The sequence below is a fragment of the Candidatus Thiodiazotropha sp. AKIB8 genome (genome assembly GCF_058244675.1).
Genome location: NZ_JBSYOO010000013.1, coordinates 1 through 53,883 on the forward strand (window position 1 = coordinate 1; position 53,883 = coordinate 53,883).

Genomic DNA, 53,883 nt, shown 5'->3' on the forward strand with positions numbered 1-53,883 from the left:
CCCCACCAAAACCCATACAGAGTCATCCAAACCACTAAACCGGACTGCAGCAAACCCAGGATAACCTGCACCTTTCCCCGGATTCCGCTGCGCTTCATCCAGGCTACAGTAATGCACTCAAAACCTATCTGCGGATTTTCGCAGCTTGCTTAAACAACACCCCTCTTTGAGCAGGAGTGAGACCTGACATCAAAATTACTCACTGCCTTCCTTTTTCTCTTCAGTATCAGCACTAGCAGGCTCAGCAGCTGGCGCATCTGCCGCTGACTCGGCTGCCTGCTGAGCAGGTGCTTCAGGCTCGCCCTTGCTGGCTTCAGGGGCAGGCTGCGCATTTTTCTCATTGAATACCAATTCACTGGAATCACGCAGTCCCTGCATATAGTCGGTGAGGGATTTTTGCTGTAGTGCAGTCGTAATTTTACCGCGTACACTCTCCAGGGTAGGTGCTTCACTCTGACGGCTATCCTCCAACAGAATTACATGCCAGCCAAAATCGGTCTTAACCGGGGCTGCTGAATATTTACCCTTCTCCATGGAGGCCAGCGCATCGCCAAATGGCTTAACCATCTGTCCCGCATCAAACCATCCCAGATCGCCACCGTTTTTACCAGTAGGGCCTGTGGAGTGCTCTTTGGCCAACTCGGCGAAATCACCGCCTCCATCCAACTTCTTAATCAGTGATTTTGCCTCATCTTCCTCTTTTACCAGGATGTGTCTGGCTTTGTATTCAGTATTGGATTGGTTGGCAAAGTCAGCATCATAGACTTTCTGAATCTCTTCATCGGATGGTTTTTTATTATTGGCATGCTCCTGTATGGCAACCTGTGTCAGCAGTTTCGCTTTCAGAAGTTCGAGAGAAGCGGCGACATCTTCACGCTCCAGCAAACCGGACTTTTCAGCCTCTTGTGACACGATCAGGATATTGGCTAACTCATTGAGTACGCCCATTTGCATCTCAGGTGAGGTCTTCGCATCGGGAACACCACGCATCCTGTCCTGGAAGTAGAGGCTGTACATGGCTCTGGTCACAGGCTTACCGTTCACCGTCAGCAGGGTGTTTAGATCCATATCGGCAGAACCGGCTTCTGTTTTCGCTGGCAGCGTGGCAGAACGTTGTGATTCCGCTGCAGCGACTGCAGTCGGCTCAGTCTCAGAAGGTTGGTTACAACCTACAACCAGTCCAGCGCTGCAGAGTGTAGCCAGAATTATCTGTTTTTTCATCTTTGATCTTACCTTGTGGTGATTATTAACTATTTATTCCGTAACGTTTACGGCAGTACTTTTTTGAAGGGTTTAACTATGACCCGTGCATAGACACCCGCTTTTATATAAGGATCCTCATCGGCCCACATTTTAGCGCTTTCGAGGGTGTCAAACTCCGCCACGATCAGGCTGCCTGAAAAACCTGCAGGACCGGGATCTTCTGCATCAATCGCCGGGTGGGGACCGGCCAGAAGGAGTCTCCCCTCGCTTTGTAGCAGCTGTAGCCGCTGCACATGATCCGGACGTATTTTCAGGCGCTGCTCAAGACTGTCTTCACGATCTTCAGCGATGATGGCGTACAGCACTCACTTCTCCTCAGCTTTTAGTTCAGGTTCGCGCAGATGGCGGGCAAGATAGAAGGCTTGCAGAATAACGAAGCCCAGTGTCAGCCCCATCATGCCAAACAGTTTGAAATTGACCCAGCTCTCTTCCAGGGCGTGGGCAGTATGACACATCTCCAGTTCATTCCCCTGAAACTGAGTGTGACAATTATCGAAGTCGATTTGTTGCAAGCCGGTGGTATCGATGAGTAACTGCTCAGCGGCGAAGAAGTCACTTGCCACGTAGAGATTCAGGAATCCCAAGATGATGAAAAAGAGTCCCCAGAATAGATTGAGCCGTTTCCAGATGGGTGTGGGTACATCGATAGCACTCTCCATCATGCGCTGAACTATAGGTTTTTTACCAATAAACAGACTGCCCAGGAAGACAAGTCCAAATAGCCAGTTGATCACTGACGGCTTCCACATGATAAAGGTGCGATCCTGCAATAGGATGGTTAATCCTCCGAACACCACCAATATAGCGAGGGTGATCAGATGCATTTTCTCAACATGGCCCTTACGAAACCAACCATAGCCGACCTGGATTACCGACGAGGCGATAGCGACCCCTGTGGCGATATAGATGCCATACAGCTTATAGGCAATAAAAAACAGGATGACGGGAAAGAAGTCTACGAGAAATTTCATATTGGAATCTGTGGTTAAACCTGATGTGTGAGCAGCTTTGATGCGATCTCAAATTGATTATTAATGCAATGTTCTGGGTAAGCGCCAGAGATTGTAATACTTTTCAACGACTTCTCGTACCTGTTGCGGGTAATTAAGGGCATCCATCTGGGTCATTCCTTCCTTAAAAAAATTGGGTGCCTCATCAGGTATGTATCTTGTGAGTGTTTCATAGGCGCTATCGATCAGTCCTGGTTGGTGGCTGCGGGTGGCAATAATTGCCTGGTTAATCAATAAAATACGCCATGGTTCTGATGAGGTACTTCCGCTTTTGCCGGTTTTAAGTTCAGGGGCTATGGCCTGCAGAAGTTCTTGCGCCACCTCATAGAGCTGCTCAAGTTCGGCTGTTTCGCTATAGGTGTTGGCAAGCCGTGCCAATGCATTGACTATTGGTTCGATTGTCCTGATCTGTCCCAGATGGCGTCCCAGCCAAAGTGCCAGGGGTAGGGAGAGATCCTCAAATTCATGACTCACTTCGGTTAGTTTGAGATCAGTTGCCAGGGCAGAAAAGTCCATCAGCAGATTGATGCCATAATCCCCTAGTTCATTCAATTCATCACTTGAGAGGGGGTCGTTATCACCACTTTTCGATTGTTTATCGACAAGTTGCAGGATTTCAACCAGGCGATGCATGGCATCCCGAAGTGCTGCAGGAGAACGTTCCGGATCGACACGGATACTGGTTCGGCCACTGTTGATAACAGTGGCTGCAATCTCTTCGAAACGGCTGTTGATTGTATCAAGAGTAAGATTGTGAAATAGCATGGCGCCAATTGTATCAGGCTGTTCTAAGAGCGTCTGTCAGTTGTTGTGATCAATATCTGCAATTTGAATTTTTTCTTACCCATAGCATCAGGAAATAAGAGAAGGTTACAGATTAATGATTTCTCTATCCGTGAGGCAGGACAATGGGTACAATCCGCCCCCATGTTCTGCTTATACGACCTACATAGCCACTCCACAGCTTCGGACGGGACACTTCCGCCCCGAGAGCTGGTGCTGCGTGCAGCGGAGGCTGGGGTCAAAGTATTGGCATTGACCGATCATGACACCACTGCAGGCATAGATGAGGCCTACCGGACTGCTCAGACCTGTGGCTTGATACTGATTCCAGGCGTGGAAGTCTCAGTCACCTGGAATCAACAAACTGTACATGTGGTAGGGCTGAATGTAGATCCAGAGAGTCCTCTGCTGAGTGAAGGGCTTGGCCGCCTGAGAGCATTTCGGGAGTGGCGGGCGCGAGAGATTGCAGAGAAGCTTGAAAAGGCGGGTATCCATGGGGCTTATGAAGGTGCTTCTGGATTTGCTGAAGGTAATTTAATTGGCCGTACACATTTTGCACGTTTTCTGGTTAAAAGTGGTGTGGTGGATGACGAGCGAAAGGTTTTTAAACGCTATCTGGTGAATGGAAAACCTGGTCATGTGAGCGGGGATTGGGCCTCTTTGGAAGAGGCTGTCAATTGGATACACTCGGCAGGTGGCGAGGCGGTGATCGCTCATCCCGCACGCTACAGAATGACCCGCTCTAAATTACGCAGACTATTCAGGGACTTCGTGGAGTTAAAAGGAGACGCTCTTGAAGTCGTGTCTGGCAGCCATAGCCGGGATGATTACTTCACCATGGCTAAACACGCCAAAGATTTTGGTTTGAAGGCTTCTGCCGGATCAGATTTCCACTCTCCGGAGACGCCCTGGCTGGAGCTGGGTCGTTTGCCAAAGCTGCCCGATAGTTGTCAGCCCATCTGGAGTCACTGGAATCTGCCTCAACAGACTGATCGTCAATGCGAGTTGGCTTAGGCTGGATCTTAGTATGGCGCAGTTTTTTCAGATACATCCGGATAATCCCCAGTCCCGTTTGATTAAACAATCGGTGGCTATCATTCGTGATGGCGGCCTGGTGATCTATCCTACCGATTCGAGTTATGCCCTCGGTTGCCATATCGGTGACAAAAGCGCTATGGAGCGTATTCGGCGTATTCGTAAAGTCGACGATTCACACAACTTTACCCTGGTATGCCGGGATCTGACCGAAATTTCCAACTATGCCAAGATCGATAACCAGGATTACCGACTGCTGAAGAACCTTACCCCTGGCCCTTATACCTTCATTCATAAGGCAACCAAACAGGTACCCAGACGTCTAATGCATCCTAAACGCAAGACGATCGGTATACGTGTTCCCGACAATGAGATCGTCAGTGCATTGCTGCAGGAGCTAGGGGAACCGATCATGAGTACTACCCTGATCATGCCGGGAGATGAGATGCCCCTTACCGATCCCTATGAGATGCGGGACCTATTGGATCATCACGTGGATCTGATCATAGATGGGGGTTATTGTGGTTTAGAGCCTACCACGGTGGTGGTTATGTCAGACCATCAGCCTGAGGTCGTCCGTGCAGGAAAAGGCGACACTTCTCTGTTCGAGGTATAATTTTCCGATGGAAGGTCTCAGTCTCATTCAAAAGCTGGCAATTTTTGTATTGCCGATGATATTCGCAATCACTGTGCATGAAGCAGCTCATGGGTGGATGGCCAAACGTCTGGGGGATAAAACCGCTGAGATGTTGGGAAGGGTGACCCTCAATCCAATAAAACACATCGATCTCGTGGGCACTATTTTGGTTCCTCTTGGCGCCTATCTGCTTACCGGTTTTATGTTCGGCTGGGCTAAGCCGGTTCCTGTCAACTGGAATAATCTCAATAATCCAAAGCGGGATATGGGGCTGGTGGCTCTGGCAGGACCAGCTGCGAATCTGTTGATGGCAGTGATCTGGGCAATATTGGTCTACGCCGGTGCCCTGTCTCTACAGCATTTCGAGTGGTTGGGCGTGCCTCTGGTATTGATGGCAGTGGCTGGGGTCTTGATCAATGCCGTATTGATGGTGCTGAATCTGATGCCAATTCCCCCTCTGGATGGAGGACGGGTACTATTCTCTCTACTACCGGCAAAACAGGCCCAGATCTTTTCTCGTCTCGAGTCTTATGGGCTTGTCATCGTATTGGTATTACTTGTCACCGGCATTCTTGGGTTTGTACTCTGGCCATTGGTCGGTTTGACGATCAAGATTCTGCCTGCAAGTGACATTGTTAATCAGCTTATTCCTGTCATTCTCAGTCCCGTAAGGAGCTAGTTTTGAATCAGCCACTAAGTGCAAACCGAGTGCTATCTGGTATGCGTCCAACCGGACGACTGCATCTTGGACATTATCATGGGGTTCTTAAGAACTGGCTGGCATTGCAAGATCAATATGAGTGCTATTTTTTCGTCGCTGACTGGCATGCATTGACAACCCACTATGATGACCCAAGTGTGATTCCGGGCAGTATTTGGGATATGGTGATCGACTGGCTGGCAGCCGGGGTGGACAGTGAGTCTGCAACCCTTTTTATTCAGTCCATGGTGCCAGAGCATGCGGAATTGCACCTGTTACTCTCAATGATCACCCCCCTGGGTTGGCTTGAGCGGGTACCCAGCTACAAAGATCAGCAGGAGAAGTTGAAAGAGAAGGATCTGGCCACCTACGGCTTTCTCGGCTACCCCTTGCTGCAATCTGCAGACATCCTTATCTATCGTGCTTCTCAGGTGCCGGTCGGAGAGGATCAGGTGGCCCATGTTGAGCTTACGCGAGAAGTTGCTCGACGCTTCAACCATATCTATGGTCGTGGCCCTGATTTCGAAGCCCAGGCTGAAGCTGCGCGCAAGAAGATGGGCAAGAAGGCGGCAAAACAGTTCGACCAGTTAAAGAGAGCCTATCAAGAGCAGGGGGATGGTGAGGCACTGCTGAAAGGGCAGGAACTGCTGGCTGCTCAGCAGAACATCAATGCAGAAGAACGAGAACGCCTGATGGGCTATCTTGAGGGGAGCGGACGGGTGATTCTGGCTGAACCTCAGCCTCTTTTGACCAAGGCCTCAAAGATGCCCGGGCTGGATGGACAGAAGATGTCGAAATCCTATGCCAACACCCTGGCGCTGCGTGATGATCCAGCTGAAGTTGAAAATAGACTAAAACGTATGCCTACAGATACCCAGCGGGTACGCCGCACAGATCATGGAGATCCGGAAAAGTGCCCGGTGTGGCAGTTTCATCTGGTCTATTCTGATGAGGGGACCCGTCAGTGGGTTCAGCAGGGTTGTACGACTGCAGGCATTGGTTGTCTTGAGTGTAAGGCACCTGTTATCGAATCGGTTTTGGATGAACTTAAACCAATTCAGGCACGGGCGGCAGAATTTGAGGCCCAACCTGAGCTGGTGAAGGGTATTATTGAACAAGGCTCCGAAAAGGCCAGGTCAGTGGCCCAGGAGACGATGCGGGAAGTTCGACAGGTCATGTCATTGCAGAGTCTGAGATAGCAGGCTCGGATTTAGAGGAATCAAAAACATATAATGCCCCGCCATGGAACCTACTGAAAACCATCCTCATCACCACCCTGAGCAGGAGGAGATGCCTTTTGCTGTGGTGATGGGTGAGCCTTTGGCGACACCGCCAACTGATCTCTATATCCCTCCCGATGCACTTGAGGTTTTTCTCGATGCTTTTGAGGGGCCTCTGGATCTGTTGCTCTATCTGATCAGACGTCAGAATCTCGATATTCTCGATATACCGATTCTGGAAATCACCCAACAATACGTCAGTTACATCGAAATGATGAATGAGCTACGGCTTGAATTGGCTGCGGAGTATCTGGTGATGGCCGCTATGTTGGCCGAGATCAAATCCCGCATGTTGTTGCCGCGAACGGTGAGTGAAGAGGAGGATGTTGAAGATCCCAGAGCAGAACTGATCCGGCGACTACAGGAGTATGAGCGCTATAAGCAGGCTGCAGAGGATCTGGATGGATTGGAACACATGACCAGGGACACCTTTCAAGCGCATGCTGAATTGGTTGATCGTCATGTTGAGGCCCAGGAGCCTGATGTCTCCTTGCGTGAGATAATGTCTGCACTGTCGGATGTTCTGCATCGCGCTGATATGTTCACCAGTCACCGGGTTGAGAAGGAGCCGCTTTCTGTTCGCGAGAAGATGTCTCATGTGTTAGAGCGGATCGATGGCGAGCAGTTTGTCAGCTTCACCGAATTGTTTGATATTGTGGAGGGCCGCTTGGGAGTAGTGGTTACCTTCCTGGCAGTTTTGGAATTGATTAAAGCATCGCTCATCGAATTGGTGCAGGCAGAGGCCTTTGCCGCCATTCATGTTAGGGCCTGTTAACACTAATTCAATCGACGCTGTTGCGTCTGAAAAAGCGCCAATCTAGGCGTGAGGAGCACAGTTTGGTTATTCCAAATAAGCGACGAACAACAACGAGTGGCGCTTTTTCAGGCGTAACCCGAAGGGCTGCGGCTATTTTTCCGCCCAGCAGCGTCGATTGAATTAGTGTTAACAGGCCCTAAAGCGAAGGTTTCTTGAAATGACCGATAACAACAAATTGAAACAGATTGTTGAGGCAGCGCTTCTGGCCGCCGGCAAACCCTTGAGCCTGGATGAGATTATCTCCCTGTTTCCTGAGCATGAGCAACCGGAAAAGAAGCAGCTGCGCGAGATCATGGCTGAGTTGGAGGAGGAGTACCAGGGCCGGGGTATCGAAGTTACGGAGGTGGGAAGTGGCTTCCGAATACAGGTTCGTTCTGAATTTTCTCCCTGGGTATCCAAACTTTGGGTTGAACGGCCACCTAAATATTCCCGAGCCCTGTTGGAAACCCTGGCATTGATTGCCTATCGCCAACCAATAACACGGGGTGAGATTGAGGATATCAGAGGGGTTTCTGTCAGTACCAATATCATTAAGACACTCACAGAAAGAGAGTGGGTACGTGTGGTTGGTCACCGGGATGTGCCTGGAAAACCGGCGCTCTACGCCAGCACCAAAGAGTTTCTCGACTATTTCAATTTAAAAAGTCTCAATGAGTTACCGACTCTGGCTGAAATTCGTGATCTCGACTCAATCAACCGGGAACTGGAATTGCAGGATCCGGATAAGTTGGATGAAGAGCAGTCAGCTCAATCCCAACAGGACGCAGATAACAGTGAGATGGATGACGATTCTGAACAGTCAGAACAGAGCGTTCATCCTGTGGAAGATGGTCACTCCGAGGATTCTCCGCAGGATCAAGAGACGGAACGAGTGGCTGAAGCCGATATCGAGAGTGAGCTGAAAGAGAGTACAGATAGTGCCTTAGAAGACGAAGACCCAGAGGTTTCCCCTCTATTGGATGAAGAGACCATTCCTCAAGAGGAGGAACTGCAACAATCTACCACGATGTCTGAGGAAATGATTTCCGAAGAGATACCGGAGACAGAAGCCGAAATGGTGGAAGCATCCGATACCGGGGTATCCACATTGAAGTCTGAAATTGATGAATAAAGGTAGAGAGCCTGTAGGTGTTCGACTGCAAAAAGTATTGGCTAATGCAGGTATGGGTTCCCGTCGGCAGATTGAGGGGTGGATCGTTGAGGGGCGTGTTGAGGTTAATGGTGAGATCGCCACACTCGGCGTGAGGGTACTACCTGAAGATAGCATCCGGGTTGATGGCAAACCGGTCGCCAAACGCAGACTTGAGACCCCCCAAAGAGAGGTGTTGGTCTATAACAAACCTGAAGGGGAACTGGTGACCCGGAATGATCCTGAGGGACGCCGCACAGTCTTCGAGCGACTGCCGAGACTGGAACATGGTCGCTGGATTCCAGTTGGCCGGTTGGATATCAATACCTCAGGGTTGCTGCTGCTGACCACCGACGGGGAACTTGCCAATCAGTTGATGCATCCGAGCCGGCAGGTTGAGCGGGAGTATGCCGTCAGGGTGATGGGGGAAGTCACAGAAGAGCAACTCTATCAATTGACCCACGGTGTTGAGCTGGATGATGGTCCTGCCCGGTTTGAAGAGATCGTTGAATCCGGTGGGGAGGGGATCAATCGCTGGTTTCACGTTGTCATCATGGAGGGACGGCAGCGAGAGGTGAGGCGAATGTGGGAAGCGGTTGGCTGTCGTGTAAACCGTCTGAAGCGGGTTCGCTATGGCAGCGTAATACTTGAGAGCGCTCTGAGTATTGGGCGCTGGCGCAATCTGAATCCTTCTGAGATCAAAGAGTTAGTCCTTATTTCGGGGCTGACACCGAGCCGGAGAAAAGTTGCGGACAAAGGCGCACCGGCTAAGCATCGCTCATCCCGTCCGAAAACAGCACGGCAGAAGGCACCACGAGAAAAACTTTCAAGAGAGAAAAAGAGCCACTCTGGCCCAGCAGGTAAGTCTGATTCAAGTCCCTGGAAGGGTAAGCGTTCCAAACCCCGCGGTGGTCGTTAGAAGTGAACTCACTCAAGGCTTCTTTGGAGGCTTTGTTTCAACAACTGTTGGCTGAATATGGGCCTCAACACTGGTGGCCTGCAGATAGTGATTTTGAAGTGATGGTTGGAGCGGTTCTTACCCAGAATACGGCATGGAATAATGTCGAAAAGGCCATTCAAAACCTAAAATCAACCTGCGAGCTCAATGGTGATGAAGGGTTTTTTAACGAGTTCCATGCGTTGATTGTGATTCACGCAAAATCGATTTGTCAGACCAGGCCCAAGTGTGATGTATGTACACTTAGATCAATCTGTGACTATGGCGCAAATAGTGACTGAGTCGTTAGTGTTCAGTTTGTCATAATCACTTGGTTACGGCCCTGATTTTTGGCTTGGTAGAGCGCACTATCTGCACGTTTGAACAGGGACTCAGTGGTATCACCACTACTCATCATGGTGACACCCAAACTCAGGGTGACTTGTAGCTTTTTCAGAGATTCGATTCTTAAGTTCTCAATGTTTTCCCTGATCCTTTCCGCAAGAAGATTGGCGCCAAGCTGGTCAGTTCCATTGAGTACAACCACAAATTCTTCACCACCATAGCGATAGAGAGCGTCACTGCTTCTAATGCTCTCTTCGACAGTTTTTGCTACCTGTTTCAGAACCAGGTCGCCAACTGCATGACCATATTGGTCATTGATACGTTTGAAAAAGTCGATATCCATAACGATCACTGACAGACCTGAATCTTTACGTCGGTTGAGTTCGATTTCACGGCTGAAATTTGAATCAAAAGCGGTTCGATTCTTGACCCCGGTGAGGGAGTCTAGAAAGGCGCTTTCAATAGCTGCTTGATAAAGCAGAGCATTTCGCAATGGATAGAGTAGAGCGGCAAGTAGGTTCTCGACCTGACTGATTTCGCCCTTCTCATATCTCTTTTTGCGACTGACATTGACCACACCAAGATCGGTATCCAGTACCTTAAGGTTATAACTGAGTTTATTGCGCTGTTCAGTTATGCCTGTTTGAAGTTCGAATTCACCTTTAGGGCTGCAGTAGTGCAGGCTGTCGTAGAGTGACTGGTCACTCAGAACTTGTGCGAACAACTCAATGAGGGTGTCCACCTCGAGGGTGGTCTGCAGTTTACCGCTGAGCTCCATGATCAGACCAAGTGTGCCGTCATCATTGACGACATCGGCCAAGCGACCCAGGATCGGACCATTTACCGGAGTTAAGCTGTCTTGATGTATGCTGTAGATACCAGTCATTTTTATTGCTCACTTAAACTTCTGAAACTCACGGATACTAATGCGATTTGTGTGCCAATATATAAAAAGTAAGTAAAAACAAAAAGATAGGATGTCTGGGTCGCGATGGTGTCAAAATGGCGTCGCTATTTTGACCGGGTGATTTTTTCCAGGTCAGTCAAAGAGACAAAAAAATGTCACTGGTTAAGCTACTGAATATGAATAAAATTCCTCCTCAAACCAGGAGATAGTGCAGCGAGTGATAGAGATGGTTTTGAAGTTTGCTACTATTTTAATATCCCAGTATTCAAACCTGATTAACGGGTTTTGGGTTGTCTCAACTGTAAGGAGCCAAGAGTAGAGCTTGCCTCCCCCAATCTTCAATATTTCTCTGAGTGCCAAACATGCCAAGAACAGTACTACTGATATCCCTGTTATTGATGGTATTGCCCTCGCATGGGGCCGATGAATCATCTGGACTGGATAAGGGGTTGGTCAACCCCGGTTTCCATGAAAAGCCAGCATGGTTCAAAAACTCTTTTCTCGATCTTGGTGAAGATATCGAAGAGGCGGCAGAGGTGGGTAAAAGGGTAATCCTCTATTTCCACCAGGATGGCTGCCCATATTGTGCCAAACTGCTGAATGAGAACTTCTCTATTAAAGAGATTGTAGATAAGACCAGAGAGGGCTTTCAACTGGTTGCCATCAACATGTGGGGTGACCGTGATGTCACTGGCATCAATGGAAATGAGACCACAGAAAAAGCCTTGGCTGAAAAACTGAAGGTGAGATACACCCCAACACTGATTTTTCTCGATGAGCAGGGTAGAAGTATATTGCGGCTAAACGGTTACTATCCTCCCCACAAATTCATGACAGCCCTCGACTACGTCTCCGGCAGGGAGGAGCGAAAGCAATCATACAGAGACTATGCCAAGGCTCATCAGCCAACTGTAGCCAGTGGCAAGCTGCATCGAGAACCCGATTATCTGAAGATGCCACTTGATCTGCGTCAGAGCGCCAGAGCAAATGAGAAGCCCTTACTGGTACTGATGGAGATGAAGCAGTGCCCCCCCTGTGATGAGCTCCATCAGGAGGTTCTCAGTAAACCGGAATTGACCAGAACCATGCAAGGCTTTGATGTTGCAGTGGTGGACATCTGGTCCTCGGAACCGGTGGTTACGCCAGCTGGAGAGGAGCTTAAGTCAACAGATTGGGCAGCAAGCCTGGGTATTCAATATGCGCCCAGTCTACTGTTCTTCGATCAACAAGGGCAGGAGGTGTTTCGCTCCGAAGCCTATTTAAGGACCTTCCACACCCATGCAGCAATGACGTATGTGCTGAGCGGTAGCTATTTAGAGCAACCCAATTTTCAACGCTATGTGCAGGCCAGAGCCGAGGAAATGAGGGCTAGAGGAGTGCTGGTCGATTTGATGGAATAGGAGGTTTATGAATAAAGTCGATTTTGTTATGCAATTGGGCTTCACTCGAAGGGGATTCTAGGGTAGTATTGCGCGTTCGAAATTTCGGGTTGTTAGCTCAGTCGGTAGAGCATCTGACTTTTAATCAGGTGGTCGCAGGTTCGATCCCTGCACAACCCACCATCTTATTGCTCCCGCGTTCCTGCGCGGGGAAAAAGCAACAATCTCTCTTCATCTCAATAGATCGTTATCTGGTAGCTTCCTGCGCGCTTTTATCTCGCCAATTATCCTATAAATTGCGGAAACTAATCCCAAAGTGAGAGCACAGTGGCAATTGCTCGGGCAAATTCACTGAAAGAGTGGGGCTTTACGATATAGTCATCAACATCATATTCAAATGCCGCGTCCCTATCTTTAGGCTCGTTGGAAGAGGTCAGGACGATTATCCGTTGTGTCTTAAGACCTGAGTCGTTACGTAGCTTATGTAAAAATTCGATGCCGCTCATTTTTGGCAGATTCAGGTCGAGGAGAATAAGTGCGGGTGCGATTTTTGTTTGGCCAGCTTCACCGCGGAGCATATCCAGTGCTTCTCGACCGGTACGAGCGATATGCAAAGGATTTGAGACTCTGTTTTTCTGTAGGACGCGTTGTACCGTCATGATATCAACCCGGTCATCTTCAACTAATAAAATTGAATCGTTGTTGTTCAACATAGCTTGCTACTCTAAGTAGTATTAACCCGGCGACCAGATAGTTTACGTTCAGCCACAGTGAGCCTGCCTTTATAATAATCAAATTGTTAGGGGCTTCAAGCATACCCTTGCCCGGTGTTGTGGCCGAGGGTTACCGAATTTACCGAGTGGCCCACCTGAAGGGCGTAACCATTCTCTATGAGCTACGCCTTGACCAAGATATGTTTCAAGCCCTGAATGTATACTATTCGCTTGACGCTTTAATAGATATGGCATCACCTGATTTACGACGGATATTGGGTTTGATTTCTGTTCCTTTGAAAGGCCAAGTGAATGTGAAACTGGCCCCTTCATTAATGGCGGACTCTACGCGTATGGAACCTCCATGCTCAACAACTATTTTTTTCACCAGTGCTAAGCCAATACCGGTGCTGGTACCAAAATCTCTAGACTCCAATGTCTGAAACATTTTGAAAATTTTATCGTGATACTCTGGGGCTATGCCTTGACCGTTGTCTCGCACAGTAAATTCATAGAAATCACCAATCTTTTCGCTGCTGATGTGAATTTTACCCTTTTTACCACCATGGTACTTCAGGCTGTTGCTGATCAAATTGGAGAAGACTTGACCCAGCTGCAGACGGTCTGCAACAAGAACCGGCATATCGCCTTTGATTTTAATTGTGAATCCTTTTTCTGGTGAGAGTGAGTCTGTTATCTCCATGATCAGTTCACGGGTGTCAATCGGGGTCACATTATCTGAGGTTTTGCCTACTCTTGAATATTCCAATAAGCCCTCTATGAGATCATGCATTCTTCTGACTCGGTCACGAAGCAGGGCCAGTTGCTCTCTAGATGAAGAGTCCAGTTTATCCTCGAGATCCTCTTCGATCCATTCAGCAAGATTACTCACAGCTCTCAAAGGTGCCTTCAGATCATGAGAGGTTACATAGGCGAATTGTTCCAGATACTCGGCTCTGCGTTCAGCTTCAGCAGTGCGGGAGGCGATATGATATTCAAGGGTCTCATTCAGGGTTTGTAACTCTGTCTCGGCATATTTTCTTTCCATCACTTCCAGGTTGAGCTCTTCGACGAGTGAACGTAACTGAGCAGTTCTCTCCGCTACTTTGAGGCTTATCTGCTTAGTACGACCTACCAGGTTGGCGGTGTAGATCGTGAGAAGGGCTGTAAAAGCCAAACCACCAAAGAAGATAACCCAACTGATCGGGTTCTCTATCTCAAAACGGTTCGATGCCGGTTCACAGAGGATGGTCCAAGTCATGTTTTCGACTTCTATTTTCTGTGAATAGGAGATTCCCGGATTTTCATAAGCACTCACATCAGACTGTTCCTGGTTTCTGATGCGAGAAAAATGGGTATAGAGATGAGTCCCCTCAGACCCTTTATCACCTCGGTATAGATGTATATCAACTGATCCGGGCCTTAAGCTATCCAATGCTCTTTCGACGATGTCACCAAGAAAAAAAATTCCCAGGGCAAAGCCACGCGGGATTTTCATTTCACTGCTTATTTGTGTCGAATCACTATCTAAAAAAACCGGTACAACAATTGTAATACCCGTAGCTGATTTTTGAGGCTTGTAGATTTTTTTTGTGTCAATCTGTGTTTTATTCTCACTGATCGAGCGTTGAAAAAGGGATTGTACTTGTGTGTCAGAATCAATATTCAAACCCAGCATCTGTTTGTTTTCTTGATAAGGCTGCACATAGAGGATGGGATAATAGACTTCCCGTTGTGGATGATCAGCAGTTAAAAGGCCGACAGCATCATATTCTTTGATTTGAAAGGGGGGGAAGCTTTTCTGAGCAAAGCTGAGAAATTGGCTATAGTATTTGGCATCTATCCTTGGTGCCCATACCAGTGCCTTGATACCGGCATGGTTCTTTAGCGCAGGCCCGACGAACTTTCTGAACTCTCTGCGACCTACGGATTCAGATGCTTCGAAAAAACTGGCAATATCTCTAACAATACCTAATGAAAACTTGATTTCCCGCTGTATCAGTAATATTCGGTCTTGAGCGGCCTCCTTGAAAGCAACCTCAACCTGCTGCTTTTCCCAATTTATTGACTGGATAAACAGGCCGTATGATATCAGGGCACCAATTACTGTCACCAAGGCAACAGGAATATACCCTGCAAGCAGTGAATTTGTGCCAGTGGTGGCATCCTCTGCTTCTCCAGAGACCCATCTGTTCTGAAATGGTTTAGAAAACCATTGCCATCGTTTTGAATCCAACTTAAGGATAGGCTTCGCTATATTTCTGATCAGTCTGCTTATAGACATATTAGAATGATGTCAGCTTTCCACTGAGAATTACCGAATTTACCTTACGGCCCACTAGGGCCTGTTGACACTAATCCCTTAATTGGTCGTAACGCTGCTGTCTCTATCAAAGGCATCGTGTCAGATGCCTAAGAGAAAAAGTCTAGCACTATTCGATGATTATGTGTCATTGAATAGGATAACATCAATCTTACTCATCAGTGGTCTGACTGTTCACCAAATATGGGAAAGCCCTTATTCTTTATCTGTCTCTTCATCGTCTGATCCAGAAATATCACCGGCACGTCAAGTACAACCTGCTTGCAATGTCTGGCCATAACTCTGATCGCTTCCTGTTGGGAGTATCTTGGGCGGGTAGAAAATTCGCCTCGAGTGTCTGTAACAAACCATTTATTCATCTCTCGGCTGATATGCAAACGGGGCTCTTTGGTCGATATTTGGCAGGTTTCAATAACTCCCCCCCAAGGCCTGCATAAACGCTCAAGGTAGCGGGGTATCTCCTCATCGTAGAGGCGCATGATGGGCTTCATCTGCTTTGAGTAATGAGACTCCTGAATATCACTACTAGTCCATGCAATACCATCAACTTCGCTTGTGGCAGCCTCTTGCAGTAGTAGCTTCAGTGATAGACCAATCCACTCTTTTCTAAATGGAGCAGGTGGAATAGAACCGGGCCAGCGGTTTTGATATCCATGCATTGCACCTGACTGATGCCAGTCGCTTTGAATCTCCTCGATGAACAGGAGTTTTCTGCCCTGGGTATCGGTACGTTTTTTAGTTCGAAAATGTAGTAGCACATTACGTGCATTGTAGTGACTGGTGAAGTGTGAAATAGGGTAGTCGGGTAGGGTCACCAGCCACTCACGATAATCCTCTCCGCCGCAGAGCGTCTTGTGTTCATATCGCTGACAGGGTGAGTACTCAACGGGTACTCCGACATGCTGAAGGGCGTGTCGACTTGCGGCCTCAAAGGCTTCCAGTTTTGATTGGAAACGCGGTCTATTTGATACGCTATTGTTGACAGGATTTCCAATAGTATCGAGTACAAACCATTGATCCTTGATGCTCTCGTTTCGGTTAAGCTTGAGCTTTTTTATGAAACCAACTTTATAGTAGTGCATAAGCTCTACATAACGAATGACACAAATTTCATCTGCCTGTGCAATCTTTTTTTCAGAATGAAATGAATTATGAATGCGAGATTGAGGGACTTCGAAAAAGTCGAGTTTGTTACTCTTCTCAGTAGCTAATTCATTGGTTAGAGAGAGACGAATTGCTGAGAAATTGATTGCCGCCAGTAGTTCCCGCCTGGTAGCCGAAGTTCTTTGCTGTTCTTCACATTTAGATAAATAGGCAAGTAACCCAGACCATTTGATCTCCTCTTCACGAATGCCCTGCTTTTTCATATTCAGAAGCGTGTTACGCCATTGCGCAATTGAAGCTCGCCCCATGGGTAGGGCTTCTAGTCTTCTTTTGAGTAAACTGTAGAGGTTGTCAGGATGGTTGAAATGTTGCTCGATCAGAGGTAACTCTTCACTGAAAATACGATGTCTGGTCTGTTCAATGAGTTGCACCTGATTATCTTGAGATAGCCACTCCTTGAAGGTATGTCTGTCGTCAACAGACCAGGATCTTATATTGGATAACTCAGAAAGGGTGTGGCCGGTAAATCGAATTCTAGGATGATAGTGGTAGGGTAGATCCTCAGTCTCTACAGGGTTTGCCACAATATCAACCAGGTCATAAAGCTCATGATGTGCAGTGGAATTATCTATATATCGGTTGAGACGCAAGGCATGATAACGAGCCCTGATATTTGAAATGCCAACAATTAGTCCGCTCGGTAGAGGAATCATTTTCTTTTTACCGCTGTTAACAAAAACCCAATATTTTCTTTATAGCAGTGTCACGGAAACTCTTTAACGGAAGGGGTGTAGGGAAATAGAATATTGTTCTTATTATCAATGAGATATTGAAAATCTCTGTAGAGGATATTATATAGTTCCAGATTCTAATGGCACAATTTCCTCTATATATTCTGGGTTATTTGTATGAATCACTAAATTGGCATCCTGCGAAGGCGTGTTTCAACAAGGGCAGTCGTATTGTGCGGATTAAAGGCGTGGCAAGCGTGGAATTGCACTAAAGCGAAATTTATAATGCAAAGTGGAATATTTAGGGAAGTGAGGAGCCGGTCTGTGGCTTGTTCATAGGTTTCCGCTGCAAGTAAGTAGTAGAATCAATTGTCTAAAAGTAACCTCTGTGACAGTTTTCAGAGTGCTTCACGGAATTGGATAATGAGATTAGAAAAAGATACCTCACTACTGGATCGCTTAGCATTAGGTTTTTTGAACGCTATACTTGGTTTTCTTACTGGCTTAATTCTTTGGTTGGGTATTAACAGTTTGTTTTCTCAAGGTGATTATTGGCTACCTTTTGAATCTGTAATCTGGTTTACGCTGATCATGGCCTTGCTGGGTATGTTTGTGCACGATGCGCTTTTATCAACTTTTTATGCAAGAGTCTGGCATTTTCTGTTTACCTTGTTCAAAAACTAGTGATCAATTCACAGGGAGAATAGAATGACTGAGCACTACCAGGGTAGCTGCCATTGCGGTGCGGTTCGTTTCACCTATCAGGGCGAGAAAATCGAGCGGGGATTGCGCTGCAACTGCTCTATTTGATGGAAAGCACCTGCTTTGAAAAGCCTGACTCGCTGAATATTTATCTAAAAGCCAGAAAACGACATTGGTATCCAGAAAAAAACAGAAACGTGGTGTTTTCAATACTGCCCTCTATTTGATGTTTCAACTCCTGTTTGGATTGGTGCTATTAATGGTGTGCGTAATTCTCTTATTACGCTTTTTTGATCCGCCTATCTGGTCGTGGAAATTACAAAGAGATTTAAACCCTCCCTCAGCATACCCAGCGCAAATTCACCATCGATGGTTGAACCTGAGTCAAATTGCTCCCACTGTTCAACTTGCGGTTATAGCTTCAGAAGATCAGCGCTTTCCATTTCATCATGGGCTCGATATGGAAGCGATTGTCGATGCTTTGGAGGAGGCCGACAGGGGTAAGCGTCTGCGTGGTGCCAGCACGCTCACACAGCAGACAGTTAAAAATCTGTTTCTTTGGCCACAAAGAGATTGGATTAGGAAAGCCCTGGAGGTCGCTCTTGCTCTAATGTTGGAACTGTTATGGGACAAGCAGAGAATTCTAGAGGTCTATCTGAATATTGTGGAGTTTGGGCCTGGGGTGTTTGGTATTGGAGCGGCCAGTGAATATTGGTTTCAGACCACCGCAGATCGCCTGACTGAACAACAAGCAGCAAGACTGGCAGCAGTATTGCCTAATCCATGGCGCTACCAGGCTAACCCACCAACCCCATATGTTGCCGAGCGTTCCCACTGGGTTGAGAGTCAAATGAAGCAGTTGGGATACGCTTGGTTGACTCCAATAACGATAGAGGAGTGATAGCGGTTATTCCTGTTTCTTGCAGGGCCCAACTCTTTTTCCGGTGGTCTTTGATCTCATTTGCATGCCTTGGGAGTTGATATTGATGGTGCCCTCAGCCTGGTCACCAGAATAGGTGATTTGCCCTTGGCTGTTGGTATTCATTCCATCTTGAGAGCAGGTGATATTCCAGGAGACTGTGTCCCCCTCAGTCTTCAGATCAATGGTTTCACATTTTTGTCCCAGCTCACTGTCCTTGGGAACAAAATCTGCTTGAGAGATGCAAGTTGTATAGGTGGCGGGTGGCAGTTGCATCGGCATACCAGGCATATCCATGACAGCAGTCCATTGCCATAGACCTGGATTCATATTGACATCTGATGCTGAACAGAGCGTCGTTAAGCTACTGCTTAATATCGATGAGATAATTACGACTGTTTTTATCTTCATTAGGTTATCCCAAAAAAGTTATGTTCATAGATTCCATTTCTGATTCTGACACCCAGGTGATAGCCCTGGAAATAGATCGAAAGCAGCCACTCTATCCATGAGGTGTTTGGAGGATACTAACCTCAGTAAGGGTCAAAGTGAATTAACAGTTGACTCAGTCGCGTTGTGATTCACATCGGATAGTTGGATTCGATCACACTAATCTCTCTATGCTGGTGGCCTGAGGTGGCTCTGGATTGCTCATCAGTAGAGGGCTTGGCCTATATTTTGCAATGTTTAGGTCATGAATATCTGCCTATAAGTGGCAGATGTTTTCAGATGACCTAAACAATTACCGGGAGAGCTGCATTGGCTGCTTATATCTGGATCGTACTGCTTTCAATTTCTGTTGTTTTATCGGTGACTATTCAGCTGATGGCTCCTGGTTCAGGGATTATTGCCATTATATCCGGGCTGATTCTCGTAGTTGGAGGGACGTTGCTGACTACTGTCATGAGTCACTCGCTCAAGGCTGTTATCGCCATGTGGCAACTGGTCAGCGATTTTAAAAAGCCCAGTGTCGACCAGAATGATGAGGAAGATGAGGCCTTCAGGAGCTTTTTACGGGCGGCAAACTTTTTCCGCCGCGGAGAAATTCGGCCGGCTGAAGCGGTAACTCAAGAGATTTCAGCACCTTTGTTGCGTAGAGGAACTCAGCTGGTTCTGGATGGATTTCCAAGGGATCAAGTCAGTTTGGCTTTGCAGAGACAGATTGCAGAAGATCGGGATCATCTGCGCCGTCCAGCGGATATATTGCGTGCAATGAGTGGTTATGCCCCGGCATTCGGAATGCTTGGTACTTTGCTTGGATTGGTGCAGATGTTGTTCGGTCTCGGTTCAGGTGATCTGTCATCAATAGGTGCAGCGATGGGCTTTGCCATGTTGACCACCGTTTATGGTCTGGTGCTGGCGAATCTGGTGTTCAAACCGATGGCAAGTAAGTTTGAGCAACGTGGACGTCAACTGATCAGTCGTCGTGTGGCACATCTCCAGGCCGTGATGATGCTGTGTGACAAACAACACTCTGAGCTGATCAGGGAGATGATGGATGAGGCCAGTGCCAATCAGGATATCGAGCAGGCAGCGGTTCAGTTGAAACTGGTTGCTTCGCAATAGGGAGGTGTCTCATGGTCTCCCAAAACAGTGATGGTCCTTTGAACAGTATTTCCTGGTACACCTGGGAGGATGATAATAATGATCCAAGCTGGTTATTGACCTATGTCGATGTGCTGAGTGTGATTCTGGCCATGCTGGTTGTTCTGCTTGGTCAAATGGCGGTAAGACAACTGCAACCCATTGAGGAAGAGAATCGAATTGCTGCACCATCTTCGCAAGTCATACCACAAGTAGTACCTCCGCAAACTCAGGTTATACCACCTGAGGATCTGACAGAGAGCATGGCCGACAACTCAGCGGTTTCAAGACTTACCGCTGCAGTAGAGAGTCGATTCGATGATGAAGTGAAGGTGGTACAGAGAGAGTTGGGTGTCTCTTTGGAAATTGCAGACGTTATTCTGTTCCATTCCGGAAAAGCGGAACTGCTCCCTGAGGCACAGCCTGTACTGGGCAAACTCGCCATGATATTGCAGGAGATTGGTGAAGCAGATATCGCCGTTGAGGGACACACGGATGATCGGCCAATCCTGGGCGGGCCATTTCAATCCAATTGGGAGTTGGCCGCTGCCAGAGCCAATGCAGTAACCCGGTTTTTACTGGAGCAGGGGTTCTCTCCAAAGCATCTGCGTTCTGTGAGCTATGCAGATTCTCAACCCGTCGCTGACAATGCAAATGCTGATGGTCGAGCAGAAAATCGACGGGTTAATCTACGTGTCGACTTTTTATAGCTCCTAGGGTCTGTTAACACTAATCCAGTGAATAAGTCTGGAGCTACCAACTCTGGTTGCTAGCTCCAGCTGACTTTACTCTTTCGCTTTAGGTTTGCCTGCTCTGGCAGTATGCTTTTTAGGCTTCCTTTTTTTAGGTTTATCTTTGGTCGCCTTTACATTCCTTTTTTCAGTTTGCTCAAGTCGTGAGATATTGAGACGCTGGCCACAGACCCATGCTTTCTTAAGATCTGAGAAAATTTCTTCAGGCATGCCGGTAGGCAGATCAACCAGACTGAAACTATCTTGTATGTCGATATGGCCGATATGCTCAGCGTCCAGTCCCGCTTCGTTTGCGATTGCACCAACGATATTTCCCGGTTTTACATCGTGGTCATGCCCCACCTCTATGCGAAACCGCTCCAGACCTTTGGGTGCACGGGGCTCTCTCGGGGATCTGGGATTCGTTTGCCTGCTTCTCTCCCGGGGCTTATCTGATCGTGACTGTTGCTCTCTTCTCTCGCGGCTGGCAGGACGCTCCTTTTCAGGTTTCAGTAGCAGGGGTTGGCTACCGAGTGACATCTTTGCAAGTGCTGCAGCAATATCCAGTGCAGGAACATCGTGTTCCTGTTGAAACTGCTCCAAAATTCCCTGCATGAAGTCGAGTTCCTCAGCGGCCAGGGTGTCACTGATACGCTGTTTGAAGTCGGCAATGCGTTTATTGTTGACAGTCTCAGTACTGGGTAAGGTCAACTGGTCGATCTTCTGCCGGGTCGCCTTTTCTATCGCGCCAAGCATGCGTCTCTCTCTCGGGGCCACGAAAAGAATGGCATCACCGGTGCGACCTGCACGTCCTGTTCTGCCTATGCGATGTACATAGGATTCTGTGTCATATGGAATGTCGAAGTTGATGACATGACTGATACGTTCAACATCCAATCCCCGTGCTGCAACATCCGTGGCTACCAGAATGTCCAATGCACCACGTTTTAAACGCTCTACCATCTGCTCTCGCTGCTTTTGAACCATATCACCATTCAATGCGGCTGCACTGTAACCTCGGGCTTCCAGTCGTTGAGCCAGCTCTGCAGTGGCGGTCTTGGTTCGTACGAAGATGATTATGGCATCAAACGGCTCAACTTCGAGTATTCGGGTCAGTGCATCCAGTTTATGCAGTCCCTTGACCAGCCAATAGCGCTGCTTGATGGTATCAGCAGTAGCGGTACGGCTCTTAATTGCGATCTCTTTGGGGTTGTTCAAATGCTGTCGGGCGATATGACGCACTTCTTTAGGCATGGTGGCCGAGAAGAGGGCGATCTGACGTTCAGGAGGAGTTTGACCCAGTATCCACTCCACATCATCGATGAAGCCCATGCGTAACATCTCATCTGCTTCGTCGAGTACCAGTGTCTGAATAGAGTCGAGCTTGAGCGTTCCCTTACGCATATGGTCCATGACCCGGCCAGGTGTGCCAACCACGACATGTACGCCTCGTTTCAGCTGACGAATCTGTCCAGAGTAGTCTTGTCCGCCATAAATTGGCAAAACGTGAAAACCTTTCATTTCAGAGGCGTAACGCTGGAATGCCTCTGCAACCTGGATGGCAAGCTCCCTTGTGGGAGTAAGTACCATGACTTGCACACCTCGCTGTTTGAGGTCCAGACGCGCCAAAAGGGGGAGCGCGAAGGCAGCGGTTTTGCCTGTGCCTGTGGGTGCATGGCCCAGCAGATCATCTCCCTGCAGCAGATACGGAATGGTTTGAGCTTGAATCGGGGAGGGGGTTTCGTAACCCACCTTATCCAGTGCAGTCAACAGCTGGTTGGGTAAATCAAAGTCTTTGAAGCTGCTTGCAGCGGGAAGGTCTTGTGGCATTAAAGGTTCCTGGTGGGAGGGAGCGAAACGGCCATAGGCATGTCCGGACGGTGCAGTATAATGGTCTCTCTATTGATTACAATAGCCGATAATGATAGCGAGCGGCCCACTAGGTGGGTTAATTTAGGGTGATCTGGTGCAATTTTGGAGTAAATATGACACTAAACAGGATATGGGTTGATGCGGATGCCTGTCCGAAGCCCATCAAGGAGATTCTGTTTCGCGCTGCCGATAGAGCAGGTGTATCCCTTGTTTTGGTCGCCAATCAGGCACTACCAGTGCCACCATCAGAGATGATCCGATCGGTACAGGTTTCTGCAGGGTTCGATGTGGCGGATGACTACATCGTGCAACAGGCCGATGCAGGTGACCTGGTGATAACCGCAGATATTCCACTGGCTGCAGAAGTGATTGAAAAAGATTGTCTGGTGCTGACTCCTCGCGGTGAACGCTATACGGTCGAGAATATTCGTCAGCGTCTAACAATGCGTGATTTTCTCGATACCATGCGCGGGAGTGGTGTGGATACCGGGGGGCCGCCAGCGTTCAGTCACGCAGATAGACAAGCCTTCGCTAATCAATTGGATCGGTTGCTGGCAGCTAAATCTTGAATAGATCCTCAGCAGCCTGGCGCAAAGTGTCGTCAGACCTGTCTGTATCATCTGACAGCGGGGTAGGCGTGGGTTCGAACAGCTCACAGAAGTTTGGCTTCTCTTTCTCCAGAACTCTTTCTACTGCCGGTTCTTCGCATTGATTGGGCCTGCTGGGGGCATACCAGCGGCAGTTGCGGCAGACTCGAGTCGGTTTTCCGCAACTGCTGCAGTTGGTCTCCCGACCAAAATCGGCACTCTGTAATGCCTGATCACAGTGCCAGCATTTTCCCATGATCAGATCGTTCATTGCTTATTCGCCTCTGTTTGCATGATCACTGATGGCGAGGAAGTCAGTTGCCATCATCTCGGCATCATGAGGGGGTGTGAAATAGGCGTGAAGTCTACCCTTGGGGCCTACCAGAATAATCGAAGCAGAGTGATCCATAACATAGCCCATTGCACTATCTTCGGTCTCCACCCGCTCATAAAGTATGCCGAGGGGTTTGGTTAACTTTTGTAGTGAGGGTTCCGGTCCGGTGGCGCCAAGAAACTCAGGGTTGAAGTAAGTTACATACTCAGATAGTCGCTCCAGGCTATCCCTTTCAGGGTCAACGGAAACAAATGTAATTTGGTGAGGGGCCGGGGCTTCATTGCTTTTTATCAGATCATTCATCTCACTGAAGAGTGACATGGTGGTTGGGCAGATATCTGGACAATAGGTGTAACCAAAGCTCATAAATGTCCAGTGTCCCAACAGACTCTGATTATCGAATTTTTTGCCGTTATGATCAGTCAGGGAAAAAGAGTTCAGCGATTTCAATTCAGGAAGTAAAGTTGCCTGCTTGGTCTCTACCATGAGAGGCGAACTGACTGGTTCCGCTCTGTTTAGATATACCCACGCCATAACGCCACCGACCAGAGCGATTACAGCGATCAGGGCGGTAAACCCTAGACGGGGTGGTGATTGTTCAGGCATGTTCTATTCCCGTTGTCTTGATATCCAGATCAGAGTCACCAAAATCAATAACAGAATCGCGGCACCACCATTGTGGGCAACAGCAACGGATAGGGGGAGGTGTCCTAACACATTTGTGATCCCGAGAGCGATCTGTATGGTGAGGATTAATGTAAGCAGATATCCAACGCTTTGCAATCCACGTTCAGCCTTATTTCTTGATAACCAAAGCGCTAAAGTACCTAAGATAATTAAGGTTAATAGGGCGCCAAGACGATGAGTGACATGAATTGCCGTTCTTGCTTCGGATTCGAGAACGCCAAATTCATAGTTGATCCCCAGGCCCCGCCAGATGACAAAAGCCTCTTTGAAATCCATCTCAGGCCACCATTGATTGGCGTAGCAGGTTGGAAAGTCTATACAGCCCAAGGCGGCGTAATTGCTGCTCGTCCAACCACCCAGCATGATTTGAATCAGCAGGATAACGAGTGAGAAGTGTATCCAGCGTCGGAGCGGGATTGATGTTGAAACAGTGTGCAGATAATCCACTGGCCTTAACCTGAGCGTCAATAACCATAACAGGGCCAAGGTAGCAAATCCGCCAAGCAGGTGGGCGGTAACTATGGCTGGCTTTACCATCATTGTGACAGTCCACATGCCAAGCAATGCCTGGAACACCACCAGTAATAACAGTATGCCCGGCAGTATTATTGGCTGTCTTGCCATCCGCCGGTTCGACCAGGCGAGCAGGGCGAGAAGTAGGATAAAGAGTCCTAAGCTGCCTGCCATGTAGCGGTGAATCATCTCCTTCCAGGCTTTTTCCTGATCTAAAGGTCTTATGGTTGAGTCCACTTCTGAGGCGTCACTGGGTACCACCATCTGTCCATAGCAACCTGGCCAGTCAGGACAGCCGAGTCCGGCGTCTGAGAGTCTGACAAAAGCTCCGAGCAGCACAACACAAAAAGCCAGCAGGCAAGTCAAAAAGGCGAGACGGTATTGAATTCTAAACAGGGAAGAGGGATCTTTAGGCATAGTTCTCTCAAGGCAATGGGTGATGCTGCCACTTCCGTCCCGAATTGTCTGAAAAACTGATGGATACCGGGTTAATAACAGCAGCGGTCAGCTCATTCCGCCAGTAGCTCGATGCATTAGGAATCAGCCTAATATGAGTTTCAATCAAGAGTCAAACAGTATCTGTTACTATTCAGGATGATGGCTTTCGGCGTAGCGAGCGTCCGGAACCGTATCTGATACTGTTAAATGTCAACAATGTTCGACGGGGGTAATACTGTTTTGATTCATGCTGAGAGTGAGTCCATTGTTATCAATGTCAGCGATGAGCGGCAACGCATACTGGCATTGCGATGGCTGCAGTTGGGGGTACTTGCCTTAGCTTTGGCTGGGCTTTTTGCACTGTTACTTGTTGCTTCCCGAGCGCCAGGCAGTGAACGCTTTTTTCCCTGGATCGATTTTTTTCGAACAGCACTGGTGGTGCATGTGGATCAGTCTGTGCTGATCTGGTTCTTGGCGATGAGCGGGGTTGCATGGTGTTTGACCTCAGTTGCTGAAACCTGGCGACTGGTTCTACAACGTATTGCCTTCTATTCGTCCTTGGGAGGTGCTCTGGGTATTGCGCTGTCTGCATTTACTGGTGACGGCGCGCCATTGATGAATAACTACGTGCCTGTCTTACAACGTCCAGAATTCTTTGTTGCGCTGGGCCTGTTTGGTTTCGGCATTGCTTTACAGGCTTTTACCCGTCTGACTGCAGTAGGATCGATTGCTATTCAGAGGGCAAATATACACCTTCCAAGCCTGGTGACCTGGACCCTCTCTCTTACCATCATAATATCGATCATAGCGCTACTATTGGCCTGGCTACAGATGCCTGCCGAAGTGGATGGTCAGGCTTACTATGAGTATCTCTTTTGGGGGGCAGGGCATACACTCCAGTTTGCCTATACCCAATTGGTCATTCTTGCCTGGTTGTTGCTGGCTGTTAACAGTGGTGCAACATTGCCTGGTAATGCCCGCTGGTATGCCGCTATTCTGATATTAGGGGTTGTTCCAGTATTGTCTACACCACTCATCTATCTGTTGTATGAGAGTGTCAGTCTCGCAGCAAAGGATGCATTCACAGCACAAATGAAATATGGCGGTGGCTTGGCTGTGATTCCTGCAGGTGTTCTAGTTGTCCTGGGACTGTTGCGAAGCAGAGAGGTTGCTACTGTATCAAAACCTCTGCGAGCCTCGCTTTGGATGTCACTCCTGCTATTTTTCTCTGGTGGTGCTATAGCGCTATTCATATCTGGAGTGAATACCATTATCCCAGCCCACTATCATGGTTCGATTGTGGGAGTGACAATCGGATTGATGGGAATGGCCTATCTTGTTCTAACCAAGCTCGGATATCCCGCACCTCAAGGTCGACTGGTGGAGATACAGCCCTGGATATACGGAATAGGGCAGTTGCTCCATATTCTTGGATTGGCAGCCTCTGGCGCCATGGGAATCCAGCGTAAGACAGCTGGTGCTGCTCAGGGGCTGGATAGCCTGTGGGCAAAGGTTGCGATGGGCGTAATGGGGATTGGTGGGCTGTTGGCTGTCATTGGCGGTATTATATTTGTATGGGTAATGATTCGAGCCTTTATGCGGTTCAAGTAAAGCACCCAACTGAATAGCTATCTATTTCTCATCTCCACTTTAACTACCGGGAACTTACTCTCTCCAAAATTTATGGTCATTGTTTTATGTTCTTTTCCATAGAACGTATATTCGGCATATTTTGGGTATCTTTTTTCACCATTGGCGAAAAGAGCGACTATATGTTCTCTGTCGAGGAGCCTTTGAGAAGAAGATCGATTTTGAATAGTTAAAACAGCCCAACGCTCACCGAGTTGGTTGCTCATGAGCAGGTTATTGGAAATCAGAAAATCTCCAAAGTATTACTCGATTTCCTGCCGACTGGGATAAGTATGGACGTAGGGCAGGTCCAATACGAAACGAACAAATGGCGAAAAATGCTGAAGGTCTCGTTGCTGTGTGGGATGGTAAAAGTAGAGGGACACGCAGTATGATCGAGCTGGCATTGAAGCATGGTTTACGTGTCACGATCTTTAGGACGGACACCAACATCGTCGATGAGAAGCACCCAAGCGGTGTCATTGCCGACATATGGGAATATGCTGAAGAGCGTGCAGCATTGAAAGAATACGATGCCGGAATGCTACGCAGAGATGCGGAAAGGGAGGCCGGTGCTGATTCATTAAAGCATTTCAACCGAATGTAGGGGTTACAGGTTGGCACGCCGGTGCCGCGCCTGGTGTAATCTGTGAAAGGCTGGACTTGATCTGGTAGATAGTGTCAGTTTGCGTTTGTTGGTTTGTTAGGATATTGCTGTTTCACTCATTACCTTCCGTTTTCGGCAAAAATCAGGTAATGATTGAAAGACGCAGACCTAAGAAATGCTGCAATGGTAGTGCTGCGAGTAGGATGACCGCCATCCATTGGCTGGAAATATTTACAAAGGTAATTTCGTGGGCTGGTACGTATTCTTCTAAAGATGCTACCTGAATACAGGCTATACACGGGTGTAGATAGAATGGTACAGGGTCAATTAGGATGTCAAAAATACATATGACACGCACACTTGTAAATTCAAAGTAAACGTGTCGTTTTCCTGTGATCCTAATTAGAACCGCATAGGGAGGAGTGGATGTAATGTTTAGCCAGGAAACTTTACTTTGGATCGGCGCTGGTGCTGTCTTATTTTTTATACTTAGGTCAATGTGGCAAGCCTATGTTGACAAGGCAGTAGTTTTGGGTCGCCAAGGCGCGAACATGAATTGGCTACATGTGCGTTTCCAGCAGGAAGATGGATATCGAAACCATGTCCTGGGACGTGAAGGCATGGAAGCGATGATCTCGTTCCAACACAAGAACGTGCATTTGATAAAACCTTGGCGACGAGAGCCCTTTGAAAATTTTGTAGAACTAGAGCGATGGTTAGCAACGGACGCCGGGGAACATGCGGAAAGCGAGCTAAGCGAGATTGTTGAGCTGGTTGTTAAGGAGGCCAATGACCACTGGAGCGAAGCACATCAGCATTTTTTTCAGGAAATAGATGATTTTTACGAATTTCATGGTTATGCCGACCGAGTTGCTTCGCTACAAGCTTCAGATGATCAATTCGCCAGAGCATGTTCTGCGATGCACCTGGCAGCTTTCGATGCCGGCTCATATCCAAAGGTGGCTGCTGCACTCTCCATGGATGCCATTAAAGAATATGAAGTTCGAGGTCGTCAGTCTGCGATTTGCTTCTTACAGGCAGCGGAATCCAATTACATCCAAGAAATGGGCAAACATGACAACACCGGAGTGGATAATACAGATGCAGAGGGAGACATAGATCCAGCTTTCTCAGGAGTTGACGATTATGCTGTAGAAGGAGTCCGCACCTGGCACCCGGTGTTAGATAGAGCGGCTGAAGTCTCCCTGCAATTCATCGTGGACAATAAACTGTTCAACCCCACACTGGGAGACGGAAGTAATCTGAATCTGACTTCCGAGATGCTTACTTTTGCTGTGACTTGCGTATCGAGGATGCACATGGATGATTTCATTCATGACTCCTACTGGAGCACATTCAAGTCGGCAATTGAGCATCGATTGAACAGTGTTGTCGAAGACGAGAGCCCACGAAGCGGCTATAGAGAGGAAAATGGCCGCAAAACGTTCATCTCTTATGCCACTAAATACCGGGCAGAACTGGATGAAATCGAAGATCTTATATTTGAAGAGGGTTGGCTTCCAAAGTCAGAGGAACTAGAACTCATAGGTGATCTCTTCTTAAAGAGACTTGGCGCAAACAACAAAGAAAATAAGGCGAATCTTGTGGAGTATCTTACCAAGTTGGAGACATTCACTGCGAACAGATTACTTGATTTGATCACAGATTATTAAAGTGCGTACATTCTAGAGATGGAGTTATTGTTCTATTTAAAAAGCATGAGTTTGTATGACTAGTATTTGCCTTTTTCCCCTGGTTGCTGAATGGCTTCTTTAGCAGAAAGCGGAATTATGTTTTGAAACACTCTGACATTGAATGTCAAATCAAGTCTGAACTACTACATGTAATTACTCTTCCAGGGCCTCGCGCAGCAGGATATGAATCAGATTCACTGTTATGCTGGATATTTTGAACAAGACGCTCAAATAGGAGATGGCTTTTGAATCAAAACATGGCCGTGTGCTGCATGAAGTCGTGCGCACGACTTTATATAATTACGGCAAGTATCGATCATTGATGAGGTAAGTATGTCATGCTCTATATAGTCAAGCATATCTACTGCGTCGAAACGACATTCAATTACAGAATATGTCCGAATCTAAATAGCTGGGTCTATTTGCAAATCTTGGGTGAGGAAAAGCAACAACTGGTAGCGGATGCCTGGGAAGATTAATTAAAATGAAATACGAAGAATTTATTCAAGAACTTATAACATTAATAGATCAAGCTAATGAAATGTTCGATTTTAAGGAGCGCGATAATAATCCGGTATTTAGAGCGTGGCGTCATAGTGCATCGGATTTGATCCGTAGGATCACAAGAGAAGGGTATGATGTTAATTCAGCGATTAATAGTCGAGTATTCGATATCCGTATGGGATATGGGAATGCGCCAACTCCTAGAGAATGTATAGCTAAATACAATCGGGATCTTCAGGATACTATAAATGAATTCCAAACTATCGTAACCCGATTTAATACTTATGGTGAACCTACGCGCGCTATCAATGATGCCAATAATACGGATAATCTGAGATTGCCCGAAAAAGTAACATATCGTTGGATAAGGGATTATGTTCCAATCCGTCTATGGCTTACGGCAGTAGGTGTTTTGGTGGCAATCTTCTTTGCGGGTGTATATATCGGACAGACGCCTTTCTATAAAAATATCACCACCAAATCAATTCCTAAATCTCAATCTTCCTCTATGTCAGCGAATCCCTCTAATGAGACCATTGCCCTCCCATCAACTCACGAAAAGGTAGATGGAACTAATGTGCCTGTAGATAACTAAAAGCCTACTAAGGCAATCCAACGTCCGATAGGCACCTGTTAGTTATACAGGATATGATAACCTGCACCAGAATCAGATTAACGGTTAGGATACAAATACTATGTACTTGTTCAATCTTGATTATGACAAATTTTGGAAAGAGTCACCTGCTGCCGCAGAAATATTCGAATACAGAGAAAATAACCCTAATGTTAATGACATGCCATATGGGTTTGATCATGGCAGTGTCTCTGATGATCGTAATTCCACATGGGCTGTTTTTTCATGCGTATCGCTGTCAGGTATGGGAAAAGATGTACTTACTATATCCGTATCTATGAAAAACGGCGAAGTCGATAAGATATCACATAGCATAAAGAAGGCATAAGTATCATCATGCTCGGTATCAATGCGCATGGGCGTCTACTCCAGGCCGTTACGCCGAATACTGCTTTTTCTGGGTTTTGCTACTCCTCCAGGGCTTCGCGCAGCAGGATATGAATCAGATTCACTGTTACCAAGTAGAGGGTTGGCCGGGATTCCCACCTAATCCGCCAACATATCACTTATCCTTTTGATATTTTAATATCATTCCAGGAAGTTTTGAAAAATATAAGCTAGGGATTACCCTATCGAAATTATCACACGGGCCACTGGCCAAGCAGAGCTTCAGCGGTATTGCGTATATTGACTTCTATGTGACTGGACTTATCGCTATGCTATATCAATTAATATGCCGAGAAATACCAGAACAGGGGTGATTAGCGTCAGCAATACATTTTTGCCCAGACTGGGTGTCAGAAGATCTGTGGCGCCTTCGTGATCCTTGATCGCACTAAAGATTTGATAAGCGAGCAGGGCTGTAATAAGACTGATCAGCGATGCTGATGGTATTAATCCGAGTAGAACACCGACAATGATTGAAACATAGGCAGCTGCGCAAAAGCTCAAAAACAGCAGAGCTCTCTTTTTAGATTTCAAGGCTATTGCATAGTTATCACGACCAACACTTTTGTCTGGCTCTATATCTGGTATCTGATTGAGCAGTAGTAGATTATTGACAAAGAAAAAAGGTACTAACGAGAGTAAAAGTGCTGTGCTACTGAATTGTCCAGTCAACGAAAAATGTGTTCCTACTACCATCAGTGGTCCAAAACAGAAACCTGACGCGATCAATACCAGAAAACGACTTCGGTTGATCCAGCTGGTATAGGTGATGATGATCAATATACCCAGCAGTCCGATGGGAATCAGCCCCCAGCCAATTACCTGGATCAGATAGAGACCACAACCCAGTGTTATCAGTAGTGATACCACCCCGACTCTTAAGGCATAGGGGGCCAGGTTGGGTTGAAGCACTAATGTGCCACTGCCACCGCTGAAGGGTGTTCGTTCAGTTTTTGCGTCCAAACCAGAATGAAAATCTGTATATTCATTGAGGGCATTGACACTGATATGGGCCATCAGAGCACCCAGAATCACTATTGCAAGCAGATGCCATGAAACCGGGTGTCCAGACAATAGAACGCTTCCTACTCCCAAGGAGACACACACCGGAGTGAGTATCAGAAAGTTCGGTCGGGTCACGCCAATGACTGGAAAAGGTATCATCAGGAATTCTGCCGGATTGTTGTGGTTATTCACTACAGACTACTGCAAAAGCGACCTACAATAAAACACCAATGGCCTAAATATTCCAGTAGAGAAAATGGTGTCATTCCTGACTCGCTAAATCAATTACGCTTAATCATTGATCCAGTGTGTATGCCATGGCATAGGTTATAGGTAGAGGACAACTGAGTTCAGCTGGGATCTCCGGGAAGGGATGTGCGGCTTTGATCGCTTTGTTGGCAGCTTTGCGCAACAGACTGTGGGAACCGTTGATATCCAGGTCGGAGATTTGACCATCGCAGGTGAGCATGAAATGAACCTGGACTCTCCCCTCTATGTTTTTACGTCTGGCAAGGGCGGGGTAGCGCTTCTTTTTTTCGATGCTCGCCAGTAGCTCAGCCATATACTGCTCAAGTATATTCGCCTTTGGTTCTGCTTTGGGTGGAGAGGGTTGACTTACAACTACATGCTCAGGTTCCTCAACAACCTGAGGTGCTGTTTCAGCAGGGACAGTTTTTTTCTCCACTGGTTTGGTTTTAGTCGGGATTTTCTTCTCTACAATTTGCTTGGGCTTGGGCTTGGGCTTGGGCTTTGGTTTGGTGGGAGTTTCACTCTCCTTTTTAACAATTGGTGCTTGCTGCTGAACAACTTTGGGCCTGGTCTGGTTTAAGTTTAATTGAACAAATAGTGGGTCAGCTTTCGGCTGATCCAATTTTGCTTGATTGATCCTGGCGTCAGACCAGGAGGTAAAAATAACAAGATGCAGTATGAGGGAGATAGATATCGCCAGAATATGACGTCCCGAGAAATAGTGAATCATGGCTTCTCAGTTACTATATCCAGGGATTCTGCACCAGCACTGCGTGCCGCATCAATGATCTTGATGCCAGTGCCGAAATGAGCGGTCTGATCGCCTTTTAGTCGTACGAAGCGCTTGCTGGAAGCGTGTAACGCCCCGCGAAGCGCCTCTTCAAGTCGATCGACTCTTGTAGGTCGCCCATTTACCAGGATATCTCCACTAGGCAAAAGAGAGACCTCTACAGTGTCATCTTCACTGCTTGGAGTACTGCTGACTGCTTCAGGAAGCTGAATATCAATCGCTTCATCTTCAATAAAATGGGCAGTGAGCATAAAAAAGACCAGCAGAAGAAATATGATATCAATCAGAGGAGTAAGATTCAGCACATGGTTGGAACGTCTCCTGTACTCATACTCCATCTGTAATATTCTCCCAATGGTGGGTCTGATCACTATCCTCTCTTGCTGCGGGCTGTGAGCGGCGTTCAAGCAGCAGTGATATGCAGCGATTCATCGACAGTGCTCTTCTTTCAACACTGCCTTCAAGAAAGTGGAGCATTAACAGCAACGGAATGGCTACAGCAAGACCTACACCGGTCGTAATCATCGCTTCCCAGATACCACCTGCCAAGGCTTGGGCGTCCACCTTGCCTCCCGCGTTCTCTATCACCATAAAGGCTTTGATCATACCGGTGATGGTTCCAAGCAGTCCGAGCAGGGGAGCTGTATTACCAAGAATGGAGAGTGTACGCAGGCCGAACTCCATACGTTGAATCTCTTCATTACGTACTCGACTTCCAACCCCCTGCAGATCTTTCACCCCCTCAGCATGGGCTTCAACCATGGCGCGGATGACCCTGGCTTCCGGCCCCTTCAGTTCACTGACTTGCTGCTGGCAATCTTTTTGGTCAAGCAACTGACTCAGTTCTGGTAACCAGGTTTTGGGTAATTTACGTAAGCGTGCAAAGAGTAGATGGCGTTCTAGCACGATGGCCAGACCGATTGAAGAGTAGGCGGCGAGTATCCAGATGACCGGTCCTCCCCGAGTGATCAGTTCAGCAAAATTCATGGTGTAATCCATCCCATAGCAGTTGCGCATCCTATCAAGATGAGTAGTCCGACACTGGTGTTTTCCAGAGCGGTACGATGACGGTTAAGGTGTATTCTGATCTGTTGGCCAAAATGGGCGAGACCAGTGGCAAAGATCAGAGTTGGTAGTAAAACTGCGCCCATTGCAAAGCCTGCACCGAGGGAGGCGCCATTGAGGATACTGGCACTTGTTGCAGCAGCGAGAATAAGTGTTGTGAGGGGCGCGCAGGGGTTAAGGGCCATGCCAAGCCCCATCATATAGAGGCTTCCAGGAAGACTTTTTGTTACCAGAGAGTTGGATGAGCCTGGTGATGTTGGCTCGAGCTTAACAGTTGTAGTGGTCTGGCAACTCGAACTACAGCTTTTATTGTGGCGCCGCCAGATGATTGAGAGTGCCACCAATACGGTTGCACTTCCCAGTAGCCAGCGTACCCAAGGGCCGGCAACCAGGTCCTCTACCCAGAGCCCTGCCCATCCCGCTGCCCCCGCCAGTAAGGTATAGCCGGAGGCACGACCCAGAGAAAAGGGGAGTAGTGTACGCCAGGCTCCCCAGGAGTTCTGCTCACTGCTGGTAAATACAGGCCCTAAATAGGGCAGACATGCAATGGTACAGGGGCCGGAGCCAAAACTGAGCCCGAGTAGCAGGGCAGAACCAAAGCTGAGGCTGACAGGTTCAATCGGGATCATGAAGTTTTAGCCTCTCCTTTTGGGCGATCCTTTTTAAACCAATTGATGAGATTCTGTTTTTCCCAGGTAGTCTGTGATTTTTTACGCTTTTTAAAGTACTGAGGATCGGCGCTGAAGATAGGGATAAATGCATATTTAAGCTGCAGTACATCTTTATCCGGACAAAACTCCACACAGCGTCCACAGAGTGTGCAATCCTCGAAAGTTACATTTCGATTTTCCATGTCAGTGTGGATTTCGTGAATATCCATCGGGCAGGCCTTGGCACAAAGACCACAGCGCTCACAGCGGGGCGTAGCATTTTTTATCAGCCGCAGAAGTCCTAACTTACGGAACACAGCATGCAGTGCCAGCATTGGACAGATTCGGCAAAAGGGCTGACGCAGTGTAAGTCCCAGGGCAATCATCAGACCGAACAGAAAATCTGCAACCAGAGATAGCACAATGGTGGTTGTGTTGGCTGTATCCACATAGAGCTGGCTGGTATCACCCGTGGCCAGGGTTGTGAGTATCCGGCTGGGGCAGATTTTACAGAAAGGATCGCCCAGATCATGGTTCAATAGTCCCATCCCTGTCAGTAGGGGAAAGCCAAAAACGAGGATGAGTAAAATAAACCACTTCACTGGGCGAATTCGGGAAACCAGAGGTTTTGCAAGAGAGTGCTGACGCTGCAGACCTATTTTTTGGCCGATTATCTGCAACAACTCCTGAAAAGTTCCAAGTGGGCAGATCCAGCCACAGAAAGCCTTATTGAGCAGAACAAACAGAACCAGAAAAGTGCCCAGTGTAATCACAGTTGGCATGATTCCCATCATCAGGTTGCCACCTTTGACGATCGTCTCACCAAGTCGATGATCCATCTGATGCTGGATTGGAATCAAGGTACAGAGATCGGAACCCTGAAAGTCATAAGCACAACTCAGGGCCGGCAATGCACCACTGATTTTATCCTCAAGGTAGTAACCTGTAATGACACCACCATAGACGAAAAATAGAAAGGCGCTGATCTGTACCAGTTTACGCACAATTGAAAGATTGAATGCACTCATGTTTTCTCTCCACGGCTTTTTAGGCTATGTCCCAGATAGCCCCCGGCGAGAAATCCGATGCCCAACACCAGAAAGCCGAGTTGGGTCGATTGCCAATGGTTAGGGTTAACCTGATAATCTGCAAACAGCTGAGTGGAGTAGGTAACCTTGTCTTGCTGATATTCACTGATGATAGTGAATTGAGCGTTCCGCCTATCCCGTACGCCATCCACCAGATCAGGAAAGTCATCGGGAATCGTAAATGTGACTCGTCCATTCTCATCAGTGGTCAGGGTTTGCTGCGAGCCGTTGGATGTGTTCAGGGTAAGCGGTTGTCCGCTGAGATACGCTCCGTTAAAGCGGAGCCGGAATTCCCACTCCTGCATACTGTGGTATCGGTAGTGCTCTCTCGGTAGCGGTTCAGGTATGATTTCAAACTCAGTCTTTTCTAAAGCAATCAACTTGTCAGGACTTTGATGACTGGGACGACCAAACATATACTGATAATGGATGATCGCCTCTTTATAATTCCCCCAATCCTTTTCTACAACCAGGGCATGATAGTTATCGACACCGGTTCGCGGCATTGTCACTTTGCCCATCTCAGCGGTTAAAGTCTCAGAGGAGAGATCCGGTTTAAAAAGTGTGATTGTTGCACTATCACCATTTTCAATGAGGAACGACTTGGGGTCCCGGTGGTTATGGGCGTTAGTTGGTTTTTTAGGGCTCATGGATTGCGGCTCAGTTGCTGTCACAACAAGAGGTGATAGCAGGGCGGAGCCAAGAATCATTGCTAAGATTTGACGTTTCATTGGTAAAGAGCCTTAGAATAGATAGGTATAGCTCAACATGGCGCTACGGGGCGAACCTGCAGAGTAGGTCTTATCACCACTGGTACTTTTCTTCACTTCAGTGGCGTAATACTTATCGAACAGATTCTCGACATTAAGTGACAGGTTGTGAGCGCCGGTCTGATAACTGAGCAACAGGTTGGTTAAAAACTCATAGCCATTATATTTTTCAGTATTGGCGTTATCGAGGTAATAACTGCCCCAGCTATTACTGCGGAGCACGGCTTTGATACCCAGTGGATGGCTGTAACCCACTCCCAGTCCATACTGCTGACGGGGAACATAGGGCAGTTGATTACCGGAACGGTCAACAGGGGTTTGAGTTCGACCAGTGCGCACTAACTCTTCGAAATCGGAAAAGGTATAGTCGCTATAGGCAAAGCTGCCTTCAAGCCAGATGCGTGGGGTGATGTCATAGCGTCCACTCAGTTCTATACCTTTCTTTAAGGTTTCACCGGCATTCTGAAACTCAGTGGTGAGATCTTCATCGAGGACTGAGACAATCTCATCACTGACTGTGGTGCGATAGATTGAGAGATCGAATGACCAATCCTGTTCGCGACCCTTTAAACCAATCTCTACATTACGTGCGGTGGCAGCATCCAGTTTTGGATTGCTCTGTATCTCTGATTCAGAAGGAACCTGCCCTGACTGTGCAACTACGCCATAGATATTCATAAGTTTGTTAAGTTTGTAAGTCAGCCCCAACTTGGGTGAGAAGAGATTGAATGTTTTATCAGTCTTGGTGTATTCCGGTGAATCGAAGTAGGTATAGGTGCCAGCAGAGTAGCTGTATTCACCATAGGCGGTGTTATCGATATCAAAATTGTTTCGGTCGTAGCGAAAGCCGATATCCAATGTGGCTTTGTCTGTTGGACGTAACGTCTCCTGTATGAAGAAGCCATATAGGGTATTAGTTGCATCCTCCTCCTCAAGCAGCTCTCCGGCTTCATCAGAGTTGGTATGTAAAATAGTCTCAGGGCCCATCGGATTCCAGGCCGGGGGTGGTGATGTCTCCACATCGGCATAGGTATATTTTTTGGAATCCTCAGTGTTATCACGTCGAGCAGTTATGCCTGCGACCAGGGTGCTCTCCCCCCAGAGTTGATGTGCGTAGGCAAGTTCAAGGTCAGTGCCTACTACAGTCGTGCCTGGGTTGTCGTTGATTGCGCCGGTTACCGGGTGGTAGTGGTCCCATTGATTGGCATAGATACGAGGTTTGATGGTGAGATTCTCTAACTCCTGTTCATAGCGGGAGTTGAAGAACCAAATCGTTGAATAGCGACCACTATGTTGCCAGGGGCTACTGCTAGTGTCCTTCTGTTCGCCGGTGTCAAGATAGCGTTCAAACTCAACTTCATCCATGCTGCCAGGCAGCTGTACATCAGCTTCGTGATAACTGATTTCTGATTCGAGAGTGCCGCCGTTATCAAGCAGATAGCCGTGTTTGACAGCAAGTTGTTTGGACTCGAACTCATTCCAGTCACGCCAGTCGTTGTCTGACTTTCTATATGAAGCCGTTACTGAAACAGCATTGCTGTCGTTGATATCACCGGCAAGACGACCGTGCAGGTTTTGCTGTCCGAATTCACCTACACCCAGCTTGAAGCGGTTACTGTCTGTGTCAAACACAGATTTTGAGATGATTTGTATGGTACCGCCGGCGGAACCTGCACCGAAGAGCGAACCTGGGCCTTTGGTGATTTCGATTCGTTCGATGTCCTGAGTATCGATAAAGTCGAAGCGTGAGAAACTGTCAGGATCAGTCATCGGCACACCATCTCTGATAACCATGATTTCACGCACGCCGTAGTTGGCTTTTTGGCCGGCCCCTCTAATAATCAAACGCGTGTCATAGGCCGAGTTTTTGGAGTTAATAAGCACACCAGGGGTACCCTGGATGGCGTCTTTGATGTTGAACATCTTCTCGCTTTCAATTCGCTCAGAGTCGATAACTTCAATAGAGCCAGCTACCTCTTTTGTTTTACGCTCTACCCGTGAGGCGGTAACACTGATGACATCGAATTCTTCTTCAGAAACAGCTTTCTCTGCTTCTTCAGCAAATGTCGGAGAGAGGCAGTAGATTGAGAGAAAAGGGAGGAGGGCGAGATTTAATTTATAGTTTATCGAGGTCTTCATACGACTCTATCTGCTAATTAGGGTTTAAAAAAAAGTTGTCACACTAAATCCTGATGGACAAGCCAGCTCTCATTCCCTAAGAAGTAACAGGATCAAATCATTGCAGGAAGTGAGGCCAACGTAGTGCCGAGGCATCGATATCCAGAAGACAATCTGTGGCTCTCTAGTTTGCAATTAATCCATCCCTGGCTGTTTGATCCTGAATCAGTATTCAGCTTGCTGCGTATCCATTGGCAGACGCCCTGTTAATAAGCAAATATGAGGCCAATGGTTAACTTGTTGAATTATTAGAAGTAATCATGTGACTAATATAAATCAAAATGTGTCATATAACGCAAGGTGGGCGATATAACCTACTTTATTTTTTTCAGAAGTAGGTTATATCCCTGAGAGGTAGGTTATTTAACGCCAAAAACCAAGTTGCAAATGGATGAAAGAAATATGTAATTGATTGTAATTATTGATGATCCTGTATATGGCACGAATGATGCTGATGGTGAGTACTGATTAAATCTAGTGATCCGACTGAGTGTTGCCTAATTTACACCACGGCCTACTAGCTAATAAGAAAAACCAATGAAGGGAGATTATTGATGTTTCGATTTAAAAGCCGGATAGTGCAGACAGCTATTGGGGTACTTTTACTCAGTTTGCATATGACTTGTACATCGGCAGGTGTATTGGATGAAACAGTTGCTCATCCTCAAATACCTCTATTGACAGAGGATGGCGAGCATGTACTAGGTAGTGGAATGCCTTATAGCCCAAAGGCGAGTTGTGCTGGTAGTGGTTGCCACGACTACGACAAGATTACCCATGCATACCACATCGAGCAGGGCAGGGATGAAGCAAGAGATGATTTCGGTGAGGATCACGGACTACCACACCTTGTTTCGCCAGGTTATTTTGGTGGATATAACTGTATGGGTGGCAATAATTCATACTATTTAGCTAAAAAAGAGAATGCTTCCATTGATGCATTTTCCGATAAGGGTGCAGCTGATTTGGTTAAGAATTGCCATGGATGCCATTCAGGTGGCGGCTGGATGGAATTAGATCGGAATGGCCGCAGGTATGATCATGTAGATCCTGCTACCGTTGATTATCTTGATGGTGATTACTACAGTCGCAGTATCAATGAAGAAGGGGAACCTACTGTAGAATTATGGGATTGGCAATCGAGTGGTGTTGCGGAAAACGATTGCCTGATCTGTCATGTAAACTTTTCAGAGATGGTCTCTCATGATTCAAGACTTTCTACTGAAACCGCTGCATCATCACATGCTTCCACTCTGCGTAGGAGCCTGATCAGTTCAGGGGCGTTTCGCTATGGGGCCACTGCAATGCTTGAGTTTATGAATCTCAACATGAGTGGTGACAGTGAACAGGATCAGTCACTGGTCAGTTTTGTACGAAATGATGACGATAGTGATGGCGTTGTTGGGGTCTCTGATTTCGATTTGAACGATAGTGGGCTTCCGATTGTTGAATGGAACGCTGATGCATTTAACGAGCAGGGTCTTGTGACCCTGCCGATGGTTCGCTATCCCGGTAATGACAACTGTATGAAGTGTCATCGCACCTCTAATTCAAGACGTGGCTTTTACGGCTTTGGCGAGGGGGCTGATGCAATATTCGATGAAGATGGTCTTCAGGTTCGGGATTACCAGGATGACGTGCATAAGGGACAAGTCTGGACAGAAGCTAATGGCGAACAGCGAAATATCGAAAACTGTAATGCCTGTCATAGTAGAAATTACTTTAACAAGAGTTTTGGCTATCAAGCAGACCTGGATGCCGATCATAATTTCCTGAAGGGCAATTCTGATATGGATATTGCAAATGACAAAGACTACGAACCACCAGCGAAGTCCTGTGTCTACTGTCATGAACAAGCCGAAACGCCCGCGATCCCATCTGGTCATGAGGATATGTTGAGTGCGCACCGTGAGCGTTGGAAGCTGGCAGGTGATATGGCTGGTTACACGGAGGATTCTCTGAATCGTATCACTGAGACACATCTGGACGTTCTAGCCTGCGAAACCTGTCATATCACTGACAAAGCCTCTCGTGGAACACCGATGCAAATCATGTATCGCTATGCAGCCACCGAAGACGGCACTTTGAAGATTAAGCCCTACAACGCAAGATATCGTGCACTGTGGAGAGATAGAAACAATAACCACGTTCTCAATCAGACAGAACGCAACAGCGTTTTTAAAATGGAGACAGATAGTGAGGGCAACCGAGTTGGTTATTTGATCGATCCAGTATCCGGTGAGACTCTGGGCGACGTTGCAGTGAGAATGTCCCATGGAAGTTGGCGTTTTACCGATCCAGACGATTACGCGGGCATTGTGGCACAGAAGGGTGCCTACGACTCCCTGCTTAGATCCAAAGGCTTTGAGAATCCTAACGCTGTGTTGGTTTGGGGAGCATCAAACTTCTATATCCTTTCACACAATACACGTCCTGCAACTGAATCTGTTCAGTGTGAGGAGTGTCATGAAAAGACATCTCGTGGAGCCTTTAGTTCGTTGGTTTCGACGTCTGGTGTATTTGGCGCTTCTAACAGTAAAACGGTAGTGGAACTTCCAGATAAACGTCTCATCGACGAAGGTATTGTCGAAATGGCCTTTCCTTCAATGAAAGTTGATGATGAAGGAACTATTACTGAAAATGTTGAAGACCTGCTCTACTACACAGCCTTGAATCCCTCGTTATCTATCTTGGGATCGGCAAATGTACCTGTCTTTGCTGGTTACATGATTGAGTCGGAAGCGGAGTCAGGACTATCTAGCCTGGGTCTTGCAAATGATGAGGTTTCATTACTTAGAGGCATGATGTCATCGTCCAGTTCCATCTATGCATTCAAACCCCGTTATGGAGATCCGATGGTTCAGGATACTGCGATAATGACTGACAAGAATGGTCAGGCTGAAGCGGTGATGGTGAGTTATCGGTTTCAGATTCGGGTAGAAGATGGCGCATCTGTTGAGGCAGCAAGTCAGGCTGGACGCATGAATCTATCACAGGTTTATAAGATTGAAGCCAAGAATGCGGATGGTCAATCTGTAGAACAGTTTCCTGGTACACCACTGTTCATCAAACTTCCCTGGACCGGTAGTAATCGTGACGCCCTAACAGTGATCTCATCTGAAACTGGTGAGAGTTGGAGTGATCTACAGTCTGACCAGATTGTCATAGCACAACCGGCAACTTCAGATGAAGATGGATATGTGGTAATCAGAACAGACCACCTGAGCTTTTTTGCCGTAGCTGAAAAGAGTGAAAGTGATTCGGCTGGAGATAGTGGTAGTGATAGCAGCAGTAGTGGAGGTGGTGGTGGCGCTTTGCTACTCCTGCCATTTATATTGCTTGGGTTCCGGTTGTTGAGAAGAAAGGCTAGCTAACGACACTCAACCAATCTCATGGAAAGTAAACCTAAGCGCATCTCAGCGCTGTTGCCGTGGACTGCTGGTGCTGGGTTCGCAACCGGGCATATGATGCTGACGTCACAATGTACCATTGTGACGCTCGGCATCTGTACCGGTTGTGCCGGTTGTGCAGTCGCTTTGGTATCACTGGTTGGCTGGGGGGCATTCAAGGAAAAGTCCCCTAAAAAGATGATTCAAGGTAGAGATGAATAGATCGACAATCTATGCGATTGTCTGCAACCTCCTGCTTATACCGATCGTAACAGATACTAGGGCGGGGATATCTGGAGACACTGAACTCCGGTTGCAGGTGGATAACACTCACTTTGGCGAGACAGAGACCTCCCTTGAGCAATGGAGTGCAATTTACTACAAAGATCTCTCCACTGGTCTTGATATGGGGGTTCAGTTCGCTGTTGCAGCTAGAGAAGCTAATACATCTGGACAACTTTATCAGTGCTATATCCGCAGTGATGGCAAGGGTGAACGACCGGATCTTACTCTTGGCCGCTTTGAAATAATCGAGAATGGCGGATTCAATACCCTTGATGGTATTTCAATCTCTCAACAGTTGTCTGCTATCGACTGGAGAGTCTATGGAGGAAAGCCAAGACGCATCGAAGCCTATTGGGAGGAGGATGCTGACCTGCTTATTGGGCTGTCATCTAACTACGATCTGTTATCTCTGGTTCAGACCAAACAGTTTAAACAGCTGAACTTTAATTTTGGTTTGGAACGGCGTTGGGCTCATAGTCAACAGATGGATCTCCATTTGAGCCTTACGGGTGTACGACCTGAGCTGGATGAGGATTTACAGTTAAACGATTTCCATCTGGCAGCAGATATGAATCTGGATGATCAAAGCCTGCAACGAGTGGTGGTTGATAGCCACTATGACCTAAAAACTCAGGGCTATCTTAGGTTGGGCTATCGATACTACAGGCCGAACGAAGAGCCTGAAACTTTTCGTGATCGTTATCACGGCTTTTTCAGTATGGAACGGCAATCGATTCTGAAGGGGGTCTGGCACTTGCCGAAGCGTGCTGGTCTGGAAACCAATTTTGAGTTGAACGGCAGCAGGCAAGAGCAGGGGAATGGTGGGTTTGGTTTGGCAACAGAGCTGATCTATTTCACCCATTTTGGTCCCGTAATTGATGGCAGAGTTGACTACATGGAATCAGATGACGATTACGCAACCTCAATCTATCTGCGATATCGACAGCCAATAACTTCCATGTCAACTGTTGAACTGGAGAGTGTCTATCAAAAAAAACAGACACGCCTTTCTGGAGATAACAATTTAAAAGGTCTCTCATTTTCACTGGCACATAAGGTTTTATCCCAATTGAGACTTGATTTAAGTGGTGAGTGGCTGGATCACTCAACACGGGATGATGAGTATAGACTCGGACTATCGCTCCGATATGACTTCTATCAAACCAATGTGGGAGAGTTGCCATGAGGTTGATTTTGGCACTGCTCATATTAGCGGCTTGTAGCCAGGTTTTTGCGGAAGATATGGTTGATAAAGCAGAAGAGAAAACCTGGTGGGAAAAACGCCACCAAAGATCAGATATCTATTTTCCTCATAATGCACATATGGAAGTCATGTCGCAAAGTAAGGATGTCTGCATGGCATGCCACCCATTTAACAATAACAAAATCACTGATCTGAAAGTGCTTGAAAATGTGCAGACGATCTATAACGAACCGCTCGAAGCCATCTGCCACTCGTGTCATATGAAAACACGCACTGCACCGTTGGCCTGTGATGTTTGCCATACTGACCCACAAACAATTCGTCCTCCTGATCACCGGGGGGATTACACCTGGTTTCATACTGAAGCCGCCAGGATTGATGAACAAGCCTGCCGAGAGTGTCACATAGACTTGAACTTTTGCACCGATTGTCATTTCCGGCGCAACGCTTCAAATCGCATGCTTCATCCACTGGGCTATCGGGATCGGCACGGCCTTGACGCCAGAATCAACCCCTCTGATTGTGCCGGTTGTCACCAATCTGGCTATTGCAGTGAATGCCATGCAGGGAGTGCACGATGAAAAGCTGGCTAATTATATTGCTCTCACTCTTTTTATTTGGCTGTGGAGGTGAAGATCAATCTGAGATGAATGCCTCTAAGCCCGGTGGTCTACTGCTGGATCAGAGTCATGGTGACAACGGTCTCGCCTGGGGATTGGAAGGTTGTGATGGCTGTCATGCCATGACCGTCATTCACCAGGAAACCTCTGACATCATCAAAGATATGGTGAGAGATAAAGGTTACGAGAGTTGCACTGGATGTCATGGGGACAATGGCTCGTCCCAACCCCGTGAATGCCTGATTTGTCATAATGGTGAAGACCTTCCAAGTGCACCCTATCTTGATGGGAACCATGCACATGTTTTCACTCCGCGACCTGAAGGCAGCATGGGCGATGAAGATTGCCTGGTGTGTCACGAACACTCAGATATGAATGGTGAGTTTGACCTCAATCTCGATCTGACCAAGTTTAATGATGTTACCGCTCAACCCTCAGACTATCGTGTAGAGGCCGACTTCTGTCTGCGTTGCCATAATCGCGATCATCAACAGATCGGGTTTGAGATCGAAGGTGAAAGTTTTACTGATCCATTGATTGCTCTAGAAGATGACTATCAGCATATCGATTACCACGGCTGGCGGGATGGGTCGGGGGAGCGGACCTACAACGGACTGCGTGGGGAGTATCACTATCCCCAGGTTGTCGATTGCAGCGATTGTCATGCTTTACATGGTACAAGTAATGAAAAACTGATCATCGATAACACCTTGAAGGGTGGTCGGCTGCTTTCGGAATCTCCTTTTCTGGAAGAGGTTTTTTTAATCGAAGTGAGTGAGCAGGGTGACTATTCACAGCTTTGTGTTATATGCCATGCAATGCAGTTTGAGGTTGATGAAGGTGGATTGGATACCGGTAATGGACTGAGTGGTGTTCATCTGGTTGGTGATGATTGCAGACCCTGCCATACCCATGGTGAGGCTTCGCAGGCAGGCTTATGAAGTATTTAGTTTATCTGTTCCTGTTTGTTTTCGTGAGTTGCTTTAGCAGTCTGGTCTTTGGTGATGAGCCATATGATTTACCTCCATTACACCATCCTGTGGAGATTCCAATCCCTGTTGATATGACATTACCTAGTGAGTTTGCATTAGGGGATCAAAAAGAGTTGGTTTGCGATACCTGTCATGGTATTGAAAACCTTGAGGAGATACCGCTGGATGAAGTCGACATTGATGAGCACAATTTTCTACATTTAGGGCCCTATCCGGATCTCACTGACTTTTGTTACCACTGCCATGAGAAACAAGACCACGAGCGCTACAATCTGCACCTGATGATAGATAAGCAAGGTGAGATTATTGATTCAGGCTGTATCTACTGTCACACCGAGACGCCTGATCCTACTATTACGGATCAAGCCAATGAAATGGAATTTCGTTTATCTAAAGAAAAACTCTGCTATGGGTGCCATTTGAAAACACCCCATCTGAATGCTCTTGTACATATGAGAGAGCCTGAAGAAGAACTTCTTGAGCTAAAACATCTCGCAGAAAAAAAACACGACGTGAATCTCCCGCTTGATGAAGAGGGTCAAATAGCTTGCATAACTTGTCATTCTCCTCATCAGGCTGGCGTTATCGATCCTGATACGCCCGCGGGTCGGGTGGTGGAAGAGAACCCTGTTGATGAAGGGATCTTATACAAACGCACTGCGTGGAGTAGGGTGTTTTCAGAAGATAAGGCAAAACGATTACAAGAGTGGAAGGCTGAACAGAAGAGTAAATTTACACTATCTGAGTATCAGCGTGTTGAGAAGGAGATACTGCTCAGGCTGCCTGCAAAGGATGGAACACTCTGCCTCTCCTGCCATGAATTCGAGGATTAGAAGTGTCATCGCCTGGTTATAAAGAACAATTAAAAACTTTTATTCGTAGTCGCTGGTTTCGATACGCAACCATTTCAGTGATGACGCTACTGCTTTTTGCACCCCTATTGCTTATTCCCCGGATTTTTGAGCAGAGTGATCTGTGTGGCGGTATGTGCATGAGACGCTTTTTTCTGTTGTTTCCAGGTATGGGATGGGATGATTTTTCCCGCCAACTTGAAACTGCTGCGATTGGGGTCGGTATCCTGCTCACTATTTTGACGGTGACTTTCTTTTTTGGACGGCTTTGGTGTGGCTATCTCTGCCCCATGGGTGGTTTTCCTGAAATGGTCAGTAAACTATTTCATGATCGCTGGAAAATCGACTATCGTTCACTCCCTCAGGTGCCGATCCGGTACGGTTACTTCATCACCTATCTTATTCTGCTGCCGGCACTAGGGTTCAGTGCCTGTACGCTTTGCAACTTCATTACTTTACCGAGACTCTTCGAAGCCTTTAGTGGCGATCTTCGGGGTATTGCCTATCTTATCTCCACCATTGGCGCTGTAAATCTGGGCCTACTGGTTTTGCTTGGTTTTTTTGCCAAGTTGGGAAGAGGGTATTGTCAGTTTCTCTGTCCGATTGGTGCAATTGATGGGCTGGTCAACCGGATAGGCGCCAAGTTGCCCTTTGTACGCCGTGTCAGAGTGGAACGCAGTCGCTGCACCGGCTGCAGGGAGTGTGCTGAGGTCTGTATTTGTGGTGCAGTGCGGATGGTCGACAGAGTTGCAGTGGTTGATCAGTTCTCCTGTATGTCCTGTCGTGAGTGTATTGTTACTTGTGAATGGGGGGCGATAGATTGGTTACCTATGCCTTCGCACAAGATGCCAAAAAGGCTCAAGAAAGGCATTGAGGTTGCCCCCCCTCCGGTTTGGACTGCCGTAACCCCCGGTATCGAAAAAACGGTTAAACAGAACAAACGCAGGCGTTGGATATTTGCTGGACTACTCTCAGGTATTGCCCTGCTATGGTTCAATCTGGATGAAGCTAAGGCTGCTGAACGCCAATCGGATCCGGATGGTTGTCTGGTGTGTCATGCGGCTGAAGGGCTCGCCTATGTGGGTGAAAACGGGGTTATTCGCAACGCTTCAATCAATTCTGATCACTATTTCTCCTCCATACATGGCAATGTGCCATGCAGGGATTGTCACAGAAAAATCCGTGAATATCCCCACAAACCTGAAAATGGTGAGGTTGATTGTGCAGCGTCCTGCCATCTTGAAGAGCCATCCCAGGGCGTCGCATACAGCCACGAACCCATTGCCAAGGAGTTTGTCAAGTCTATTCATGGAAAAGGTGCGGTCGATGGTCTGACTGCTGCCAACCGCTGGGATGAGAGTCGTAACGACCACCCCCCATCATGTCGTCGATGTCACACAAACACACTCTATATATCATTGGATAAGCGAGAGATGTTTAAGGAAATATTTGATCACGAAGAGGAGGTGTGTGGAAACTGTCATCAGGGAGAGGTCTGGAATGGACAGATGGGTGGGCATATTCTGCGTCGTCTGCTTGGTGTTCGTTGGACCAAGCAGGAAGAGGTGGGGATGTGTAATGATTGCCATCTTGATCGTGAAGCAATGGCTAAGACTGAGCGCGCAGATGATGCTTCAACACATGAACAAAAACCAAGTGATAGCCATTTTGTTCATGCTTCAGAAAGCTATGACATGACCCTCCATGGACGGTTGGTAGAGGAGGGGAACAGTGATGGTGTCTCCTGTAATGAGTGTCATGCACCCTCAGGATTTCATCATGGCATACTGCCTACCGAGCACCCTGAATCTGCTGTTAATCCAGAGCAATTGCCAGAACTCTGTGGATCATCTGGATGTCACGGATATGTTGAGAATCCCCTTAATGATGATTTTCTGGTCAGTGATATGCATGATCTCGATTGGGTACCTGGGTACTTTATGAACTACTCCCTGGTTGAGTTATGGCAGGAATCACAGTGGCATAAGGCCTTGTTCTTTCTTGCTCCACTGACAATCTTATTCATTTCGGCTGGTGTTATCTGGTCAATATTTGCTGGTTCCAAATCAGATGCCTTACCCATTCTGGGTGGCAAACGATTTGAAAAAGTGTTTCTGGCTAGAAAAAAACGTCCGAAAAAAACTAATTCAAAAACAGATCAGGTTTCTAAATATCGAATATTCAAACGAAGTGAAAACCGACGCTGGGGTGAACAGCTGAAACGGCTCTATAGAAAAAAAGAGAATAACTCATGAAAGCAGTAATCAACTAGTTAACGAGAAGAAGAGATGAAATTATTTACCCGGCTTGTAGCATTGATAGCGCTGATGTTTATTACAGGCTATACACATGCAGAGTCACTCTATATTTCTCAGATGAAGCAGGCTCACTGGGATAGTCAGGCCTTCGATAAGCGTGTCGAGAAGTTAAAAAAGCATAAACAGATAGAGTTCGCTGAACCACTCAAGATATCACCCTTCCATTTTCAGAATACGCCGAATAATGATGTCCAAAGGGATTTTTGTGTTACTTGCCATACAAATCTTCCACACAGGGAGAGTGAAAGATACCGCAGCTATTTAAATATGCATGTAAACTTCCTCGCTTGCACCAGTTGCCATTTCAATCCAGAAAATATAGATTTTGAATATCGTTGGTATGAATGGTCATCAGACTCAACATCTAATCTGCAATTAAATACAAAACAAATTTTGCCATTTTATCAGCAGAGGGCTGAGACTTTTTCAAAAGATCATCCGGAAATATCAGCCCTTTTAAAAGAATGGGAAGCGGGTGATCTGGAAAAAAGAGCAGAGCTACACCTTAAAATTCATTTTCCTGTAGATTCGGAAGGATCGCTGTGTGGTACATGTCATACTGAGGATAATCCTACACTCGACTACGTCAAACTTGGGTTCAGTGAAGAGGAGATAGAGCTGATCACCAAGAACCGTATTTCCAGGTTTCTAAACGACGAAGCGTTCAAGGATAAGCCGATCAAGCTGATGGATCTGCTGCAATGAAGCTGGTTAGTCAATTTGTTGCTTTAGCCAATAGTTTGGGGATAGTGACGGTATTGCTGGGTTTGTTAGTTGTGTCGTGGGAGGTAGAAGCCACTGTAAACGCCCAATATTTATATGACCTGCAAGCTGAATTCAACTATCCTAGCGCTGTCAAAGTCTCTGATGATGGGGTGGCATATGTCCTTGATGGAGTAAATGGTCGTGTGGTTATGTTTAGTCCTGAGGGAGAGGCTCTAGGTTCTTTTTCCATTCCTGGTGAGGATTCATTAAGCCTGCCAATGGATCTAGCCCTCTATGGTAATGAGGTTGTTGTTGCCGACAGTGGAAATAATCGACTGGTACTGTTTTCCAGAAAGGGTGATTTCAGTAGAACCATACCCTTACACAAAGGTGAGCAAAAGGTAGAACCCAGTCCGACAGGGCTGACAGTCATTGATGATCTTGTCTATTGGAGTGACCGTGCCAACTCAAGAGTCTGTTCAACTAATATATCGACTGGAGTGCAGGTCAAGTGTTGGGGTGGTTTTGGTACTCAAGAAGGGGAATTTCGCTATCCATTTATGATGGCAACAGATCGGGACAACTATCTCTATGTTGTCGATGTGCTCAATGGACGGATACAGATTTTTAATGAGCGGGGACGCTCATTCGGCGCCGTGGCACGTTTTGGCGTAACCGATAAAAGTCTACTGAGACCAAACGGCCTATCTCTTGGTGAGAACGATCAGATGCTGGTAACTGACTCATACACGGGGCGAATTCTACATTTCCGTGGGCGTAGTTTTATTAATATTGTTAAGGATGAGAACGGCGCAGATCTTGTCTTGGACCAACCTGTAGGCATCGCTCAGTGGAATGAGCGGGTTTATATTGTTGAAATGGCAAAACATCGCGTTCGAGTCTTGCAACTATATGAATCAAATGACAACCCAAAACCGGATCAAACGGAAACACACTTTTCAAAACCTACCCGCCAGGATTGTGTAACCTGCCATCTCAGCTGGTCTGAGGATTATCAGGAAGATCTTCTGCAAAGAGGGCCAATGCCTCCTGTTGGTAGTAAAGCGATGTGCATGAGTTGTCACCACGGTGCAGTAATCGACTCTCGCATCACACTTGGTGAGGGGGAGCAGCATCCTGACTACTACCACTCAAAAAAGGATCAGCATTTCGAAAAAATAGATGATCGGGGTGATCCACTGCCTGAACTCTATCCATTTGTTGAAGACAAAATCCCATATTGCGGTACATGCCATACACCTCATCGATTTGATGATGAGGAGACAGGGTTAACCCAGCACAATGAAAATCTATGGATGAGAGACAGCAATAAAGATAGCGATTTTTGTCTGCAGTGTCATGAATCACTGTATGCCGAAGGAGAGGAAAAAGCCCGTGAGTTGGGAATTCACCCAGTTTCAATTGATCTCGATGAGCCGGTTGAGATCAATGGTAGAAAACTGAATCGTCTGAATTGCGAAAGCTGTCATAAGGTTCATGGCGGAGGGGAAAATAGTTCATTACTGGTTGTGTCCAAGGAAGAAGTAGACGTATTATGCGCCGCCTGTCATACCCGTCACCATGCTGAGAGTCTGGAAGAGGCACGAGATAAAGGTGTTCATCCGGTCAATATTGATCTGGATGAACCTGTAACCATTCAAGATCAAGAACTGACCAGAGTAGATTGTTTGAGTTGTCACTCAGTGCATGCCGGTCATAAACAGACCCCAAGTCTGATAGAAAATATTTCTGATGGGCAGCTATGCGAGAGCTGTCATGAAAATGAAATGTCTGTAGTCAATACAGACCATGACCTACGTGATAGTGCACCCAAGAGTGAAAATTTACTCGAGGAGACACCAAAGCAGGCTGGGTTATGTGGTAGTTGCCACAGTATGCATCGAAACGAAACTGAAGAACCTATGTTAAGCATCGCTGGTCAGTTACCTGAAGAGAGTGAAAGCTCACATCTTAAACGAGATCGACTCTGCCAGAACTGCCATCATGATGAGGGCATTGGCAAGAAGCGGGTTGTAACTGATTACACACATCCCTATAAGGATCTGGTGATGGTTTCAGATCCAGAGCATATGCCACTCCTTGATTCAGATGAGAATGTCGAAGATGCAGGTCAGATCGCCTGTATTACCTGCCATGATCCGCATGACTGGTCACCCTGGGAGGCTGATAAAGTTGAGTATCATGCTGTGTTAAAAGCAGGGAAAAATGAAGATGATGGCACAACATTGAATAGCTTCCTCAGGCAAAAGTATACCAAAGACGGGTTTTGTGTTGAGTGCCACGGATTGGAAACACGAATTAAATACAAGTATTACCATAATAAAAGAAGTCGTCCGAATCGAGCAGAATATTTGAAGTAACCGTACAGGTTTTCCTGTCAGATATTATAAAATTGTCGATTATCCTCTCTTACCCATGTGTGAAATCCATACGATAGCTAGTGGGCCGGTTGAGGGTTACTGAATTATCCGGGCGGCCCACTAGGGTTCCGCAGTAAGGATTAGTGTTAACGGCCCTAGCAAATGTTCTATTACTAGATATATCGAAATCCAGATCATTTTGCCAATCCACTCAAGAGTTATCATACTTATATAAGAGCATCCTTTCTTCCTTTGTGAGAAGGGCTGAGTGTATTAATATCTATGACCTGGTTAGTAAATATTAGCTATTCAGCTCTCCGCACCCAATCCTCTCCCAGAAAGAAGTGGCAAACGAACGGCAGTGAAACGACATGGTTATGAAATATCGCTATAAAATCCAGGAAACAACAGAAGTTTTTCGTGGATTCTTAAAACTCAATCGGTACAAGATCATTCATGATCTCTTTTTAGGAGGTCAATGTGAGCCAATTGTCAGAGAGCGCCTTGAGGATATTGGTGCTGTATCTGTACTGCTCTATGATCCTCAACACGACAAGGTGGTTTTAGTCGAGCAGTTCCGAATTGGCGCAGCAGGTTTTGAGAATCCCCCCTGGCTATTGGAAACCATTGGAGGCCTGCAGAGTGATGGGGAGTCTGATGAGTCAGTTGCCAGACGTGAAGCAGTTGAAGAGGCAAATTGTGAAATAGGTCGATTGAAACGAATATGTGAGTTTATGGTCAGTCCAGGCATTTCAGTAGATCGCATTAAACTCTATTGTGGTGAGGTGGACTCAACCTGTGCTGATGGAGTGCATGGATTGGATCATGAGGGAGAGGATATTAAAGTTGTGGTGATGGATGCGGATGAAGCGATTGCTGAGCTTTATCAGGGTAGGGCGAATTCGACCAGTATAATCATTGCACTGCAGTGGTTGGCAATGAACAAAGCGTTACTGAAGGAAGAGTGGCTGATGTCCTGAGACACAATCACCAGAAAAATCCTTTTAGTTTTAGGTTATAAGGCTAACTTTTTTAGCAATTTATCATAGGGATACAAGTAGATGCCTTTGGGGGCCAGTTGGCCGTCAATTTTTGTATAATTCTACGATTTCACTAATATCATCTATTAATTTAGCTTGCCTCTCCAGTGATTCTAGCTCTATTTGGATTTGATTTATTTTTTAAAAACGGGATAATTGAACAATTGTAAAGTTAGGAGAGAGCTTCTTAAACTATTGCGATTTGGAATAATCGCAAGCTAGTTATTGGGAAGCCCTATTTGATGGATGCACGAAATTACCAGTAGTCAGTTAGGAATACCATGGATATCGGCCTAATGAAAGCTTAATATTAGCAATTTGCTAATAATGTTAGATTGGCATGGAAGCAAAAGTCTTGATGACGTCGTCGTCAATATTCTTTTTTTCATAGTCTTACCTAGTCATCTCTCAGTGTGTTTTTAGCTGATATTGTATCCGCAATAAGCGATAGCTTATTTTGTCTGGATAGAATGGGTCACGTGCTCGAATGAAGAGAAATTCATTAGTTAATTATCTCTTTCAACTGTAACAGCTATATATTATTTTAAGTCTTAATGGTAGGTGGACAAGGATGCCAATACATCCCAGGCGATTGTTTTCTCTTCCCTTTTTATCACTACAGCTGATAAATGTCTTATGTATGTTGCTCGCGGTAAGCGAGCTTAATGCTGCATTGATTGTAAATGCTGGCCCAGACCAAACTGTATCCCCTGGAACAGTTGTTCAACTGGATGGAAGTGCAAGCATTGAGACAGATGGAAGTATCGCAACATACCATTGGCAACAATTGCGTGGCCCTCAGGTTAGTATCGTCAGTGCAAATAGTGCCAATGCCAGTTTTACTATGCCTGAAAATGCAGAGCTGGCTTTTGCGCTTCATCTGGTTAGTGATACGGATGAAGTAGCTACAGATCAGGTGATCGTTCGGTCAGATCCTAACCTAAATACTTTTCCAATTGCAGATGCGGGTGCTGATCAGACAATTAATTCAGGTACTAGGGTGCAGTTGGATGGTAGTGGAAGTAGTGATCCTGATGGATCGATAGTTCGCTATAGCTGGTATCAGGGTCGAGGGCCATCAGTCGAGCTACAGGAGAGTCATACCGCCACGCCAAGCTTTTCAATGCCAGCCAATGCGGAGTTAACGTTTACCCTGGTGGTTATTGATAACTCAGGATCGATCAGCAGAGATAGTGTGTTGATTCAGAGCTCGGAAAATAATAACCAACTACCGATCGCCAGTGCAGGTGCGGATCTGGCAGTGGATTCAGGTGTGACTGTGCAGCTGGATGGCAGTGGAAGTAGTGATCCTGACGGATCGATAGTTCGCTATAACTGGTATCAGAGTCGAGGGCCATCAGTTGAGCTACAGGAGAGTCATACCGCCA

General features: G+C 46.9%; 50 protein-coding genes, 1 tRNA gene and 1 pseudogene. 31 read left to right on the forward strand and 21 right to left on the reverse strand.

Annotation, left to right across the window (positions count from 1 at the left end):
- Window positions 1-195: 195 nt before the first annotated feature.
- The 4 genes from AC4IFB_RS02095 to AC4IFB_RS02110 are packed head-to-tail and all read right to left on the reverse strand — an operon-like array spanning window position 196 to window position 3,038.
- The gene (locus AC4IFB_RS02095) at window positions 196-1,221 is read right to left on the reverse strand and encodes a peptidylprolyl isomerase (RefSeq protein ID WP_490779239.1); all 1,026 of its coding nucleotides are present in this window, start codon (window positions 1,219-1,221) and stop codon (window positions 196-198) included.
- Between the two features lie 47 nt (window positions 1,222-1,268).
- Window positions 1,269-1,568: a YciI family protein gene (locus tag AC4IFB_RS02100; protein WP_490775056.1), complete on the reverse strand. Its 300-nt coding sequence runs from the start codon at window positions 1,566-1,568 to the stop codon at window positions 1,269-1,271.
- Window positions 1,569-2,234, reverse strand: coding sequence for a septation protein A (locus tag AC4IFB_RS02105; protein ID WP_490775057.1), 666 nt, complete (start codon window positions 2,232-2,234; stop codon window positions 1,569-1,571).
- A 60-nt stretch (window positions 2,235-2,294) separates the two neighbouring features.
- A complete protein-coding gene (locus AC4IFB_RS02110) occupies window positions 2,295-3,038 on the reverse strand; it encodes a hypothetical protein (RefSeq protein WP_490779240.1) in 744 nt (247 codons plus the stop codon).
- Between the two features lie 162 nt (window positions 3,039-3,200).
- Here AC4IFB_RS02110 and AC4IFB_RS02115 point away from each other — a divergent pair, with 162 nt between their 5' ends.
- From AC4IFB_RS02115 to AC4IFB_RS02150, 8 genes and pseudogenes are all read left to right on the forward strand, one after another.
- Entirely contained in the window at window positions 3,201-4,070 is an 870-nt protein-coding gene (locus AC4IFB_RS02115; protein WP_490779241.1) for a PHP domain-containing protein, read from the forward strand.
- 13 nt (window positions 4,071-4,083) lie between these two features.
- Window positions 4,084-4,707, forward strand: a complete 624-nt coding sequence (locus AC4IFB_RS02120) for an L-threonylcarbamoyladenylate synthase (protein ID WP_490779242.1) — start codon at window positions 4,084-4,086, stop codon at window positions 4,705-4,707.
- 7 nt (window positions 4,708-4,714) lie between these two features.
- Window positions 4,715-5,407 (forward strand): site-2 protease family protein, encoded by a 693-nt coding sequence (locus tag AC4IFB_RS02125; RefSeq protein WP_490775061.1) that lies wholly within the window; start codon window positions 4,715-4,717, stop codon window positions 5,405-5,407.
- Between the two features lie 2 nt (window positions 5,408-5,409).
- On the forward strand, window positions 5,410-6,627 hold the full coding sequence (locus tag AC4IFB_RS02130; RefSeq protein ID WP_490779243.1) for a tryptophan--tRNA ligase: 1,218 nt from the start codon (window positions 5,410-5,412) through the stop codon (window positions 6,625-6,627).
- 43 nt (window positions 6,628-6,670) lie between these two features.
- On the forward strand, window positions 6,671-7,483 hold the full coding sequence (locus tag AC4IFB_RS02135; protein ID WP_490775063.1) for a segregation and condensation protein A: 813 nt from the start codon (window positions 6,671-6,673) through the stop codon (window positions 7,481-7,483).
- 199 nt (window positions 7,484-7,682) lie between these two features.
- Entirely contained in the window at window positions 7,683-8,636 is a 954-nt protein-coding gene (gene scpB / locus AC4IFB_RS02140; protein WP_490779244.1) for an SMC-Scp complex subunit ScpB, read from the forward strand.
- Window positions 8,629-9,573 (forward strand): 23S rRNA pseudouridine(2605) synthase RluB, encoded by a 945-nt coding sequence (rluB, locus tag AC4IFB_RS02145; RefSeq protein WP_490775065.1) that lies wholly within the window; start codon window positions 8,629-8,631, stop codon window positions 9,571-9,573. The genes scpB and rluB overlap by 8 nt, the downstream gene beginning before the upstream one ends.
- A gap of 23 nt (window positions 9,574-9,596) precedes the next feature.
- Window positions 9,597-9,746 (forward strand): annotated as a pseudogene (locus AC4IFB_RS02150) (endonuclease); the annotation flags it as partial.
- Window positions 9,747-9,904: 158 nt separating this feature from the next.
- On the opposite strand, the gene AC4IFB_RS02155 reads toward AC4IFB_RS02150, so the two are convergent.
- A complete protein-coding gene (locus AC4IFB_RS02155) occupies window positions 9,905-10,822 on the reverse strand; it encodes a GGDEF domain-containing protein (protein WP_490779245.1) in 918 nt (305 codons plus the stop codon).
- A 383-nt stretch (window positions 10,823-11,205) separates the two neighbouring features.
- Here AC4IFB_RS02155 and AC4IFB_RS02160 point away from each other — a divergent pair, with 383 nt between their 5' ends.
- Both AC4IFB_RS02160 and AC4IFB_RS02165 read left to right on the forward strand, forming a co-directional pair.
- Window positions 11,206-12,243, forward strand: coding sequence for a thioredoxin family protein (locus AC4IFB_RS02160; protein WP_490779246.1), 1,038 nt, complete (start codon window positions 11,206-11,208; stop codon window positions 12,241-12,243).
- An 86-nt stretch (window positions 12,244-12,329) separates the two neighbouring features.
- Window positions 12,330-12,405, forward strand: a tRNA-Lys gene (locus tag AC4IFB_RS02165).
- A gap of 122 nt (window positions 12,406-12,527) precedes the next feature.
- On the opposite strand, the gene AC4IFB_RS02170 is transcribed toward AC4IFB_RS02165, so the two are convergent.
- The 3 genes from AC4IFB_RS02170 to AC4IFB_RS02180 form a co-directional block, all read right to left on the reverse strand.
- Window positions 12,528-12,935 carry a response regulator gene (locus AC4IFB_RS02170; protein ID WP_490775068.1) on the reverse strand — a complete coding sequence of 136 codons (408 nt, stop codon included), beginning with the start codon at window positions 12,933-12,935 and terminating at the stop codon, window positions 12,528-12,530.
- Between the two features lie 223 nt (window positions 12,936-13,158).
- Window positions 13,159-15,219: an ATP-binding protein gene (locus AC4IFB_RS02175; RefSeq protein ID WP_490779247.1), complete on the reverse strand. Its 2,061-nt coding sequence runs from the start codon at window positions 15,217-15,219 to the stop codon at window positions 13,159-13,161.
- Window positions 15,220-15,416: 197 nt separating this feature from the next.
- Entirely contained in the window at window positions 15,417-17,075 is a 1,659-nt protein-coding gene (locus AC4IFB_RS02180; RefSeq protein WP_490779248.1) for a hypothetical protein, read from the reverse strand.
- A gap of 441 nt (window positions 17,076-17,516) precedes the next feature.
- On the opposite strand from AC4IFB_RS02180, the gene AC4IFB_RS02185 reads away from it, so the two are divergent.
- Both AC4IFB_RS02185 and mtgA read left to right on the forward strand, forming a co-directional pair.
- Complete coding sequence (locus tag AC4IFB_RS02185) at window positions 17,517-17,777, forward strand: hypothetical protein (protein WP_490779249.1); 261 nt, start codon at window positions 17,517-17,519, stop codon at window positions 17,775-17,777.
- Window positions 17,778-17,967: 190 nt separating this feature from the next.
- A complete protein-coding gene (gene mtgA / locus AC4IFB_RS02190) occupies window positions 17,968-18,696 on the forward strand; it encodes a monofunctional biosynthetic peptidoglycan transglycosylase (protein WP_490779250.1) in 729 nt (242 codons plus the stop codon).
- A 6-nt stretch (window positions 18,697-18,702) separates the two neighbouring features.
- Here mtgA and AC4IFB_RS02195 read toward each other — a convergent pair whose 3' ends face one another.
- The gene (locus tag AC4IFB_RS02195; RefSeq protein ID WP_490775073.1) at window positions 18,703-19,125 is read right to left on the reverse strand and encodes a DUF3617 domain-containing protein; all 423 of its coding nucleotides are present in this window, start codon (window positions 19,123-19,125) and stop codon (window positions 18,703-18,705) included.
- A 348-nt stretch (window positions 19,126-19,473) separates the two neighbouring features.
- On the opposite strand from AC4IFB_RS02195, the gene AC4IFB_RS02200 reads away from it, so the two are divergent.
- Complete coding sequence (locus AC4IFB_RS02200; protein ID WP_490775074.1) at window positions 19,474-20,280, forward strand: motility protein A; 807 nt, start codon at window positions 19,474-19,476, stop codon at window positions 20,278-20,280.
- A gap of 11 nt (window positions 20,281-20,291) precedes the next feature.
- Window positions 20,292-21,008, forward strand: coding sequence for an OmpA/MotB family protein (locus AC4IFB_RS02205; RefSeq protein ID WP_490775075.1), 717 nt, complete (start codon window positions 20,292-20,294; stop codon window positions 21,006-21,008).
- Between the two features lie 75 nt (window positions 21,009-21,083).
- Here the strand turns inward: AC4IFB_RS02205 and AC4IFB_RS02210 are convergent, their stop codons facing one another.
- Window positions 21,084-22,859: a DEAD/DEAH box helicase gene (locus AC4IFB_RS02210; RefSeq protein ID WP_490779251.1), complete on the reverse strand. Its 1,776-nt coding sequence runs from the start codon at window positions 22,857-22,859 to the stop codon at window positions 21,084-21,086.
- Between the two features lie 155 nt (window positions 22,860-23,014).
- Here AC4IFB_RS02210 and AC4IFB_RS02215 point away from each other — a divergent pair, with 155 nt between their 5' ends.
- Window positions 23,015-23,470: a YaiI/YqxD family protein gene (locus tag AC4IFB_RS02215; protein ID WP_490779252.1), complete on the forward strand. Its 456-nt coding sequence runs from the start codon at window positions 23,015-23,017 to the stop codon at window positions 23,468-23,470.
- On the opposite strand, the gene AC4IFB_RS02220 is transcribed toward AC4IFB_RS02215, so the two are convergent.
- Genes AC4IFB_RS02220 through AC4IFB_RS02230 form a run of 3 tightly spaced genes read right to left on the reverse strand, consistent with a single transcriptional unit; the run spans window position 23,460 to window position 25,439 of the window.
- Complete coding sequence (locus AC4IFB_RS02220; protein WP_490775078.1) at window positions 23,460-23,759, reverse strand: hypothetical protein; 300 nt, start codon at window positions 23,757-23,759, stop codon at window positions 23,460-23,462. The two genes, AC4IFB_RS02215 and AC4IFB_RS02220, sit on opposite strands and share 11 nt — an antisense overlap.
- A gap of 3 nt (window positions 23,760-23,762) precedes the next feature.
- Window positions 23,763-24,428, reverse strand: a complete 666-nt coding sequence (locus AC4IFB_RS02225; RefSeq protein WP_490779253.1) for an SCO family protein — start codon at window positions 24,426-24,428, stop codon at window positions 23,763-23,765.
- 3 nt (window positions 24,429-24,431) lie between these two features.
- Window positions 24,432-25,439, reverse strand: a complete 1,008-nt coding sequence (locus tag AC4IFB_RS02230; RefSeq protein ID WP_490779254.1) for a COX15/CtaA family protein — start codon at window positions 25,437-25,439, stop codon at window positions 24,432-24,434.
- A gap of 228 nt (window positions 25,440-25,667) precedes the next feature.
- Here AC4IFB_RS02230 and AC4IFB_RS02235 point away from each other — a divergent pair, with 228 nt between their 5' ends.
- From AC4IFB_RS02235 to AC4IFB_RS02255, 5 genes are all read left to right on the forward strand, one after another.
- A complete protein-coding gene (locus tag AC4IFB_RS02235) occupies window positions 25,668-27,071 on the forward strand; it encodes a cbb3-type cytochrome c oxidase subunit I (protein ID WP_490779255.1) in 1,404 nt (467 codons plus the stop codon).
- A gap of 346 nt (window positions 27,072-27,417) precedes the next feature.
- A complete protein-coding gene (locus AC4IFB_RS02240) occupies window positions 27,418-27,696 on the forward strand; it encodes a hypothetical protein (protein ID WP_490779256.1) in 279 nt (92 codons plus the stop codon).
- 431 nt (window positions 27,697-28,127) lie between these two features.
- Window positions 28,128-29,369, forward strand: coding sequence for a hypothetical protein (locus AC4IFB_RS02245; protein ID WP_490779257.1), 1,242 nt, complete (start codon window positions 28,128-28,130; stop codon window positions 29,367-29,369).
- 505 nt (window positions 29,370-29,874) lie between these two features.
- Window positions 29,875-30,489 (forward strand): hypothetical protein, encoded by a 615-nt coding sequence (locus AC4IFB_RS02250; RefSeq protein ID WP_490779258.1) that lies wholly within the window; start codon window positions 29,875-29,877, stop codon window positions 30,487-30,489.
- Window positions 30,490-30,589: 100 nt separating this feature from the next.
- Window positions 30,590-30,856: a hypothetical protein gene (locus tag AC4IFB_RS02255; RefSeq protein ID WP_490779259.1), complete on the forward strand. Its 267-nt coding sequence runs from the start codon at window positions 30,590-30,592 to the stop codon at window positions 30,854-30,856.
- Window positions 30,857-31,182: 326 nt separating this feature from the next.
- Here AC4IFB_RS02255 and AC4IFB_RS02260 read toward each other — a convergent pair whose 3' ends face one another.
- From AC4IFB_RS02260 to AC4IFB_RS02295, 8 genes are all read right to left on the reverse strand, one after another.
- Window positions 31,183-32,112, reverse strand: coding sequence for a prenyltransferase (locus tag AC4IFB_RS02260; RefSeq protein ID WP_490779260.1), 930 nt, complete (start codon window positions 32,110-32,112; stop codon window positions 31,183-31,185).
- A gap of 103 nt (window positions 32,113-32,215) precedes the next feature.
- Window positions 32,216-32,899 (reverse strand): TonB family protein, encoded by a 684-nt coding sequence (locus AC4IFB_RS02265; protein WP_490779261.1) that lies wholly within the window; start codon window positions 32,897-32,899, stop codon window positions 32,216-32,218.
- Window positions 32,896-33,297 carry an ExbD/TolR family protein gene (locus tag AC4IFB_RS02270; protein WP_490775087.1) on the reverse strand — a complete coding sequence of 134 codons (402 nt, stop codon included), beginning with the start codon at window positions 33,295-33,297 and terminating at the stop codon, window positions 32,896-32,898. The genes AC4IFB_RS02265 and AC4IFB_RS02270 overlap by 4 nt, the downstream gene beginning before the upstream one ends.
- The gene (locus tag AC4IFB_RS02275; protein ID WP_490775088.1) at window positions 33,287-33,946 is read right to left on the reverse strand and encodes a MotA/TolQ/ExbB proton channel family protein; all 660 of its coding nucleotides are present in this window, start codon (window positions 33,944-33,946) and stop codon (window positions 33,287-33,289) included. The genes AC4IFB_RS02270 and AC4IFB_RS02275 overlap by 11 nt, the downstream gene beginning before the upstream one ends.
- Window positions 33,943-34,653, reverse strand: coding sequence for a sulfite exporter TauE/SafE family protein (locus AC4IFB_RS02280; protein WP_490779262.1), 711 nt, complete (start codon window positions 34,651-34,653; stop codon window positions 33,943-33,945). Before AC4IFB_RS02280 ends, AC4IFB_RS02275 begins: the two co-directional genes overlap by 4 nt.
- Window positions 34,650-35,702, reverse strand: a complete 1,053-nt coding sequence (locus AC4IFB_RS02285) for a 4Fe-4S binding protein (protein WP_490779263.1) — start codon at window positions 35,700-35,702, stop codon at window positions 34,650-34,652. Before AC4IFB_RS02285 ends, AC4IFB_RS02280 begins: the two co-directional genes overlap by 4 nt.
- A complete protein-coding gene (locus AC4IFB_RS02290) occupies window positions 35,699-36,493 on the reverse strand; it encodes a hypothetical protein (RefSeq protein ID WP_490779264.1) in 795 nt (264 codons plus the stop codon). Before AC4IFB_RS02290 ends, AC4IFB_RS02285 begins: the two co-directional genes overlap by 4 nt.
- 12 nt (window positions 36,494-36,505) lie before the next feature.
- Window positions 36,506-38,671, reverse strand: coding sequence for a TonB-dependent receptor (locus tag AC4IFB_RS02295; protein WP_490779265.1), 2,166 nt, complete (start codon window positions 38,669-38,671; stop codon window positions 36,506-36,508).
- Window positions 38,672-39,264: 593 nt separating this feature from the next.
- On the opposite strand from AC4IFB_RS02295, the gene AC4IFB_RS02300 reads away from it, so the two are divergent.
- The 11 genes from AC4IFB_RS02300 to AC4IFB_RS02350 all read left to right on the forward strand — a co-directional run.
- Window positions 39,265-42,084 carry a hypothetical protein gene (locus AC4IFB_RS02300; protein ID WP_490779266.1) on the forward strand — a complete coding sequence of 940 codons (2,820 nt, stop codon included), beginning with the start codon at window positions 39,265-39,267 and terminating at the stop codon, window positions 42,082-42,084.
- Between the two features lie 18 nt (window positions 42,085-42,102).
- A complete protein-coding gene (locus AC4IFB_RS02305) occupies window positions 42,103-42,321 on the forward strand; it encodes a hypothetical protein (protein ID WP_490775094.1) in 219 nt (72 codons plus the stop codon).
- Window positions 42,314-43,570, forward strand: coding sequence for a hypothetical protein (locus tag AC4IFB_RS02310; RefSeq protein ID WP_490779267.1), 1,257 nt, complete (start codon window positions 42,314-42,316; stop codon window positions 43,568-43,570). Before AC4IFB_RS02305 ends, AC4IFB_RS02310 begins: the two co-directional genes overlap by 8 nt.
- Window positions 43,567-44,169 carry a hypothetical protein gene (locus tag AC4IFB_RS02315; RefSeq protein WP_490775096.1) on the forward strand — a complete coding sequence of 201 codons (603 nt, stop codon included), beginning with the start codon at window positions 43,567-43,569 and terminating at the stop codon, window positions 44,167-44,169. Before AC4IFB_RS02310 ends, AC4IFB_RS02315 begins: the two co-directional genes overlap by 4 nt.
- Window positions 44,166-45,149 carry a hypothetical protein gene (locus AC4IFB_RS02320; RefSeq protein ID WP_490779268.1) on the forward strand — a complete coding sequence of 328 codons (984 nt, stop codon included), beginning with the start codon at window positions 44,166-44,168 and terminating at the stop codon, window positions 45,147-45,149. The genes AC4IFB_RS02315 and AC4IFB_RS02320 overlap by 4 nt, the downstream gene beginning before the upstream one ends.
- Window positions 45,146-46,033 carry a hypothetical protein gene (locus AC4IFB_RS02325; RefSeq protein ID WP_490779269.1) on the forward strand — a complete coding sequence of 296 codons (888 nt, stop codon included), beginning with the start codon at window positions 45,146-45,148 and terminating at the stop codon, window positions 46,031-46,033. The genes AC4IFB_RS02320 and AC4IFB_RS02325 overlap by 4 nt, the downstream gene beginning before the upstream one ends.
- A gap of 2 nt (window positions 46,034-46,035) precedes the next feature.
- Window positions 46,036-48,306, forward strand: a complete 2,271-nt coding sequence (locus AC4IFB_RS02330) for a 4Fe-4S binding protein (protein WP_490779270.1) — start codon at window positions 46,036-46,038, stop codon at window positions 48,304-48,306.
- Between the two features lie 33 nt (window positions 48,307-48,339).
- Window positions 48,340-49,074 carry a hypothetical protein gene (locus tag AC4IFB_RS02335; protein WP_490779271.1) on the forward strand — a complete coding sequence of 245 codons (735 nt, stop codon included), beginning with the start codon at window positions 48,340-48,342 and terminating at the stop codon, window positions 49,072-49,074.
- Entirely contained in the window at window positions 49,071-51,455 is a 2,385-nt protein-coding gene (locus tag AC4IFB_RS02340) for a cytochrome c3 family protein (RefSeq protein ID WP_490779272.1), read from the forward strand. The genes AC4IFB_RS02335 and AC4IFB_RS02340 overlap by 4 nt, the downstream gene beginning before the upstream one ends.
- A 377-nt stretch (window positions 51,456-51,832) precedes the next feature.
- Complete coding sequence (locus tag AC4IFB_RS02345; RefSeq protein WP_490779273.1) at window positions 51,833-52,435, forward strand: NUDIX domain-containing protein; 603 nt, start codon at window positions 51,833-51,835, stop codon at window positions 52,433-52,435.
- A 631-nt stretch (window positions 52,436-53,066) separates the two neighbouring features.
- On the forward strand, window positions 53,067-53,883 hold an 817-nt coding region (locus AC4IFB_RS02350; protein ID WP_490779274.1), incomplete at its 3' end, for a PKD domain-containing protein.

Excerpts from the sequence above, each read along its gene's own strand:
- AC4IFB_RS02095 (WP_490779239.1), bottom strand. The coding sequence starts at position 1,221 with ATGAAAAAACAGATAATTCTGGCTACACTCTGCAGCGCTGGACTGGTT.
- AC4IFB_RS02105 (WP_490775057.1), bottom strand. The coding sequence starts at position 2,234 with ATGAAATTTCTCGTAGACTTCTTTCCCGTCATCCTGTTTTTTATTGCC.
- AC4IFB_RS02110 (WP_490779240.1), bottom strand. The coding sequence starts at position 3,038 with ATGCTATTTCACAATCTTACTCTTGATACAATCAACAGCCGTTTCGAA.
- AC4IFB_RS02115 (WP_490779241.1), top strand. The coding sequence starts at position 3,201 with ATGTTCTGCTTATACGACCTACATAGCCACTCCACAGCTTCGGACGGG.
- AC4IFB_RS02120 (WP_490779242.1), top strand. The coding sequence starts at position 4,084 with ATGGCGCAGTTTTTTCAGATACATCCGGATAATCCCCAGTCCCGTTTG.
- AC4IFB_RS02125 (WP_490775061.1), top strand. The coding sequence starts at position 4,715 with ATGGAAGGTCTCAGTCTCATTCAAAAGCTGGCAATTTTTGTATTGCCG.
- AC4IFB_RS02135 (WP_490775063.1), top strand. The coding sequence starts at position 6,671 with ATGGAACCTACTGAAAACCATCCTCATCACCACCCTGAGCAGGAGGAG.
- scpB (WP_490779244.1), top strand. The coding sequence starts at position 7,683 with ATGACCGATAACAACAAATTGAAACAGATTGTTGAGGCAGCGCTTCTG.
- rluB (WP_490775065.1), top strand. The coding sequence starts at position 8,629 with ATGAATAAAGGTAGAGAGCCTGTAGGTGTTCGACTGCAAAAAGTATTG.
- AC4IFB_RS02155 (WP_490779245.1), bottom strand. The coding sequence starts at position 10,822 with ATGACTGGTATCTACAGCATACATCAAGACAGCTTAACTCCGGTAAAT.
- AC4IFB_RS02160 (WP_490779246.1), top strand. The coding sequence starts at position 11,206 with ATGCCAAGAACAGTACTACTGATATCCCTGTTATTGATGGTATTGCCC.
- AC4IFB_RS02170 (WP_490775068.1), bottom strand. The coding sequence starts at position 12,935 with ATGTTGAACAACAACGATTCAATTTTATTAGTTGAAGATGACCGGGTT.
- AC4IFB_RS02175 (WP_490779247.1), bottom strand. The coding sequence starts at position 15,219 with ATGTCTATAAGCAGACTGATCAGAAATATAGCGAAGCCTATCCTTAAG.
- AC4IFB_RS02180 (WP_490779248.1), bottom strand. The coding sequence starts at position 17,075 with ATGATTCCTCTACCGAGCGGACTAATTGTTGGCATTTCAAATATCAGG.
- AC4IFB_RS02185 (WP_490779249.1), top strand. The coding sequence starts at position 17,517 with ATGAGATTAGAAAAAGATACCTCACTACTGGATCGCTTAGCATTAGGT.
- AC4IFB_RS02195 (WP_490775073.1), bottom strand. The coding sequence starts at position 19,125 with ATGAAGATAAAAACAGTCGTAATTATCTCATCGATATTAAGCAGTAGC.
- AC4IFB_RS02205 (WP_490775075.1), top strand. The coding sequence starts at position 20,292 with ATGGTCTCCCAAAACAGTGATGGTCCTTTGAACAGTATTTCCTGGTAC.
- AC4IFB_RS02210 (WP_490779251.1), bottom strand. The coding sequence starts at position 22,859 with ATGCCACAAGACCTTCCCGCTGCAAGCAGCTTCAAAGACTTTGATTTA.
- AC4IFB_RS02215 (WP_490779252.1), top strand. The coding sequence starts at position 23,015 with ATGACACTAAACAGGATATGGGTTGATGCGGATGCCTGTCCGAAGCCC.
- AC4IFB_RS02220 (WP_490775078.1), bottom strand. The coding sequence starts at position 23,759 with ATGAACGATCTGATCATGGGAAAATGCTGGCACTGTGATCAGGCATTA.
- AC4IFB_RS02225 (WP_490779253.1), bottom strand. The coding sequence starts at position 24,428 with ATGCCTGAACAATCACCACCCCGTCTAGGGTTTACCGCCCTGATCGCT.
- AC4IFB_RS02230 (WP_490779254.1), bottom strand. The coding sequence starts at position 25,439 with ATGCCTAAAGATCCCTCTTCCCTGTTTAGAATTCAATACCGTCTCGCC.
- AC4IFB_RS02235 (WP_490779255.1), top strand. The coding sequence starts at position 25,668 with ATGTCAACAATGTTCGACGGGGGTAATACTGTTTTGATTCATGCTGAG.
- AC4IFB_RS02240 (WP_490779256.1), top strand. The coding sequence starts at position 27,418 with ATGGCGAAAAATGCTGAAGGTCTCGTTGCTGTGTGGGATGGTAAAAGT.
- AC4IFB_RS02245 (WP_490779257.1), top strand. The coding sequence starts at position 28,128 with ATGTTTAGCCAGGAAACTTTACTTTGGATCGGCGCTGGTGCTGTCTTA.
- AC4IFB_RS02250 (WP_490779258.1), top strand. The coding sequence starts at position 29,875 with ATGAAATACGAAGAATTTATTCAAGAACTTATAACATTAATAGATCAA.
- AC4IFB_RS02255 (WP_490779259.1), top strand. The coding sequence starts at position 30,590 with ATGTACTTGTTCAATCTTGATTATGACAAATTTTGGAAAGAGTCACCT.
- AC4IFB_RS02265 (WP_490779261.1), bottom strand. The coding sequence starts at position 32,899 with ATGATTCACTATTTCTCGGGACGTCATATTCTGGCGATATCTATCTCC.
- AC4IFB_RS02270 (WP_490775087.1), bottom strand. The coding sequence starts at position 33,297 with ATGGAGTATGAGTACAGGAGACGTTCCAACCATGTGCTGAATCTTACT.
- AC4IFB_RS02275 (WP_490775088.1), bottom strand. The coding sequence starts at position 33,946 with ATGAATTTTGCTGAACTGATCACTCGGGGAGGACCGGTCATCTGGATA.
- AC4IFB_RS02280 (WP_490779262.1), bottom strand. The coding sequence starts at position 34,653 with ATGATCCCGATTGAACCTGTCAGCCTCAGCTTTGGTTCTGCCCTGCTA.
- AC4IFB_RS02285 (WP_490779263.1), bottom strand. The coding sequence starts at position 35,702 with ATGAGTGCATTCAATCTTTCAATTGTGCGTAAACTGGTACAGATCAGC.
- AC4IFB_RS02290 (WP_490779264.1), bottom strand. The coding sequence starts at position 36,493 with ATGAAACGTCAAATCTTAGCAATGATTCTTGGCTCCGCCCTGCTATCA.
- AC4IFB_RS02295 (WP_490779265.1), bottom strand. The coding sequence starts at position 38,671 with ATGAAGACCTCGATAAACTATAAATTAAATCTCGCCCTCCTCCCTTTT.
- AC4IFB_RS02300 (WP_490779266.1), top strand. The coding sequence starts at position 39,265 with ATGTTTCGATTTAAAAGCCGGATAGTGCAGACAGCTATTGGGGTACTT.
- AC4IFB_RS02305 (WP_490775094.1), top strand. The coding sequence starts at position 42,103 with ATGGAAAGTAAACCTAAGCGCATCTCAGCGCTGTTGCCGTGGACTGCT.
- AC4IFB_RS02310 (WP_490779267.1), top strand. The coding sequence starts at position 42,314 with ATGAATAGATCGACAATCTATGCGATTGTCTGCAACCTCCTGCTTATA.
- AC4IFB_RS02315 (WP_490775096.1), top strand. The coding sequence starts at position 43,567 with ATGAGGTTGATTTTGGCACTGCTCATATTAGCGGCTTGTAGCCAGGTT.
- AC4IFB_RS02320 (WP_490779268.1), top strand. The coding sequence starts at position 44,166 with ATGAAAAGCTGGCTAATTATATTGCTCTCACTCTTTTTATTTGGCTGT.
- AC4IFB_RS02325 (WP_490779269.1), top strand. The coding sequence starts at position 45,146 with ATGAAGTATTTAGTTTATCTGTTCCTGTTTGTTTTCGTGAGTTGCTTT.
- AC4IFB_RS02335 (WP_490779271.1), top strand. The coding sequence starts at position 48,340 with ATGAAATTATTTACCCGGCTTGTAGCATTGATAGCGCTGATGTTTATT.
- AC4IFB_RS02340 (WP_490779272.1), top strand. The coding sequence starts at position 49,071 with ATGAAGCTGGTTAGTCAATTTGTTGCTTTAGCCAATAGTTTGGGGATA.
- AC4IFB_RS02345 (WP_490779273.1), top strand. The coding sequence starts at position 51,833 with ATGAAATATCGCTATAAAATCCAGGAAACAACAGAAGTTTTTCGTGGA.